This is a genomic window from Siminovitchia fortis, from assembly GCF_007681465.1.
Classification (GTDB): Bacteria; Bacillota; Bacilli; order Bacillales; family Bacillaceae_C; genus Siminovitchia; species Siminovitchia fortis.
Genome location: NZ_VEKZ01000020.1, coordinates 1 through 57,671 on the forward strand (window position 1 = coordinate 1; position 57,671 = coordinate 57,671).

58 protein-coding genes are annotated in these 57,671 nt (G+C 43.6%); 15 read left to right on the forward strand and 43 right to left on the reverse strand.

The annotated features are described in order from the left end of the window. Positions 1-97: 97 nt before the first annotated feature. Positions 98-532, reverse strand: coding sequence for a CBS domain-containing protein (locus tag FS666_RS08685; RefSeq protein WP_120073932.1), 435 nt, complete (start codon positions 530-532; stop codon positions 98-100). 198 nt (positions 533-730) lie between these two features. Between FS666_RS08685 and FS666_RS08690 the strand changes: the two genes are divergently transcribed. Both FS666_RS08690 and ytvI read left to right on the forward strand, forming a co-directional pair. Next, positions 731-1,090 carry a YugN family protein gene (locus FS666_RS08690; RefSeq protein ID WP_120073934.1) on the forward strand — a complete coding sequence of 120 codons (360 nt, stop codon included), beginning with the start codon at positions 731-733 and terminating at the stop codon, positions 1,088-1,090. Positions 1,091-1,197: 107 nt separating this feature from the next. Then, positions 1,198-2,253, forward strand: coding sequence for a sporulation integral membrane protein YtvI (gene ytvI / locus FS666_RS08695; RefSeq protein WP_120073937.1), 1,056 nt, complete (start codon positions 1,198-1,200; stop codon positions 2,251-2,253). Positions 2,254-2,290: 37 nt separating this feature from the next. Here the strand turns inward: ytvI and FS666_RS08700 are convergent, their stop codons facing one another. The 7 genes from FS666_RS08700 to cyoE all read right to left on the reverse strand — a co-directional run bounded on the left by FS666_RS08700 (position 2,291) and on the right by cyoE (position 8,819). Next, entirely contained in the window at positions 2,291-2,752 is a 462-nt protein-coding gene (locus tag FS666_RS08700) for a DUF420 domain-containing protein (protein ID WP_120073939.1), read from the reverse strand. A gap of 55 nt (positions 2,753-2,807) precedes the next feature. Beyond that, complete coding sequence (ctaG, locus tag FS666_RS08705; protein WP_120073941.1) at positions 2,808-3,716, reverse strand: cytochrome c oxidase assembly factor CtaG; 909 nt, start codon at positions 3,714-3,716, stop codon at positions 2,808-2,810. 172 nt (positions 3,717-3,888) lie between these two features. Beyond that, positions 3,889-4,221 carry a cytochrome c oxidase subunit IVB gene (gene ctaF, locus FS666_RS08710; protein WP_120073944.1) on the reverse strand — a complete coding sequence of 111 codons (333 nt, stop codon included), beginning with the start codon at positions 4,219-4,221 and terminating at the stop codon, positions 3,889-3,891. Positions 4,222-4,224: 3 nt separating this feature from the next. Continuing rightward, a complete protein-coding gene (locus FS666_RS08715) occupies positions 4,225-4,854 on the reverse strand; it encodes a cytochrome c oxidase subunit 3 (RefSeq protein WP_120073946.1) in 630 nt (209 codons plus the stop codon). Further along, a complete protein-coding gene (gene ctaD / locus FS666_RS08720) occupies positions 4,854-6,722 on the reverse strand; it encodes a cytochrome c oxidase subunit I (RefSeq protein WP_120073948.1) in 1,869 nt (622 codons plus the stop codon). The genes FS666_RS08715 and ctaD overlap by 1 nt, the downstream gene beginning before the upstream one ends. A gap of 28 nt (positions 6,723-6,750) precedes the next feature. Then, on the reverse strand, positions 6,751-7,818 hold the full coding sequence (gene coxB, locus FS666_RS08725; protein WP_120073951.1) for a cytochrome c oxidase subunit II: 1,068 nt from the start codon (positions 7,816-7,818) through the stop codon (positions 6,751-6,753). Positions 7,819-7,913: 95 nt separating this feature from the next. Continuing rightward, entirely contained in the window at positions 7,914-8,819 is a 906-nt protein-coding gene (gene cyoE, locus FS666_RS08730; RefSeq protein WP_186306450.1) for a heme o synthase, read from the reverse strand. 498 nt (positions 8,820-9,317) lie between these two features. On the opposite strand from cyoE, the gene FS666_RS08735 reads away from it, so the two are divergent. Next, positions 9,318-10,298 (forward strand): COX15/CtaA family protein, encoded by a 981-nt coding sequence (locus FS666_RS08735; RefSeq protein ID WP_120073955.1) that lies wholly within the window; start codon positions 9,318-9,320, stop codon positions 10,296-10,298. A gap of 45 nt (positions 10,299-10,343) precedes the next feature. On the opposite strand, the gene pyc is transcribed toward FS666_RS08735, so the two are convergent. From pyc to FS666_RS08750, 3 genes are all read right to left on the reverse strand, one after another. After that, the gene (gene pyc / locus FS666_RS08740) at positions 10,344-13,781 is read right to left on the reverse strand and encodes a pyruvate carboxylase (RefSeq protein ID WP_144460693.1); all 3,438 of its coding nucleotides are present in this window, start codon (positions 13,779-13,781) and stop codon (positions 10,344-10,346) included. Positions 13,782-13,809: 28 nt separating this feature from the next. Next, positions 13,810-15,039 (reverse strand): FtsW/RodA/SpoVE family cell cycle protein, encoded by a 1,230-nt coding sequence (locus FS666_RS08745; RefSeq protein ID WP_120073959.1) that lies wholly within the window; start codon positions 15,037-15,039, stop codon positions 13,810-13,812. A 190-nt stretch (positions 15,040-15,229) separates the two neighbouring features. Then, positions 15,230-15,505, reverse strand: a complete 276-nt coding sequence (locus FS666_RS08750; RefSeq protein WP_390614825.1) for an Fpa/YlaN family protein — start codon at positions 15,503-15,505, stop codon at positions 15,230-15,232. A gap of 252 nt (positions 15,506-15,757) precedes the next feature. Between FS666_RS08750 and FS666_RS08755 the strand changes: the two genes are divergently transcribed. After that, entirely contained in the window at positions 15,758-16,255 is a 498-nt protein-coding gene (locus tag FS666_RS08755) for a molybdopterin-binding protein (RefSeq protein WP_120073963.1), read from the forward strand. A gap of 210 nt (positions 16,256-16,465) precedes the next feature. Here the strand turns inward: FS666_RS08755 and FS666_RS08760 are convergent, their stop codons facing one another. Next, positions 16,466-17,797, reverse strand: a complete 1,332-nt coding sequence (locus tag FS666_RS08760) for a PhoH family protein (RefSeq protein WP_120071750.1) — start codon at positions 17,795-17,797, stop codon at positions 16,466-16,468. A 179-nt stretch (positions 17,798-17,976) separates the two neighbouring features. Here FS666_RS08760 and FS666_RS08765 point away from each other — a divergent pair, with 179 nt between their 5' ends. Both FS666_RS08765 and FS666_RS08770 read left to right on the forward strand, forming a co-directional pair. Continuing rightward, entirely contained in the window at positions 17,977-18,558 is a 582-nt protein-coding gene (locus FS666_RS08765; RefSeq protein ID WP_244943881.1) for a YhcN/YlaJ family sporulation lipoprotein, read from the forward strand. Positions 18,559-18,655: 97 nt separating this feature from the next. After that, positions 18,656-18,856 (forward strand): YlaI family protein, encoded by a 201-nt coding sequence (locus FS666_RS08770; RefSeq protein WP_120071752.1) that lies wholly within the window; start codon positions 18,656-18,658, stop codon positions 18,854-18,856. A 35-nt stretch (positions 18,857-18,891) separates the two neighbouring features. On the opposite strand, the gene FS666_RS08775 is transcribed toward FS666_RS08770, so the two are convergent. Further along, complete coding sequence (locus tag FS666_RS08775) at positions 18,892-19,260, reverse strand: YlaH-like family protein (RefSeq protein WP_235870317.1); 369 nt, start codon at positions 19,258-19,260, stop codon at positions 18,892-18,894. A gap of 90 nt (positions 19,261-19,350) precedes the next feature. After that, a complete protein-coding gene (gene typA / locus FS666_RS08780; RefSeq protein WP_390614827.1) occupies positions 19,351-21,219 on the reverse strand; it encodes a translational GTPase TypA in 1,869 nt (622 codons plus the stop codon). Between the two features lie 79 nt (positions 21,220-21,298). Here typA and FS666_RS08785 point away from each other — a divergent pair, with 79 nt between their 5' ends. Further along, positions 21,299-21,484, forward strand: a complete 186-nt coding sequence (locus tag FS666_RS08785) for a YlaF family protein (protein ID WP_120071756.1) — start codon at positions 21,299-21,301, stop codon at positions 21,482-21,484. A 78-nt stretch (positions 21,485-21,562) separates the two neighbouring features. On the opposite strand, the gene FS666_RS08790 is transcribed toward FS666_RS08785, so the two are convergent. The 14 genes from FS666_RS08790 to FS666_RS08855 all read right to left on the reverse strand — a co-directional run bounded on the left by FS666_RS08790 (position 21,563) and on the right by FS666_RS08855 (position 35,115). Continuing rightward, positions 21,563-22,363 (reverse strand): inositol monophosphatase family protein, encoded by an 801-nt coding sequence (locus FS666_RS08790; protein ID WP_144460694.1) that lies wholly within the window; start codon positions 22,361-22,363, stop codon positions 21,563-21,565. A gap of 188 nt (positions 22,364-22,551) precedes the next feature. Beyond that, complete coding sequence (locus FS666_RS08795) at positions 22,552-22,746, reverse strand: YkzI domain-containing protein (protein WP_120071760.1); 195 nt, start codon at positions 22,744-22,746, stop codon at positions 22,552-22,554. A 206-nt stretch (positions 22,747-22,952) separates the two neighbouring features. Beyond that, positions 22,953-23,222, reverse strand: coding sequence for a UPF0223 family protein (locus FS666_RS08800; protein WP_120071762.1), 270 nt, complete (start codon positions 23,220-23,222; stop codon positions 22,953-22,955). Continuing rightward, entirely contained in the window at positions 23,222-24,187 is a 966-nt protein-coding gene (locus FS666_RS08805; protein WP_144460695.1) for an NAD(P)H-dependent flavin oxidoreductase, read from the reverse strand. Before FS666_RS08805 ends, FS666_RS08800 begins: the two co-directional genes overlap by 1 nt. 84 nt (positions 24,188-24,271) lie before the next feature. After that, entirely contained in the window at positions 24,272-24,439 is a 168-nt protein-coding gene (locus FS666_RS08810; RefSeq protein WP_390614815.1) for a GapA-binding peptide SR1P, read from the reverse strand. Between the two features lie 63 nt (positions 24,440-24,502). After that, positions 24,503-25,336: a polysaccharide deacetylase family protein gene (locus tag FS666_RS08815; RefSeq protein ID WP_144460696.1), complete on the reverse strand. Its 834-nt coding sequence runs from the start codon at positions 25,334-25,336 to the stop codon at positions 24,503-24,505. 289 nt (positions 25,337-25,625) lie between these two features. After that, a complete protein-coding gene (locus FS666_RS08820; RefSeq protein WP_120071768.1) occupies positions 25,626-25,883 on the reverse strand; it encodes a hypothetical protein in 258 nt (85 codons plus the stop codon). 133 nt (positions 25,884-26,016) lie between these two features. Continuing rightward, the gene (gene lpdA, locus FS666_RS08825) at positions 26,017-27,426 is read right to left on the reverse strand and encodes a dihydrolipoyl dehydrogenase (RefSeq protein WP_120071770.1); all 1,410 of its coding nucleotides are present in this window, start codon (positions 27,424-27,426) and stop codon (positions 26,017-26,019) included. Between the two features lie 3 nt (positions 27,427-27,429). Continuing rightward, positions 27,430-28,779 carry a dihydrolipoamide acetyltransferase family protein gene (locus FS666_RS08830; RefSeq protein WP_120071772.1) on the reverse strand — a complete coding sequence of 450 codons (1,350 nt, stop codon included), beginning with the start codon at positions 28,777-28,779 and terminating at the stop codon, positions 27,430-27,432. A 68-nt stretch (positions 28,780-28,847) separates the two neighbouring features. Beyond that, positions 28,848-29,825: an alpha-ketoacid dehydrogenase subunit beta gene (locus FS666_RS08835; protein WP_144460697.1), complete on the reverse strand. Its 978-nt coding sequence runs from the start codon at positions 29,823-29,825 to the stop codon at positions 28,848-28,850. Positions 29,826-29,828: 3 nt separating this feature from the next. After that, positions 29,829-30,944 (reverse strand): pyruvate dehydrogenase (acetyl-transferring) E1 component subunit alpha, encoded by a 1,116-nt coding sequence (pdhA, locus tag FS666_RS08840; protein WP_144460708.1) that lies wholly within the window; start codon positions 30,942-30,944, stop codon positions 29,829-29,831. Between the two features lie 469 nt (positions 30,945-31,413). Continuing rightward, positions 31,414-32,055, reverse strand: a complete 642-nt coding sequence (locus tag FS666_RS08845; protein WP_120071776.1) for a YkyA family protein — start codon at positions 32,053-32,055, stop codon at positions 31,414-31,416. A gap of 267 nt (positions 32,056-32,322) precedes the next feature. Then, the gene (locus tag FS666_RS08850; protein ID WP_120071778.1) at positions 32,323-33,636 is read right to left on the reverse strand and encodes an MFS transporter; all 1,314 of its coding nucleotides are present in this window, start codon (positions 33,634-33,636) and stop codon (positions 32,323-32,325) included. 189 nt (positions 33,637-33,825) lie between these two features. Beyond that, positions 33,826-35,115: an ArgE/DapE family deacylase gene (locus FS666_RS08855; RefSeq protein ID WP_120071911.1), complete on the reverse strand. Its 1,290-nt coding sequence runs from the start codon at positions 35,113-35,115 to the stop codon at positions 33,826-33,828. Between the two features lie 383 nt (positions 35,116-35,498). On the opposite strand from FS666_RS08855, the gene FS666_RS08860 reads away from it, so the two are divergent. Together FS666_RS08860 and def are read left to right on the forward strand one after the other, a co-directional pair. Then, the gene (locus FS666_RS08860) at positions 35,499-36,956 is read left to right on the forward strand and encodes a sigma-54 interaction domain-containing protein (RefSeq protein ID WP_235870318.1); all 1,458 of its coding nucleotides are present in this window, start codon (positions 35,499-35,501) and stop codon (positions 36,954-36,956) included. Between the two features lie 135 nt (positions 36,957-37,091). Next, entirely contained in the window at positions 37,092-37,646 is a 555-nt protein-coding gene (def, locus tag FS666_RS08865; RefSeq protein WP_120071780.1) for a peptide deformylase, read from the forward strand. 23 nt (positions 37,647-37,669) lie between these two features. Here the strand turns inward: def and FS666_RS08870 are convergent, their stop codons facing one another. Further along, complete coding sequence (locus FS666_RS08870) at positions 37,670-38,461, reverse strand: Cof-type HAD-IIB family hydrolase (RefSeq protein WP_120071782.1); 792 nt, start codon at positions 38,459-38,461, stop codon at positions 37,670-37,672. Between the two features lie 406 nt (positions 38,462-38,867). Between FS666_RS08870 and FS666_RS08875 the strand changes: the two genes are divergently transcribed. Next, positions 38,868-39,077, forward strand: coding sequence for a DNA-dependent RNA polymerase subunit epsilon (locus FS666_RS08875; RefSeq protein WP_120071784.1), 210 nt, complete (start codon positions 38,868-38,870; stop codon positions 39,075-39,077). A gap of 3 nt (positions 39,078-39,080) precedes the next feature. Next, entirely contained in the window at positions 39,081-40,748 is a 1,668-nt protein-coding gene (gene rnjA / locus FS666_RS08880) for a ribonuclease J1 (RefSeq protein ID WP_120071786.1), read from the forward strand. 232 nt (positions 40,749-40,980) lie between these two features. Here rnjA and FS666_RS08885 read toward each other — a convergent pair whose 3' ends face one another. From FS666_RS08885 to FS666_RS08920, 8 genes are all read right to left on the reverse strand, one after another. After that, positions 40,981-41,643 (reverse strand): potassium channel family protein, encoded by a 663-nt coding sequence (locus tag FS666_RS08885; protein WP_120071788.1) that lies wholly within the window; start codon positions 41,641-41,643, stop codon positions 40,981-40,983. Positions 41,644-41,765: 122 nt separating this feature from the next. Then, complete coding sequence (locus tag FS666_RS08890) at positions 41,766-42,401, reverse strand: response regulator (protein ID WP_144460698.1); 636 nt, start codon at positions 42,399-42,401, stop codon at positions 41,766-41,768. 3 nt (positions 42,402-42,404) lie between these two features. Beyond that, a complete protein-coding gene (locus FS666_RS08895; RefSeq protein WP_144460699.1) occupies positions 42,405-43,445 on the reverse strand; it encodes a sensor histidine kinase in 1,041 nt (346 codons plus the stop codon). After that, on the reverse strand, positions 43,442-44,161 hold the full coding sequence (gene liaF, locus FS666_RS08900; protein WP_144460700.1) for a cell wall-active antibiotics response protein LiaF: 720 nt from the start codon (positions 44,159-44,161) through the stop codon (positions 43,442-43,444). Before liaF ends, FS666_RS08895 begins: the two co-directional genes overlap by 4 nt. 52 nt (positions 44,162-44,213) lie before the next feature. Then, a complete protein-coding gene (locus tag FS666_RS08905) occupies positions 44,214-44,867 on the reverse strand; it encodes a PspA/IM30 family protein (RefSeq protein ID WP_186306449.1) in 654 nt (217 codons plus the stop codon). Positions 44,868-44,886: 19 nt separating this feature from the next. Further along, positions 44,887-45,246, reverse strand: a complete 360-nt coding sequence (locus FS666_RS08910; RefSeq protein ID WP_144460709.1) for a lmo0954 family membrane protein — start codon at positions 45,244-45,246, stop codon at positions 44,887-44,889. 483 nt (positions 45,247-45,729) lie between these two features. Next, the gene (locus tag FS666_RS08915) at positions 45,730-46,599 is read right to left on the reverse strand and encodes a CvfB family protein (RefSeq protein ID WP_144460702.1); all 870 of its coding nucleotides are present in this window, start codon (positions 46,597-46,599) and stop codon (positions 45,730-45,732) included. A 134-nt stretch (positions 46,600-46,733) separates the two neighbouring features. Continuing rightward, entirely contained in the window at positions 46,734-47,186 is a 453-nt protein-coding gene (locus FS666_RS08920; protein WP_144460703.1) for a general stress protein, read from the reverse strand. A gap of 449 nt (positions 47,187-47,635) precedes the next feature. Between FS666_RS08920 and FS666_RS08925 the strand changes: the two genes are divergently transcribed. The 4 genes from FS666_RS08925 to fdhD all read left to right on the forward strand — a co-directional run bounded on the left by FS666_RS08925 (position 47,636) and on the right by fdhD (position 52,593). Further along, the gene (locus FS666_RS08925) at positions 47,636-48,883 is read left to right on the forward strand and encodes an L-lactate MFS transporter (RefSeq protein ID WP_144460704.1); all 1,248 of its coding nucleotides are present in this window, start codon (positions 47,636-47,638) and stop codon (positions 48,881-48,883) included. 70 nt (positions 48,884-48,953) lie between these two features. Beyond that, entirely contained in the window at positions 48,954-49,316 is a 363-nt protein-coding gene (locus FS666_RS08930; RefSeq protein WP_120071916.1) for a Na-translocating system protein MpsC family protein, read from the forward strand. 115 nt (positions 49,317-49,431) lie between these two features. Continuing rightward, positions 49,432-51,783: an FdhF/YdeP family oxidoreductase gene (locus FS666_RS08935; RefSeq protein ID WP_144460705.1), complete on the forward strand. Its 2,352-nt coding sequence runs from the start codon at positions 49,432-49,434 to the stop codon at positions 51,781-51,783. A 12-nt stretch (positions 51,784-51,795) separates the two neighbouring features. After that, positions 51,796-52,593 (forward strand): formate dehydrogenase accessory sulfurtransferase FdhD, encoded by a 798-nt coding sequence (gene fdhD / locus FS666_RS08940; protein WP_120071810.1) that lies wholly within the window; start codon positions 51,796-51,798, stop codon positions 52,591-52,593. Between the two features lie 79 nt (positions 52,594-52,672). On the opposite strand, the gene FS666_RS08945 is transcribed toward fdhD, so the two are convergent. The 6 genes from FS666_RS08945 to FS666_RS08970 all read right to left on the reverse strand — a co-directional run bounded on the left by FS666_RS08945 (position 52,673) and on the right by FS666_RS08970 (position 57,504). Further along, the gene (locus tag FS666_RS08945) at positions 52,673-53,128 is read right to left on the reverse strand and encodes a TlpA family protein disulfide reductase (RefSeq protein ID WP_120071812.1); all 456 of its coding nucleotides are present in this window, start codon (positions 53,126-53,128) and stop codon (positions 52,673-52,675) included. Positions 53,129-53,282: 154 nt separating this feature from the next. Further along, positions 53,283-53,831 (reverse strand): peroxiredoxin, encoded by a 549-nt coding sequence (locus FS666_RS08950; protein ID WP_120071814.1) that lies wholly within the window; start codon positions 53,829-53,831, stop codon positions 53,283-53,285. A gap of 287 nt (positions 53,832-54,118) precedes the next feature. Continuing rightward, complete coding sequence (locus tag FS666_RS08955) at positions 54,119-55,006, reverse strand: transcriptional regulator CcpC (RefSeq protein ID WP_120071816.1); 888 nt, start codon at positions 55,004-55,006, stop codon at positions 54,119-54,121. 70 nt (positions 55,007-55,076) lie between these two features. Next, positions 55,077-56,582 carry an MDR family MFS transporter gene (locus FS666_RS08960; RefSeq protein WP_144460706.1) on the reverse strand — a complete coding sequence of 502 codons (1,506 nt, stop codon included), beginning with the start codon at positions 56,580-56,582 and terminating at the stop codon, positions 55,077-55,079. Positions 56,583-56,657: 75 nt separating this feature from the next. Then, positions 56,658-57,086, reverse strand: coding sequence for a cyclic-di-AMP-binding protein CbpB (cbpB, locus tag FS666_RS08965; protein WP_120071821.1), 429 nt, complete (start codon positions 57,084-57,086; stop codon positions 56,658-56,660). A gap of 166 nt (positions 57,087-57,252) precedes the next feature. Further along, positions 57,253-57,504 carry a YkuJ family protein gene (locus tag FS666_RS08970; protein WP_120071823.1) on the reverse strand — a complete coding sequence of 84 codons (252 nt, stop codon included), beginning with the start codon at positions 57,502-57,504 and terminating at the stop codon, positions 57,253-57,255. Positions 57,505-57,671: the final 167 nt, after the last annotated feature.

Below are 57,671 nucleotides of genomic sequence, written 5' to 3' on the forward strand. Positions count from 1 at the left end.
AAGCAGGCACTCTCCGCACTTCCTTATCCTTTATCTCGTCAGAAGCGCTCCAGTCTGTACGTCGATAAACAGACGCTTCCGCCTTTGTTCATTGGACCTAGTGTATCGCCTGTTCTCCATCATCTTCCGAGATTTCTGACAGTGCATGCTTAGCCTGATTGTCAGTTAAATCCCTGACCGCCAAATCCCCAAGTGCGACGATGCCGACCAATTCTCCATTTTCGACAACCGGCAGGCGGCGAATCTGCTCTTTTGCCATTAACCGTGCTGCTTCCTGCGTTGTCGTATCAGGAGAAACTGTAAACAGGTTTTCGCTCATAATATCTTCCACCTTGGATGAAGGCGGTTGTTTTTCGGCGATACAGCGAAGAACGATATCCCTGTCCGTGATGATTCCCATCAGTCTTTTATTTTCCACAATCGGTATGACACCGACGTCCAGTTCTTTCATTTTCATAGCCACTTCGAAGATATTATCTTTCAGCGAACAAGTTTCGACATCCTTTGTCATAATGTCACCAATATGGGTCATTTCTTATTCCTCCTCAACAATTTTTTCAATTCATACGTTTCCTATCGTCACCAATATTGGCCGGATTATACGTGCATAACGCGGACCGGGAGACGGCAGGCAAATTATATTTGATTTCGTTGCAAGAAGGTGTTTTTTCGACTATTATAAAATATGGGGTAATACTAGCGGCCTGAATTATTAGGAGGGAACTTTAATATGAAGTTTGAAAACATCGGATTAGAATCATTTAAAATTGATTTAAACCGGCTTGACGAAGTAATGAGCAAAAACCGCATGGTGCGTGCAGGTCAATGGGACTATGAAAGAGTGACATACGACCATAAATTTGTTATTCAAGAAGGTACATATTACTTGCGTATTCCAGGTTATGCCATTGAAGGAGATGTAGGAAGCGGCAAAGCTTTGATTCAATTGATGACCCCGCTGCTTGGAAAGCATTATTATCCCCATGGTGTGGAATACGGAGAAGATGAGGTTTTCCCTGCTTCACTTGTAAAACAGTGCAGCCAAATGTTAGAGGCGATCAAGAAAGAAGTTGAAGTATTTGCAGAGTGATACCATCCTGAACACGGAAAATATCCGTGTTCTTTTTTTGTAACCATATAAAAAATTTGATCTCTATACTATAATTTGTATAAAGAATTTTATAAAGGAGGAGAGATTTGTTTGGGATAAAAAGAAAACATGTGACGATCGGTATATTTATTGTTCTTGTTGCACTGGCTTTCTATTTCATCATGCCGGTATCCGTACCTTTGATTGCTGCATTGGTAACCGCCCTTATTCTGGAGCCGCTTGTTAAACTCCTTCAATACAAAATTTCCTTAAAAAGGCATTTTGTAGTAATGATCGTTTTTACTGTATTCACTGTCATTATGGGAATCTGTATTTTCTTTGTTACTACAAAGGTAGTAGGGCAGGCGGTTAAATTAGTTGAGGATTTTCCTCAGTATGTAAATAATGTTTCTGAGATGTGGAGAAATTATGAGGAGCATTTCAAGAATACAGCCCAAGGTCTTCCTGAAGAAGTGGTTCATTCCATAACCGAGGAAGTGAACGGCTTTTTAAATACGATCATCATCAGTATCCGCCAAAATTTAAATATTGAGAATATCAGTGCAGCCTTATCTTATATACCGAATTTTCTTGTCAGCTTCCTGGTATACTTAATTGCTTTATTTTTGTTCATGCTTGATCTGCCAAAAATCCAGTCCGGCATTTACAGACACTTGACTGATGAAACGTCTGAAAAGGTCAAATTTATGACAGGCCGGATTTCACATGTTGTAGTTGGTTTTTTCAAGGCTCAGTTCCTTGTGAGCCTGATTATTTTTGCAGTGTGCCTGATCGGCCTATTATTGATATCACCAAAGGTCGCCATTATTATGTCCCTGGTTATATGGGTCATTGACCTTATTCCCATTATCGGCTCAATCATAGTACTCGGCCCCTGGTCTCTGTATCACCTGCTGTCGGGAAATTTGGTTTTGGGAACAAAACTTGCGATACTGGCCATTGTCCTGCTAGTTATCAGGCGCACCGTGGAGCCGAAGGTGATGGGCACCCATATGGGCCTTTCACCGCTTGCCACATTAATTGCAATGTATTTGGGGCTAAAACTTCTTGGCATACTGGGAATTATTATTGGTCCGCTGCTCCTTATTATATTTAAGACAGCAAGGGAAGCAGGAATCATAAAATTAAATTTTAAAATTTAAAAGCATGCATAGCCGTATTCAGGCCATGCATGCTTTTTCAACCGCCCAGGATCGCTTTGATCAAGGATGTCGTTTCTCCTCCTTCATACAATACATAAAGGAATAGATACACAAAGACACCCGTAATGCCTGTACCAAACCAAACAATGCTCGTAACAGGTCCCAGTTTCTTATGAATATTCAATTTGTCTTTTAAGCCCGACCATAGCGAAATGATTCCGAGAACGGCACCGACGGTTGCCAATGTAATATGGAAAATTAAAAAAATGGTGTAAAAGAGCTTTAGATTCTCCGGTCCCCCAAAAGATGTATTCCCTATGAAAACCGTTCTGCTTGAATAGATGATAAAAAATATTACGGCAAAAACAGCTGCGGCAATCATTGTTTTCTTATGGCTTTCAATTTGGCCATTCCTGATTTTTCCCCAGCCAATGGCCACAAGCAAAGCACTGATAACAATACATGCCGTACTGATAGTCGGTAAGATTGGAACTGACATCTACTTCAATTTCCTTCCTTGTCTGATTTTTAAAAAGGAGGATTTTCTCCCCCTTTTAATCCACAGGATGGGGGTCGCCTTGAATGAGACTCTCATCAATTGGATCAACTTCAGCCGATTCTTTTTTATACCACTCGAAAAAGACTTTTGCCAAAATGGTAGCCAGCACAATCTCCTGGATGATTTTCATTAAGACTCCGCCAAGCTGCTGGTCTTCCCTGGCCGGCATATTCGTAAATAACTCGGGACCGCTTATGCTTAAGCCGGCAAGTGTCGCACCCGGCACACATAGCTCCATTGCCTTCATCCACATCTCGCCATCGGTGTATGTCGCATACATTGCTTCCGGCGCAAAAATGATCAGCCCGCATGCCGGGGTTAAAAGTACACCGTCTCCGAGAATATAGCCGATTTTCTTCAAGCCGTGCAGCTGGTATTGTCCCGGCAATTTGTTGACAAGCGGCCACCAAAGGAAAATGGCAAATATAAACAATACGACTGTATAAAAAGCGTGCAGAAAAATGTTCATTTTAACATAGTCCATCACCATCGGAATATGGTAAATGGAAAACAATCCATTAAACATAACAAGTGCAATCAGCGGTTTTGTAAAAAAACGAAACATCCCATTGAAGAAAGGCATCTCAATGATGTGCTTCCATACCCAGTTTGGTACGCCTGAAATAAGCAACGGGGGTATGACCAAATAAAGAAAAGCCATTTGGACCATGTGAAAAGTAAACATAATATGTGCCATCAGGTCGACAGGCGATCCTTTAATGATATAAAGCAGCAGCATGCTGATCAGGAATAATGCAGCCTGGCTTTTTTTTAAAGGCTCATTGTCTTTAAAAAGATGGCGTTTCTTAACCATCAAATAAAAGTAGCCGGCAACCAGGAGCAAAATGAAGATCATGAAATAAGGACTCCAAAGTGCACGAAAACCAAATATACTTAAAGGCATCCGCCTTCACCTCTTTTGTGGTTTACAATTTCTTCTACCTTCCATTATACTTAGCAGGTTCTCCTACTTCAACGATTCGGGATGACAAGTTGATGACAATCCCGCGTGTCTTTCAATGTCAGCCAAATAAGAAGAAAAGCCAGCCGAAAAATTCGACTGGCTAAAAGTTTACTTACCACCAAACGATGGTCAAGAAGGCCAAAAGGGTAACGAAACCGATAATGACCCCTCCATATATAAACAGCTGGACCGCTTCATGCCCCTTCTCGCTCATATGCATAAAGTAATATAATTGGAAGATTACCTGCACTAATGCGAGCAAAAGGATAAACGGAATAACAAACCATTTATCAAATCCGGCAGCTACTGCGCCGAATGCCACCAGCGTCAAAAAGATTGAGATGACAAATGAGATCACTTGATGGCGCATGTGTTCCTTGTTTCTTCTGCGACGGTATTCATAATCAACACGCGGATTTCCTGAATTTAAGTATTGATCTTCCATACGTTATCCCACCATTCCCATTAAGTAAACGACAGTGAAGATAAATACCCAGACTACGTCGATAAAGTGCCAATAAATACTTGCCAAATAGAACTTTGGCGCATTATAAAGACTTAGTCCTCGTTTTGCGTTACGTACAAGCAATGCCGTGATCCAGCCAAGACCGAAAACAACGTGGCCTCCGTGGAATCCTACCAGGGTATAGAAGGCTGAACTGAAGGCACTGCTTTTAAAACCAAATCCTAATTCTGTCGTGTAGTGATGAAACTCATAAATTTCCAGTACGAAAAACCCAAGACCCAATAATAGTGTAATGATGAACCATAGTTGCATTTTTTTATAATTGAAGTTCCTCAAGTGATAGATCGCATATACACTTGTTACTGAACTTGTCAATAGCAGCATCGTCATGGCGAATGCAAGCGGCAGGCCGAAAACATCGGTTGAGGTCAGGCTGTCGCTGTTTGGAACTTTATCTTTAAGGGCCAGATATGTGGCAAAGAAGGAGGCGAAGAGAACGGTCTCGCCTCCAAGGAAAAACCAGAGACCCAAGAATTTATTTTTTCCTTCCAGAGTGGCCCGCTCTGGTGCCTCCGGCCATGTTTCCGGAGTAAATTGCTGTTCAACTGCCATTATGCTTTAACTCCTTTCTCACTATCATCCATCAATTCTGATTTAGGAATATGATAGCCGTGGTCGTCTTTCAAGGAGCGTACAAGCATTGAACCAAATGCAATGGCTAATCCGATAATCAATACTGGAATTCCCCAAGCATGCTCTTGGTGATAGATAGCTCCGAAAGATGCAACAAAGAAACCGAATGAGATCATGAAAGGAATAAATGATCCGTTTGGCATGTGAATCTCACCGATAGGCTCTGCCGGCGTCATTTCAGTTCTGCCTTCCATTTTTTCCAACCAGAAAGCATCAAGTCCGCGAACTAATGGAAGTTGCTTAAAGTTGTAAAATGGCGGCGGTGAAGGAATAGCCCACTCGATGGAACGTCCATCGCCCCAAGGGTCGTTGGAAACTGCTTCTCCTTTGGCAGCTGTCACTACTATGTTAATGAGCAATACAATTACTGCCACAGCCATCGTCAAAGCACCGATGGAACTGATCAAGTTTCCAGTAGTCAAACCCTGTCCATCAAGGAATGTGAAAACCCTTCTCGGCATTCCCATTAGGCCAAGGAAATGCTGGATAAAGAAAGTTAAATGGAATCCAATAACAAACAATGCCCAAGTGATTTTACCCAATGTTTCATTCAACATTCTTCCGAAAATTTTTGGCCAGTAGTAATGAACAGCTGCAAAGATACCAAACACTACTCCACCTACGATTACATAGTGGAAGTGGGCAACGATAAAGTAAGTGTCATGATACTGATAGTCGGCAGGAGCAGCAGCCTGCATGATACCAGTTACACCGCCCATAACGAATGAAGGGATAAAAGCAGCTGCCCAAAGCATTGGAGTAGTAAATTTGATGCTTCCTCCCCACATCGTTAAGAGCCAGTTAAAGATCTTAATACCAGTCGGTACAGCAATAGCCATTGTTGCAACCGCAAAAATCGCGTTGGCAATGTTGCCGAGCCCTACAGTAAACATGTGGTGAGCCCACACCATGAAGCCAAGGAATCCGATCAATACAGTAGCGAAAACCATTGATGAATATCCAAACAATCTCTTTCTTGAGAAAGTCGAGATGACTTCAGAGAAAATACCAAAGGCAGGCAAAATCAAAATATATACTTCCGGATGTCCGAAAATCCAGAAGAAGTGTTCCCAGATGATAGTGTTTCCTCCATTTGCAACGTTGAAGAAGTTCGCCCCGAACATTCTGTCGAAAGTCAAAAGGAACAATGCAACAGTAAGCGGAGGAAATGCGAACAAAATGAGTGCCGATGTGATGAATGTCGTCCAAGAGAACATAGGCATTCTCATGTAAGTCATTCCTGGTGCACGCATATTAATAATTGTTACAAGGAAATTGATTCCCCCCATGAGTGTACCAAACCCGGAGATTTGAATTCCGGTTACATAGAAATCAACACCATGGCTGGTTGAATTCATTGCAAGCGATGCGTAGGAAGTCCAACCTGCGTCAGGAGCTCCTCCAAGAAACCAAGATACGTTCACCAGCAAGCCCCCGAAGACGAACAGCCAAAGGCCAAGAGCGTTTAAAAATGGAAAGGCAACGTCCCTCGCTCCAATTTGGAGAGGCATAATCGCATTCATAAAACCAATAAGGATCGGCATGGCAGCAAAGAAAATCATTGTTGTTCCATGCATCGTCATCATTTCATTAAACGTACCGGCACTCACAAAGTCATTGTTAGGCACTGCGAGCTGGATACGGATAATCATAGCTTCGATTCCGCCTAGGAGAAAGAAGAAGAACCCTGCGGCGAAGTACAAGATGCCGACTTTTTTATGGTCCACAGTTGTCAAGTAGTCCCATACAGCGGCTCCGAAACTTCTTTTTTGAGCAATAGTACTCACAATTAAACCTCCCTTTGTTATACGTTAATTATTGTTGAACCTTTAATTCCATCAAATACGCAGCCAATGCATCCAATTCCTGATCGGACATTTCCGGATACGTACCTGTCATTTTGTTGCCCGGTTTAATTTTTTCAGGATCTTTGATCCATTTTTTCAATTCTTCTTCATTGTGATCGAGAACCCCTGCAACTCTTTCACGATCGGCAAACCCTGCTAAATTTGGAGCAAGTTCCCCGCTTGGTTTTGCCTCAGGTGTAACAGCGTGACAAGTAATACAGCTTTGGTTGAAGATTTCTTCACCTTGTTTTGCAAGGTCAGAAGTCGGTTTAACAGGCTCTTTTGCATTTTGCATATCGGCAACCCAGTTTTCAAAATCCTTCTGCGGCAATGCTTTTACTTTGAAGTCCATCAACGCATGAGAAGGACCGCACAGCTCAGCACATTTTCCGTAGAAAAGATTGCCTGCTTCCTCAGCTTTGTCACTATCGGCAATCAACCAGAATTTATTGACGTTTTCCGGGTTTGTGTCCAGCTTCCCGCCTAATGGTGGAATCCAGAATGAGTGTTTTACGTCTTTACTTGTTACCTGGAAGTAAACTTTTTCATCTGTTGGAATAACAAGGTCCTGGCTTGTTACAATCCCAAGATCCGGATATTCGAATTCCCACCAGTATAAGTGTGCATTGACGTTCACAACAAGAGCGTCCCGGTTTCCATCGGCGTCTTTTTTATCAATTGCAGAAACATCGCCTTGGCTGAAAGTAACAGCAACTGTCGGTACTGCAAGGATTAGAAGCAAGATGATCGGAATAACAGTCCATACAATCTCAAGCGTATGGCTGCCCTCCACCTGTTTTGGAATTCTGTCATCTTTACGCCGGAATTTAATGATAGCAAAAGTAAAGATAATTACTACAACAATGATTACCAGTGTCATGATCCCTAAACTGAGAAGAATGAGATCATACTGCTGTTTCCCAACTTCTCCTGCGGGAACCAGCCCCGATAGAAAAGGCTCGCCGCAGCCTGAAAGCACGAGCGCCAATATCGCCAAAACTGATAATAGACGCCACTTTTGCAGCCATAGTTTCATAATTCAATCAAACCCCTCTTTCGTAAAATATCTTAGTGGTTGCAAGGACCGGGTCTTTCTATTTGGATTTCTTTAAAAAAGAAAGAATTCCCTAGTTAAATAACTGCGAAAATTACCATTGCAGTAAAAATAATGGTCAAATAGTTCAATGAATAAACAAACATGAGCGTTGCCCATTTTATATCATTTTTCATTTTATAACCAGCAATTCCCATCACTAACCATCCAACATTTAATAGCGTGGCTAATACGACAAATGGTATTCCAAGCATCGTCATAAAAAAAGGAATCGGCAGCAATAAAGCCACCCACATAACGATGCTGCGCTTCGTGGCAGCAAAACCTTTCACGACCGGAAGCATAGGTATGCCGGCTGCTCTGTATTCCTCAGCTCTCCTCATGGCCAGTGCATAAAAATGAGGCGGCTGCCATATGAACATGAGCAGAAATAGCATCCATGCCATCGTTGGCAGGCTCGGATCAATTGCCGCCCAACCGATCAGTGGAGGAACCGCACCTGATAAGCTTCCAATAACAGTGTTGCTTACAAGCTTCCGCTTAGCCCACATGCTGTAAAGCACCACATAGCTGAGTACCCCAACGATACCGATAAAACCGGCTGTTGCATTGGTAAGAAAAATGAGAATCAAGCCCAATATCACGAAGGTGGACCCTACTGTAAGGACTTTTCCGCCGCTGATCCGCCCTGTTACCGTCGGCCTTGATTTTGTCCTCTCCATTATAGGATCAATGTCCCGATCAATATAATTATTGAAAGCACATGATCCGGCCATTATAAAGGCAGACCCGAGCAGCGTAAAAATAACAGTGTCCAAGGATTGGAGAAAATGCTGTCCATTATATATGAGTGCAAGCCATAGCCCCGCAAAAACAGGTATCAGGTTGGAGTTAACAATTCCAATTTTGATCAAGGCCATAAAATCCGACCAGGCTGTCGAAGGAGAGGCTTCCACTTCAGATATGCTCCGGCTGTTTTCCATATCTTTTTCCACTCGTCTCCTTTCCAAAACGTATTTACATATCATTGTTACTATAGGCCATCTTGGAACAGTTTTCCTGCATTATGTAAGATGTTTCAGTATTTGTTCATTTATTTACCTGTTTTTTCAACTTTTCCTGAAAGCATTGGCCCACGCCCGCACATCATATTGTAGCATACAGATGTTGAAAAGCCGAGTGCAGTTGAACAGGATTATGAACATAGGCCTTCAACAATATATTTAATCATATAATCCAACGATTTTTACATTGCATTCAGCCATTATTTTGTCCAAAATGTGTCACCCAAAAAGAATATTATGACGAAAATTCACCAACCTCTATATCATTACTATCAAAATTTATCGTTTTTTTCAAGTTTACACCTTTTTTGGCCGTGTTAACAAATTTGTCGGTTGTATTTTTAAATGTGTTTATGTAGTATCAAAGTTGAAATTAATCATTCCAATAAAATTTAATAAAGATAAGTGGGTGAAATTTTGCACCGGAAGTTAAAATGGTTTGCTGTACTTACAACGGTTGTAATGGTTTTTGTCCTTCTGGGCGGTGCTTTGGTTACAAAGACCGACTCCGGTATGGGCTGTGGAAGGTCATGGCCGCTGTGCAACGGCCAACTGATACCAACCGATATCACTGTTGAACTTGTGATTGAGTTTGCCCACCGGGTTGTTTCCGGAGCCGCCGGTTTGCTCGTTCTGATTCTTTCAATTTGGGCCTGGAAAACGATTGGGGACCAGAGAGAAACTAAAGCTCTTGCCATCCTTTCTGTCTCCTTCATCATTCTCCAAGGGCTGATTGGGGCGGCTGCGGTCGTATGGGGCCAGTCCGATTTTGTTTTGGCACTTCATTTCGGAATCTCGCTTATATCCTTTGCCGCAGTATTTCTTTTGACACTGCTGATTTTCGAAGTTGATAAGAAGCTGGATACATCAAAAATCAAGCTGGATAAAAAAATGAAATACCATACAATCGGAGTTACAGTATATTCCTATATAGTTGTTTACACAGGAGCCCTTGTACGGCATACAGAGGCAAGCCTTGTCTGTAAAGATTGGCCTTTTTGTTTAAACAGCACGCCTTTCTCCTTGCCAACCAATATGTATGAGTGGATCCAAATGGGACATCGTTTTATGGCAGGGCTCATCTTTTTGTGGATAGGCTATATTACATGGATGGCCATCAAAAGGTATAAAGACCAAAAAGTTGTTGTCAACGGCTGGATCACCGCTTTCATTCTTGTTGCAATGCAGGTTGTAGCCGGAGCTGCAGTAGTATTTACAGACTTGAATATTTATGTTGCTTTGGCACATGCACTTTTTATTACATGCCTCTTTGGCCTTCTAAGCTATTTTATCATGCTGATCACCAGAGGCAGCATGGAGTACTCGCCCGTTTCAGAAACGGATGATAATGTAAGTGCCGAGGCTAAAATCAAATCGCCAAATATGATTCCTCAATAAAAAATCTTGCGCTAACTTTGCGCAAGATTTTTTATTGGGTATGATTTATTTTTCCACTTCTATCAACAAATCACCCGGCTGGATGGCGTCTCCCGCCTGCACAAATATATCTTTGACGATTCCGGAAAACGGTGCCTGGACCGTTGTTTCCATTTTCATCGCTTCGGTGAGCACAAGGTGATCACCTTTTTGGACTTTCTCCCCTTTTTCGACGAGGACCTTCAGGACGGTTCCCGGCATCGTGGCTCCGATATGGGCCTGGTTCTTCGGGTCCGCCTTCTGTTTGAGCACAACGGTCGATTTGATGTTTTCATCCTTAATGACGACTTCCCTTGGCTGCCCGTTCAGTTCAAAGTACACAACCCGCGTACCATCCGGCTGCGGCTGGCCGATGGAGACAAGCTTGACGATCAGTGTCTTTCCTGTCTCAATCTCCACTTCGATTTCTTCTCCAAGCCTCATGCCATGGATAAACGTCGGAGTATCAAGCACCGAAATGTCTCCAAATTGATTCAGTGTGGCGATATACTCAAGGAATACTTTCGGATAAAGGGCGTAGGAGATCAAATCTTTCGCTGTTACGTCAGGCCCTATCTCTTCAGCCAGTTCTTTTTTGAGCTGGCCGAAATCCACATCTTCGAGCAGTTCGCCCGGCCGGACAGTGATCGGTTCGCGATTCTTCAGAATCACCCGTTGCAATTCTTCCGGGAATCCTCCGTGCGGCTGGCCGAGATAGCCTTCGAATAGTTCGACTACGGAATCCGGGAAGTCGATGGACCGTCCTCTTTCCAGTACCGTTTCTTCGTTCAGGTCATTTTGCACCATGAACAGTGCCATATCTCCGACCACTTTTGAAGAAGGTGTCACCTTGACGATGTCGCCGAACATGCGGTTGACCCGGCTATACATGTCTTTGACCTCATCCCAGCGGCTTCCCAGCCCCACTGCTTTTGCCTGCTGCTGCAGATTGCTGTACTGCCCGCCGGGCATCTCATGGCTGTACACTTCAGTATGAGGCGCGAGCATCCCGCTTTCAAAGTCGCGATAATACTTGCGGACGTCCTCCCAGTAATAGGAAAGTTTCTCCAGGGAATCGATGTCGACATCAAGCGCCTTGTCCGTCCCTTCGAGTGCATAATATAGTGTGTTCAAGCTTGGCTGGGACGTAAGGCCGGCCATTGAACCGAGTGCCGTATCGATAATATCCACTCCTGCTTCGATCGCCTTCGTATATGTGAGAATGCCGTTGCCGCTCGTATCGTGCATATGCAGATGGATCGGAAGATCGACCGTTTCCTTCAGTTCGGAGATCAGCCGATAGGCAGCTGCCGGCTTCAAGAGTCCTGCCATATCCTTGATCGCCAACATGTGTGCTCCCTGTGCCTGAAGTTCCCTGGCCATGTCTTTGTAATAGTCGATATGGTATTTCGGCCTTTCGGGATCGTTGATATCCCCTGTGTAGCAGATGGCCGCTTCGGCAATCTTGCCCGACTGGCGGACGGAATCAATGGCCACTTCCATGCCTTTAACCCAATTTAAACTGTCAAAGACCCGGAAGACATCAATGCCTGCGTCTGCCGATTCCTGAATAAAAGCCTTGATGACATTATCCGGGTAGTTCTTATAGCCGACGGCGTTTGAACCACGAAACAGCATCTGAAACAGGATGTTCGGCATCTTTTCCCGCAATTTTGCAAGCCTGTCCCATGGATCTTCCTTCAAAAACCGGTAAGCAACGTCAAAGGTCGCGCCTCCCCACATCTCCACGGAAAAGAGTCCTGGCAAGAGATGGGCAGTAGGTTCGGCCGCCTGGACGAGATCGCGGCTCCGGATCCGGGTGGCTAACAGTGATTGATGAGCATCGCGGAAGGTAGTATCCGTGATCAGAACCTTGTCCTGTTGCCTGATCCAGTCTACCAGTCCTTCGGCTCCGTGTTCATCCAAAATCTGTTTAGTGCCCCGCTGCACTTTTTCGCCCGCCGGCACGGAAGGAATCCTCGGATCGGGTTCGACAGGTTTTTTTGTCTTCTCTATGCCGGGAAAGCCATTGACCGTTACTGTCCCTATATAAGTGAGCATTTTGGTGCCGCGGTCCTTGCTCTCAGGAAAAGAGAACAGCTCAGGGGCACTGTCCAAAAAGGATGTGTCGTACTCGCCCGTTATAAACCGCTCGTGCTGCATAACGTTAATCAAAAAGGGAATATTTGTTTTAATTCCACGAATCCTGAATTCCTTCAAGTTTCTGACCATTTTGGCTGCAGCCTGCTCAAAGGTCAATGCCTGAGTGGACAGCTTCACGAGCAGGGAATCGTAATACGGCGTAATGACAGCCCCTTGGAATCCGTTCCCGGCATCCAACCGGACGCCGAATCCCCCGCCTGTCCGGAAAGCCATGATTTTTCCGGTATCCGGCATGAAATCATTCAGCGGATCCTCCGTCGTCACCCTCGACTGGATGGCATATCCGTTTATCTTGATGTTTTCCTGTTTCGGGATTTGGACGATTTCTCCATGGAGCGAATGTCCCTCAGCAATCAAAATTTGTGACTGGACAATATCAATTCCCGTGATCATTTCTGTAATGGTGTGCTCTACCTGAATTCTCGGGTTCACCTCAATGAAATAAAACTGGTCCCCTTCTACAAGGAATTCAACCGTTCCTGCATTGAGATAGCCGACATTTTTCATCAGCTGGACAGCAGCTCCGCAGATCCTCTCCCTCATTTCCTCACTGAGCGACACACATGGGGCTGTCTCCACCACCTTCTGATGGCGCCTCTGGACAGAACAGTCACGCTCAAACAGATGGACGATGTTCCCGTGGGCATCCCCCAGGATCTGCACTTCAATATGCTTCGGATTTTCAATGAACTTTTCAACATAAACCTCGTCATCGCCGAAGGCGGCCTTCGCTTCCGACTTTGCGCGTTCAAATGCTTCCTTCAATTCCCCTTTGCTCCGGACGATGCGCATGCCGCGCCCTCCGCCGCCAAGGGACGCCTTGACCATGATTGGGTAACCGTATTCATTTCCAAAGGCAGCAGCTTCTTCAAGGCTATCCACCGGCCCATCGCTTCCCGGGACGGCCGGAATGCCTGCAAGCACTGCCTGGTGTTTCGCTTTGACCTTGTCCCCAAACATATCCAAATGCCTTATGGCAGGACCGATAAAGGTGATCCCCTCCTCGGCACAGCGTTTCGCCAGCTCAATGTTTTCGGACAAAAACCCGTAGCCCGGATGGATGGCATCTGCCTCCGAACGTTTGGCGATTTCGATGATGCCCTCGATGTCGAGATAAGCATCGATCGGCTTTTTCCCTTCCCCGACCAAATAGGCCTCGTCCGCTTTATAGCGGTGATAGGACCCCGAGTCTTCGCGGGAATAGACGGCTACCGTGCGGATTCCGAGTTCTGTGCAGGCACGGAACACACGGATGGCAATCTCCCCGCGGTTGGCAACTAGTACTTTGTTAATCTTTGTCATAAGCTATCTCCCCTTAATAAACATTTATCTATTTAAGGTTCACCCATGGACGCTTTTCTTGGCTGCCTTCCTGTAATCTGTCAGTCCGGGGAACAGGAACAGTATTTTTTGTTTTGAATTTCTCCTCATATTGATTAAACATCGAAACGTTGGCAAGTATTCCCATCGCTATCGAAAGGACGAGGATGGAGGACCCCCCATAGCTGATAAATGGCAACGGCACACCGGTAATCGGGATAATTCCCGACATGCCCCCTAAATTTATGAATGACTGTATTCCGATCATTCCGGATATGCCGATGGCCAGCATGCTGCCAAATGGGTCGCGGCTTCTTGTACTGATATAAATTCCCCGCAAGACAATGTAGCTTAGGCCCGCCAGTACAAATACGACCCCAAAAACCCCCAGCTCCTCTGCAATAATCGCCATGATAAAGTCGGTATGTGCTTCGGGCAGATACCCAAGTTTTTGGACGCTCTGGCCCAGCCCCAGGCCTTTCAATCCCCCCGAGCCAATGGCCAAAAACGAATTTACCAATTGAAAGCCTTCGTTTTGGCCTGTTCCAAACGGATCCAAAAATCCATAGATTCTTCCAAGCCGGGTGTCAGTAAAGATCTTATCGGATTTTAAAATGACAAACGGAGCCAGAACAGCCGCTAAAAGCAGACCCATCAAGCCAAGTTTGAATATTGTTTTCAAACGCATCCCGGAACACAAAATGATCATCGCGCCGATTAGAAAGGTGATGAGAGCTGTCCCATTATCCGGTTCCATGGCAATGAGAAAGCAAACAAAAATGAGGAACATCAATGGCGGCATGACACCTTTGTCCAGCTGGTTTATGTATGCCTGTTTCTTGGAGTACACAGCTGATAAATAAACGATGACGCTCAGCTTGGCAAATTCCGAAGGCTGGATTTTCCTTGTACCTACGTTAATCCAGCTTTGGGCGTTGTTTGTTGCATGTCCGAAAACATCTACAGCGATCAGCCCAATGATCGCGGCTATTGTAATGAAAACTAGAAATTTTTTACTTTTAAATGCTTTATATGGAAATAGGGCAAAAAACAAAAAAAACAGAAAACCTGCTGCCAAATTGATTTTTTGCTTTTGATAAAAGAAATCTGCCGGATACTCATAATATTGAACGGCCATCACCATACTTGCGCTGTAAATCATGATTAATCCAAAGAAGCAAAGCAGCAAATATACTGTAATGATTGAGTAGTCATATGATTTCAAGATTTTTTTTAACATACTTTCCATCCAATCTATCATTCAGATTTCGCAGGAGCAGGGAATAACAGATTACAAGTTTTCTGTAAAAATCAAGCTTCCTGTCTTTAGAGTTGGATTCGGCCATTCAATTAGACGAAAAAACTCAAACAATTACAAACGAACTGTTTGAGCTTAACTGTTCAGTGAGACGTATGCAGCTTGCACCTTTTTATTTTTCACTTTCAGTAAATGCTTCGTGAAGCGCAGACAGTTTCCTTTCCAATGAAAAAATCAACTCTTTTCCGTCCTTTTCGTCAACCAGGCCAAGGCGGACGGCAAAATCTATCTCACGAGAAAAGCCAAACATTTGAGTATCAAGAACTTCCTCGTATAAAGGACATTGAGGCATTGTTAAGTTGTCCATTTGCACCTGAATCAAACGCAAGATTTTTTCTGCGTCTGCCTTCAAAAGGGCATAGGCTTTTTCCCGATGATTCAGCTTCATATCAGACACCACATTTAATCCCCCTATCTTGCGGCCAAATAGACAATACTATCTGTAAATTTTAACCCTAATACTACGAAATTGCAAGGGATTGTCCGTTAATTTTGTCTTTCTTAAGCTGCAGGCAGTCATCGCTTTCAGTTATCTTTCCGGAATTAGCATTATAAAAGATATATTCAGCTTTTTCGCCCAAACTTTTCATTTCATTTTTTTAGAGTTATACTAACTGGAGTGGAAAAGGAGGTAATATGAATGAATACAATCATGCCCATTAAGGGGAGAGTGAAATTTCCGATTACATTGGACGCCGGAGTATGGATCTTTGATGACCGGCGCATAGATTTGAATACATATTTTACAGAAGAAAAAAATGAAAAAGATCCCGATGAGGTAGAATTTACGGTGGCTTCAAAACACTGGGACCGCGTGATCAAAGAAGGTGCTGTATCACCACCTACACTGAAGTCGGAAAGACAATTTGAGAAGGTGAAAGTATTGACCGGTTCATTCGGCATTGCGCTGAAACCGTTCCTGGAAAATGCCGAGCCGGAGCCTGGGGCTTCGGAGCTTGTCATTGAAACTTCATCCGGCGAATATTCAGTGCCGCTTGAGGAAGCCAAAGATTTGATTCTTGCCTTTTCCAAGAATGGCAAACCCCTCCGCGAAGACGGGCCCGTTCATGTCTTATACCCGGATGGCTCCAATAAAGAAAACCCCATAAAGAATGTAAAGGGGTTTCGAGTGCAATAAAGCGATAGCAGGCGTTTCGGGCGCCTGTTTTTTACTGTTAAAGTAAAAGATTTGACCGTACCTTCTATATAGAATGGCGATGTGGCATGTCCAGCCAGGCGCGATCGGCGCAAGGATTAAGCCAATCGTTTTTGAAGGCAAACTGCGCCTTCGCAAGCGTAGTTCAGCTTTTCGCCCAAGGCTGCGCGCCTTGCGCTTTTCTTTATGTGTTTATAAAATATCTGCTGCAAGCTGCGCCAAATCAGATCTCTCCCCTTTGACCAGCTTAATATGGCCTGCTGCACTTTGCCCTTTAAACTTTTCCAAAACATACGTCAAACCGTTATTAAATTCATCAAGGTATGGATGATCGATTTGCTGCGGATCTCCCATCAGCACAATTTTGCTTCCTTCCCCTACTCTCGTCAATATTGTTTTCACCTCGTGCTTTGTAAGGTTTTGGGCTTCGTCAATGATAATGAACTGCTTGGGGATGCTCCGCCCCCTTATATATGTCAGTGCTTCAACCTCAATGGAACCCATCCCCACCAAAATCGAATCCAGCTCGCCGGGCTTTTTCGTATTGAACAGATATTCAAGATTATCGTAAATCGGCTGCATCCATGGCCTTAATTTTTCCTGCTTCTCTCCCGGCAAATATCCGATATCCTTTCCCACCGGAACGATTGGCCGAGCGACAAGAAGTTTTTTATATTTTTTCATATCTTCGGTTTGCATCAATCCGGCTGCCAGGGCCAAAAGAGTCTTCCCGGTACCAGCCTTTCCGATCATTGTAACCAGCTGGATATCCTGGCGGAAAAGCAGCTCAGCCGCCATTGTCTGCTGGACATTCCTCGGCTTGATTCCCCAAATAGAATCAAAGTGGGTAATCAATTTTTTAATCATCGTTCCTGTTTCATCAACGATTCCAAGCCCTGATGATGAACTTCCAAGCTCATCCTTCATGACGATAAACTGATTCGGATGCATTGGTTTGCCGTTTGCGATATCCAAACATGAAATTTCGCCTGTTTCATAAAAAATTCTTAATAAGTCGATATTAATAAAAATCTCCTGTGTTCCGGTATATAAATGATCCACTTCCACTACACGGTCGCTCAAAAAATCTTCCGCCTGCAGTCCAAGGGCATCTGCCTTCACTCTTAACAGAGCATCTTTGCTGACGATGATGACGGGCTTCCCGTTTTCTTTCTTCTCTTCCTCCATTGCGATGTTTTTTGCCACCGCCAAAATACGGTTATCATTCGTCTTTTCTAAAAAGATCTCCTGCAGCTGGTGGAATGACCTGTGGTTGAGCTCAATTCGCAATGTCCCTCCATTTTCCAAAGCTATCCTTTCGTGGAGTTTTCCGGTCAGTCTGAAGCCGTCTATCAATTTGGAAACATGCCTTGCATTCCTGCCGATCTCGTTCATATACCTCTTCTTTGAGTCCAATTCTTCCAGCACAACCGCCGGGATGACAATCTCATTGTCCTGGAACGAAAAGACGGCATTGGGATCCTGCAACAAGACATTCGTATCTAACACGTATATTTTCGTCAAATTGATGCCTCCTGCTCCTTTTTAATATCATATGATGCTGTAGATCGGCCGGTTCCATTAGAAAGTGTCATAAGGGACAGCTCTTTGTCTGAAATATATGTAATTGTGCATAAACTTAGAAGCCATATTGCACAATATATAAATAATGATAGTTGGCAAAAAGACAGGAGGAAAGCATATTGAAAAAAGCAGCATACATTTTCATCATTCTCATACTCGCAGCGTGCGGCCAGATGAACGGGGAGCAAAGGGATGGAGGGAATCCCTCCCTTCAAAACACAAAAACTGAAATAAGCCGTCAGGATAACGCCCGAAACAGCGATGAAGACAGAGCAAATTATTTAGCCGGGCTCGCCTCCGACATCCCTCAGGTAAAAAATGCAACAGCTGTAGTTGCCGGGGATTACGCTATTATCGGCATAGACGTGGATAAAGATTTGGACCGATCCAAAGTGGGGTCCATCAAATATTCAGTCGCTGAAAGCATCAAGCACGATCCGAGAGGTGCCGGGGCTATCGTGGTCGCCGATCCCGATATCAATGCAAGACTGAAAGAAATTAAAGATGACATATCCAAGGGCATGCCCATGCAGGGGATCATCAATGAATTGGCCGATATTACAGGAAGGGTAATGCCTGAATTGCCTCCTCAGGAAAATAATAAAAACCCTCAGGAAGCGCCTCAAAAACAGGATCAGGAAATGGACAGGCAGGACACCCGCCAAATCCAAAAGGAGCAGGAAAAGCAATCAACGGAATAGCAACAGGCCATAAGAGAAATTTATCATGTAAGAATCAGGCTGCAACATGGTATAATGGTTTGTAAAAGAACATTATTCTTTTACAGAGGTGGCCGTAATGAAAGTGCAATGCGTCATTTGCGATAATCAGCACGAACTGGGAAATGACACACCCCTTGCCAAAAAGTTAAGGAACAGGCCGATTCATACTTATATGTGCGATGAATGCCATAAAAGAATTGAAGAGAAAACAAAAGCGCGCCATGCAAGCGGGCAGTTTCAGCTATACAGTTTTAAAGGGAAGGAAAAGGATTTTTAATAAGAAAAACCGGGCTGCTTTTTGCCCGGTTTTTCTTAATTATTGAATGTCCCCGCTTTTTTCTCCCTGTTCAGCCTGATCTTATAAATGATCAATATGAGTGCCGCTACGACAAGCCCTTCTGCAATCGGAAGAAAAATCCCGAGAAAAGTAAGTATTGTACACCCAATAAACAGAAAGAAATAAATAATTGCGGATTTTAACAATGGCAGTTTCTTAGCAAACCCAAGTTTATATACGAGAATGCAAAGTGCTGCAATAGTCAAAAACAAGAGCCAATTTGCAGTTTTCGCATTTGGCGCCTGCAGATAATAAAATTTATAAAATGTAGAAAATCTATCAATCGCAGCTTGGTCCGCTTTCGTCATGGCCAGAACGAAGAACAGACTACCAATGAAATTCATTCAGGCTACCTCCTACGTCTTTAGAAAGGGACTCCTTTTTAAAAGGAATCCCCCATAAGCATACCATATTTAAGCGGCATTATAACAAAATTAGGCAAACTTTTTCTTTTTGGCCGCTTTTTCCCGTTCATTTTTGTTCAAAATTGTTTTGCGCAAACGGATTGACTCAGGGGTGACTTCACATAATTCATCATCATTCAAGTATTCGAGAGATTCCTCCAAAGACATGATCCTCGGCCTTTTGATGACTGAAGTCTGGTCCTTTGTGGCCGACCTGACATTCGTGGCATGCTTCGTCTTCGTAATATTGACCGCCAGATCGTTATCACGCGAATGCTCGCCGACAATCATCCCCTCATATATCTCGGTGCCGGGTTCAACAAATATCGTTCCACGGTCTTCCACATGCATGATGCCGTACGTCGTCGCCTTTCCGCCTTCCATCGAAACAAGGACACCTTGATGCCTTCCTCCGATCTGACCGGAAGCCATCGGCTGGTAGCTGTCAAAAGTGTGGTTCAAAATTCCATAGCCCCTTGTGAGCGACATGAACTCTGTTGTATATCCGATCAATCCCCTTGCAGGAACATGGAAAATCAGACGGACCTGGCCCTTCCCGTTATTGATCATATCCAGCATCGTCCCTTTACGGGATCCGAGCGATTCAATAATGCTTCCGGTGTATTCCTCCGGAGTGTCAATTTGAACATGCTCAATCGGTTCACACAGTACGCCGTTCACCTCTTTGACAATCACCTTCGGTTTTGACACTTGGAGTTCAAAGCCTTCACGGCGCATATTTTCGATTAAAATGGACAGATGGAGCTCGCCTCTCCCTGAAACAACCCATGCATCCGGAGATTCAGTATCTTCAACCCGAAGGCTTACATCCGTTTCAAGCTGCGTTTTAAGCCTTTCTTCAATTTTTCTTGCCGTAACAAATTTTCCCTCTCTGCCCGCAAATGGGCTGTTGTTGACCAGAAAAGTCATTTGGAGGGTAGGTTCATCTATTTTAAGCAGCGGCAAGGGCTCCTGATGGTCGATTGGACATAAAGTTTCACCGACGTTTATATCTTCCATGCCGGATACGGCTACGATGTCCCCTGTATATGCCTCATTAATTTCGACCCTTTTCAGCCCGAAGAAACCAAACAATTTGGTTACACGAAACTGTTTCACGTTCCCATCCTGCTTCATCAAGTCAACCTGCTGTCCTACCTTGATGGTACCGCGAAATATACGGCCTATGCCTACCCGTCCAACATATTTATCGTAATCCAAAAGGGATACCTGCAGCTGGAGAGGTTCTTCCCGATTTTCCACAGGCGCAGGGATATGCTCCAAAATCGTTTCATACAACACTTCCATGTTATCTTCCTGATGATCCGGTTCTTTACTGGCCGTTCCATTTATTCCTGAAGCGTAAATGACCGGAAATTCCAGTTGATCATCATTGGCGTCAAGCTCGATGAACAATTCCAGAACCTCATCCACCACTTCCTCAGGCCGCGCAAAATCTCTATCAATCTTATTTACGACTACGATGGGGGTCAGGTTCTGTTCCAAGGCTTTTTTCAATACGAAGCGGGTCTGGGGCATACAGCCTTCATATGCATCCACCACAAGAAGTACCCCGTCCACCATTTTTAAAATCCGTTCCACTTCTCCGCCAAAATCGGCATGGCCGGGTGTATCCATAATATTGATTTTTGTATCTTTATATTGAATGGCGGTATTTTTCGCCAAAATGGTTATTCCCCGTTCACGTTCCAAATCATTGGAATCCATTACCCGGTCTTCGACATGCTCATTTGTCCGGAACGTTCCGGATTGTCTGAGCAGCTGATCAACCAAAGTCGTCTTTCCATGGTCCACGTGGGCGATAATCGCAATATTCCTTATATCGTTTCTTATATTCAAAGTAGTTCCTCCTGCCTGTATAACAGCAAATGCTGGCATATAACTTAACAATTATACCACAATAGTAGCCAAGCCGATCATTTTTTTGTAAAATTGATGAGTGAGGAGGGCGAACAGCGTGAATGGCATTAAGTGGAATTTTCTTTTCTTGGCCATATTAGCGGCGTTTTCCATCGTAGGGATGGGTTTTTCCCTCGGTGCAAGAAGTCCCATTGGAATAATCATCTGTTTTATCATTTTGATTTCTGTTATGGGCTATGGCTTTGCGACAAAAAAAAGATACAGGGAATCCGGCAAATTATAGAACCCCATGGTTATATGATTACACGCCATTTTGGATTCATACAGAAACGGTCCAGCTGCCATAACTGGACCGTTTCTTCTATAAACCTTTTGATAAATATTTTTGAATGATTTTTTCATGGAGCCCCGGTTTTGCTACAACGATCGGATTTCTTTCCAAAATGTTCAGCGGCTCCCCTTTTAAATTTGTCACCTTCCCGCCAACTTCCTCAACAATGATTTTCCCCCCGGCGAAGTCCCACGGTGAAAGCCGCATCGTTATGTAGGCATCAAGCCTTCCGGTAGCAACAAATACAAACTCAAGTGCAGCGGAGCCGTACGATCGTGTTCCCCTTGCATCGTTTACAAGCGGTATCAGAGTCTCTCTGGGATCAATCAGCCTGTTGGAAACAAGCCACGTTGAATTGATCCCGATCAATGCTTTTTCTACAGGCACCTTTTCTAATGGCGGAAGCTTCTTATCATTCCAAAAGGCGCCTTCACCTGCTTTGGCATAATATAGCTCCTGATACACAACATCATATACATATCCTAATTTAGGGTTTCCATTTTCGTAAATTCCGATGGAGATCATGAAATTTCTCTGCTGGTGAACAAAATTGGTAGTGCCGTCGATTGGATCTATAATCCAAATGATCCCGGATAACCCGGCCGGGTCATCTCCAAAGCCTTCTTCGCCCAAAATATAGTGATCAGGAAATGCTTCCCTTATTTTTTTTGTGAAAAACTGTTCCGTTTCTTGATCTATATTTGTTACGAGATCATCCGGGTTCGATTTTGTCATGACTTCAGGTGCTGTTGCGAATGAAGAGACAATTCTTGTGCCCGCCTCCTGAAGCCATGCTTTGGCATATTTATCTATCAATGTCCAGTTTGCCATTGTCATCCTCCGATCAGTCTTTCCTTCTTCAATACCCAGCTTATTGAATATCCATTATCATTTCAAGTTTATAAGAAACAGGATCATTTTATACTATCCTGTCCGGCAACAAAAGACGAACCCCTTCATTTTAAAACATGAAGGGAGTTCGCCATTAGAATCAGTTATTATTTTCATCTGGATCAATATCACAATGCTTCCATCTTTATTAATTCAGAACGGATTCTTTCCAATTTGCGCTTTGCTTTTGTCTTCATATCTTCGTTATTTTCCTGCATTGCATCAAACAAAACAGCGAGTTCATAGTTTAATTCCAGGTGAAGGACAGCAAGTTTCTGTTTATCCACTGACTTCTTTCGATAAGCGTTGACGACTTGCTTCATTGACAAAACACTCCTTCCGGGATTAGTTTGCAAGTGCTTACCTTATCTCTATTCGCTTACTTTATCGTATGTTGCCGACTGATTGCCGGTAACAAAATTGTGCACTTACCCAGGATGTTGAATGAATGAGTTCCGCTTAATAATTTAGTACCCGTTTGTCGATAATATTAAACACATGATGCTTTCTGTCTAATGTTGGCTCCTTGCTATAAACGAATTGTTTCACCGGGGGCTGCCTGTTTCATTTTTTGGACAACATTATATGCCGAATAGCCGCTCACCTCTTCGAATTCATTACAAATGTTCTTTTCATCTGCTTTCCCCGGCACAATCTCTTTAAAACGCCGATACGCTTCTATCAGTGAGCTTTTTTCAATTCCTTTCTCATACGCCTTTTCTATTGATTGAAAAAAATGGATGACATCCACTATCTCTTCAGTCGACCAGAGATGGGATATCGGATATTGATAATCCATTAATGAACACTCCATTTCAAACGAATTTTTTCCGCTTCACTCATCATTGTTTGTATAAGCTCATCGACACTTAAAACTTCATGTATCAACCCTGCTGCCTGTCCTGCCCAGCCGAATCCCTGCTCCGGATTGCCTTCGTAAATATATTTTTTGTTGGCTGTTCCACTAATATACGGCTTCAGCTCTTCGTAGCCGGCACCCGCTTCTTCGAGTTCGATGATCTTTTTGGACCATGGGGTCGAGATTACACGCCCAGGAGCTTTAAGCGTTCTTTTGATAATTTCAGTATCTGTTTCGGATCCGTCAATTATTGCCTGCTTATATCGGTTTGAAGCATGAACGCATTCCTTTGTGGCTATGAACCTCGTTCCCATTTCTATTCCTTCCGCCCCGAGGCTCAATGCCGCCATAAGACCCCTGCCGTCCGCTATCCCGCCGGAAGCTATAACAGGAATTGTCACAGCGTCGACAACAGATGGAATGAGGACAAATGTGCCGGTATCATCCCTGCCGATATGCCCTCCACCCTCTTGGCCGACCACCATGACAGCATCTGCCCCCAGTTCTTCCGCCTTCACGGCCTGGCGCTTCGCTGCAACAAGGACAAGTTTTTTTACATTTACCCCTTCAAGTTCTTTAAAAAATCCGGATGGGTTTCCGCCTGTAACAGAAACCACTTCAACCTCTTCCTCAATCGCGGCTTCAAGCATATGTTCAAAGCGGCGCCCGTGCTGTCCGATCGCAAAATTAACCCCAAATGGTTTGTCGGTCATTGTTCTTGTTTTCCTTATTTCTTCTTTCAGTTCATCAACAGTTGAGAGCGACATGGCTGTTATTTGTCCCAAGCCGCCGGCATTGGAAACCGCAGACGCCAATTCAGAATAGGCCAGGTAAGCCAATCCGCCTTGTACAATCGGATACTTGATATTAAGTAAATCTGTCACTCTTGTTTTCCACTTTTCCATCCCTTAACCTCTCCCTTGTCGTTTTAATTGAAGCAGATTTTTAAAATAAAAGGAGCGCCCCGTCCGGGATGCTCCTCATTCCAGTTATTGTTCATCTGTTTTTTCATTGCATTCACAGCAGCAGGAATACAATTTTGTCACTTTGTCATCCTCAAAATAATCGATGGTTGCATTGCAATCCTGACAGATGATAATTCCCATCTTCTCCATCCCTTCCTGTGAAAAGGCTTGAAAATGATTCATTAAATTCATAATAATATAACACATCTTGATTATCAAGCCTAAATTGTATGACACATTTCACAGAATAAGAGGTTATTCAGTTTTTGTATCAATTAGAGCAGGGTCAAGGAGTTCATACCCTTTATCACGCAGACCGTCAACAATCCTTTCAAGGCCGTCATTCGTCCATTCACGGTCATGCATGAGCAAATTGGCCCCGTCCTGCAGCAGCGGTGTATCGACCATAATATGTGCGATGGCGTCACCTGTCATATACTCTTTCTCCCAGTCATAGCCATATGTCCAATTCATCAGCAGCATGTTCTCATCTTCGGCAATCTTCCTGCTGTAATCTGTATTCTTGCCGAAAGGAGCGCGAAAAAATTTCGGCTTTTCCCCTATTATTTTTTCAACTTTATCATTTACAGACAAAATCTCTTCCCCTTGTTTTTCCTCAGGAAGGGTTGTCAGGTCGCTATGCGAATATGTATGGTTTCCGATCATAAATCCAAGATCATGTATCTCTTTGATCACCGTTTCTTTTTCAGGAGAATCGATCAAATGGCCATTGACGAAAAAAATAGCCGGCGCGTTCAGCTTCTTCAAGGTTTTGGCCATTTCCAATGCATGTTCATCAGGCGCATCATCAATGGTTAATAGCACTACTTTAGGGTTTGCCTCTCCGATCGGCTCCAAAGCAAATGTGTTTTGATTCAATTTATATTCCGGTGAAGCGACGGCTTCCTCCTGTTTCGTGCTTTCTTCTTTTGGCTTGTCCTCTTCCTTATTCTCCGCCCCCTGCTTATGCTCGCGGGTTTCCTGTTTAGCTGCTTCATCTCCAGACTGCTTGTCCTCATGCGCCGCTTTCTCCGCACCGCAAGCAGCCAGAAGCAGAATTGCCGCTGTCATGGTGAAAAACTTCCTCATTATCTTCTCCTCTCAAATCAATCAAAATATGAATTTACTCTATTATAACTTTTCTGTCCTTTGATAGATATTGTAAAACCTTCACCGATTAAGAAAAGCGCAAGCGCCTTGCCCATCGACGTACAGACTGGAGTGCCTCCGACGAGATAAAGGAAACACGGCGAGGAACGAGCCGATGTTGACTTATCGTAGGAGGAGGTGCGAAGTCTGCTAGTCGGTAGGCGCTGGAGCTAGACAACAAAAGGCTTTGTTCAAAATTTTATAGCTAAAAAATCTTATGATTTCTTACTCAGTAAAAAAGCGCCGATCTGTATAACGTATTCAATAACAGATGAATCCCGGCATAAGCGCTCAAGCTTGCCACCGTAATAAAAATAGTAGTCCTATTTGATTTGACTATCATTCTTGCAAGCAAAAACGCAAGATAAAAGAACACGGAAAATAATATGGCCTTTGCAAGAATATGGTCACGCCCCGACAACCATTCCACAAGAGTGAAGCCGCTCCAGATCATCAATTGCAATATGAGTGCCACATATTTTTTCATTGACAGGTCACCAACTTTTAAGGATATAACAAGCACCCTGTTATTGATAATATGCACTCTCTGGGGCAAATTAAACCTTTTTATATGAAAAAACCCTTTGGAATTTGGAGTTCCAAAGGGTTTTTGAAAAACATTATTTCATGATATGAACAGGAGTTCCGAGAGCAACCTCTGCGGCTTCCATTGTCATTTCTCCGAGTGTCGGGTGAGCATGAATGGTCATAGCCACATCTTCTGCTGTCATGCCCGCTTCGATGGCAAGCCCGATTTCGGCAATCATATCGGAAGCATTGGCTCCTGCAATTTGCCCGCCAATGATCAATCCATCTTCTTTACGAGTGATCAGTTTTACGAAACCGTCTGTTTCATTGAGCGCCAGCGCACGGCCGTTTGCTGCAAATGGGAATCTGGCTGCTTCAATTTCAATTCCTTCATCTTTTGCCTGCTGTTCGGAATATCCGACTGAAGCCAATTCAGGCTCTGAAAAGACGACTGCCGGTATGCCGATATAATCGACTTCAGAGGATTGCCCTGCAATAACTTCCGCAGCAATTTTTCCTTCGTAGGAAGCTTTGTGTGCAAGCTTAGGCCCATCAACAATGTCACCGATCGCAAAAATGCTTGGAACATTGGATCTGCGCTGCTTGTCGACTTCAATAAGTCCTTTGTCATCGATTTTTACTCCGACCTGCTCCAGTCCAAGTTCGTCCGTGTTAGGCTTTCTTCCAACCGTCACCAGGACATAATCTGCCTCGACCGTCTGTTCCTCACCCTTAGCAGCATATGTCACTTTTACTCCCTCGTCTGTTTCTTCAACGCCTTTTGCTTCGGCGTTAGTAACAATATTTACATTTTTCTTTTTCAAGTTGCGTTTGACAAGCGCAGTCATTTGCTTTTCGAATCCGCCAAGAATATCCTTTGTGCCTTCAATGATCGTCACTTCCGTGCCAAAGTTTGCATAGGCAGATCCAAGTTCGACACCGATATATCCCCCGCCGATGACAACAAGACTTTTTGGAAGCTCATCAAGATTGATGGCTCCTGTTGAATCGAGCACGCGCTTTGAATATTTAAAGCCTGGAATCTCAACAGGACGAGATCCGGTCGCTATGATGGCATTTTTGAATGTGTATGTTTGTGCAGAGTTTTCATCCATCACACGAATGCTGTGTTCATCAACGAAATAAGCTTCTCCCTTGACAATGTCGACTTTATTTCCTTTTAAAAGCCCTTGGACACCGCCGGTCAGTTTGTTAACCACTCCGGATTTCCATTCTTGGACTTTTCCAAAGTCAAGTGTGACATTTTCCGCTTTGATTCCGATGTCTTCTGAGTTTTTGGCTTCGTGGAAACGGTGGGAAGCTGATATCAAAGCCTTTGAAGGAATGCATCCTACATTCAGGCAAACTCCTCCCAGTTCCCCTTTTTCAACAATCGTTACTTTTTGGCCTAACTGTGCTGCCCGAATGGCTGCCACATATCCGCCAGGCCCGGCACCAATTACAATCGTGTCTGTCTCAATTGGAAAATCACCTACTACCATACTTTACGCCTCCATTAGTAAAAGTTCGGGATCACTTAACAGCCTCTTGATGTGGTTTAATGCCTGTTGCGCAGTAGCGCCGTCAATAATCCGATGATCAAAGCTCAATGATAATGCTAACACAGGTGCGGCAACAATTTCACCATTTTTCACTATCGGTTTTTCCGCAATGCGGCCGATTCCGAGAATGGCTGTTTCCGGTTGATTGATGACAGGTGTAAACCATTGTCCTCCTGCAGATCCGATATTCGTGATTGTGCAGGAACCGCCGCTCATTTCATTCGGGCTCAATTTTCCTGTTCTTGCTTTATCTGCCAATTCATTGATTTCTTTGGAAATAGCAAAAACCGACTTGGAATCTGCCCGTTTTACGACCGGAACAAGCAAACCTCTTTCCGTATCAGCAGCAATTCCAATATTGTAGTAATGCTTTTGTATGATTTCCTCTTTTTCATCATCAACGGATGTATTCAATGCAGGGTATTCACGCAATGCACTTACCAAAGCCTTTACAACGTATGGAAGGTAAGTCAGTTTAATATCTTTTTCAGCTGCAATCCCCTTGAATTTCTTGCGGTGTGCAACAAGTGCAGTTACATCGACTTCATCCAGAAGGGTAACGTGCGGTGCGGTATGTTTGGAATTGACCATCGCCTTGGCGATCACCCTTCTGATACCGCTCATTTTCTCCCTTGTTTCCGGATAGTCGCCTTCCGGGACAACAGGAGCTTTTTTCTGTTGCTTCTCCTCTTGTTTCGGTGTTTCTTCTGCTTCGGGCGCTGATTCTTTTTCCGCCGGTGCATTTAAGTATTCATCAATGTCAGACTTTAAGATCCGTCCATTTTTTCCGGAACCGCTGACAGCCTGTATGTTCACGTTTTTCTCACGCGCATATTTTCTGACGGAAGGCATGGCAATGACCCTTTTGTCTGAAGCCTCTTCCTCTTTGGCTTCCGGCTGGTCTCCGGCTCCGGTTTTCTCCGCCTTTTCCTTTTGCTCGGCCTCTTCCTTTACTTCCTCTTTGTCGATATCTTGTCCTGATTCGGCTGTTGATTGCACGTCCGCTTCGGTTTCATCTTCGCCGTGGGCACCTTTAAATTGAAGGTCTTCATAGCCTGGTGCATCAAACTTGATCAGCACGTCGCCGACAACAGCCGTCTCGCCTTCTTGAACAAGAATTTCTTCAACCGTCCCGGCAACAGGTGATGGTATTTCAACCACTGCCTTATCATTTTGCACTTCACATAACACATCATCTTCTTCTACTTTTTTGCCCGGTTCCACGAACCATTTGACAATCTCGCCCTCATGGATTCCTTCACCGATGTCAGGGAGCCTAAATTGGAATGACAATGTATTTCACCCTCCTGTTATTCATATTTCGGATAGACCGTCGTAAACAGGCGCTTGCGCCTTTGTTTTTAAAATTCAAGCACTTTCTTTGCAGTTTCAATTATATCCTTGTGGTTCGGAAGCCAAACCGGTTCTGCCTGGGAGAAAGGATACACGGTATCCGGAGCTGTCACCCTGAGAACAGGCGCGTCCAAACTCAAAATGGCACGATCATTGATTTCCGCCACAACATTCGCTGCAATTCCTGCTTGTTTCTGCGCCTCCTGCACAACAATCGCCCGATTTGTTTTTTCAACTGATTTGATGATCGTTTCAATGTCAAGCGGGCTGATTGTGCGAAGATCAATGACCTCCACTGAATGTCCCTCTTTTTCAAGTGCCTCCGCCGCTTTGATGGAGTCATGCACCATCGCACCGTATGTGATGATCGACAAGTCTTTTCCTTCCTTTTTCACTTCTGCTTTTCCAAGCGGAATGGTGTATTCTTCTTCAGGGACCTCCTGCCTGAAGGAACGATACAACTTCATGTGCTCAAGGAAAATGACAGGGTCATTGTCACGGATGGCAGAGATCAACAAGCCTTTGGCGTCATAAGGAGTTGATGGAATGACCACTTTTAAACCGGGCTGCTGAGCCATTAACCCTTCCAGGCTGTCTGCATGCAGCTCAGGGGTATGAACACCGCCGCCAAAAGGTGAACGAATTGTAATCGGCGCATGATAAGAGCCGCCTGTACGGTAACGCCAGCGTGCCATTTGTCCGCTGATGGAGTCCATCGCTTCATAGACGAACCCGAAAAACTGGATTTCCGGAACCGGGCGGTAACCTTGAGTGGAAAGTCCGATGGCAAGGCCGCCAATACCGGATTCGGCTAAAGGAGTGTCAAATACACGTTCTTCCCCAAACTCTTTTTGCAACCCTTCCGTCGCACGGAAAACGCCGCCGTTTACCCCTACGTCTTCCCCAAACACAAGGACGTTTTCATCATTGCGCAGCTCGGTGCGAAGCGCATCCGTTATTGCTTGAATCATTGTCATTTGCGCCATGGCTTACTTCGACTCCTTCTCTTTATATATTTCATACTGCTCTTGCAGATTATATGGAAGCTCTTCAAACATGTTTGAAATCAAGTCTGTCACTTTCTGCTTCGGAGTATCATCAGCTTTCTTGATCGCCTCTTTGATTTCTTCTTTCGCCTTCTCTATCACTTCATTCTCTTTCTCTTCACTCCAAAGGCCTTTGCCTTCCAAATATATTCTGAAACGGACAATCGGGTCTTTCTTCTCCCATTCATTGTCTGTATCAGACGTACGGTAACGGGTCGGATCGTCCCCTGCCATCGTATGTGGGCCGTATCTGTAGCAGAGTGTTTCAATCAAGGACGGTCCTTCACCATTGATAGCGCGCTCCCTTGCTTCACGAACGACAGCATATACCGCCAGCGGGTCCATCCCGTCAACAAGAACTCCTGGAATGCCGGCAGCGACTGCCTTTTGGGCAATTGTTGCTGCAGCTGTCTGTTTTTCACGCGGAGTGGAGATGGCGAACTGGTTATTTTGAACAATGAAAACCGCAGGAGCACCAAATGCGCCGGCAAAGTTAATGCCTTCATAGAAATCACCCTGTGAAGAACCGCCATCACCTGTGTATGTAGCGGCCACCGCTTTCTTCCCTCGCTTCTTCAGCCCAAGAGCCACACCTGCTGTCTGGACGTATTGGGCGCCAATAATAATTTGAGGCGGAATCACATTGACATCCTCGGGAATCTGGTTTCCGGCAAAATGGCCTCTCGAAAACAAAAATGCTTTATATAAAGGAAGCCCGTGCCAAATAATTTGAGGCACATCTCTGTATCCGGGCAATATAAAGTCCTCTTTTTCAAGCGCAAAATGAGAAGCGATAGCTGACGCTTCCTGTCCCGCAGTAGGAGCGTAGAACCCCAGGCGTCCCTGACGGTTCAAGGAAATAGAGCGCTGGTCCAAAATACGCGTGTAAACCATCCGGCTCATAAGCTCCACCAGCTGCTCATCGGAAAGATCCGGCATCATTTTATCATTGATCACTTCACCTTTTTCATTTAAAACTTGTACCATTTCAAACTTTTCTTCAATGCTTTCCAGCGTTTTAACCGCATCAACTTGAGCTGCCTTCGCCTTTGAAGCCATCAAAACCACCAATCCTTCCTTTATTTTTTTGATTTTGGCTTTTATTCTTTTAGAGTACCCTAAACGGCATGTTCAACTAATGAAAAGGCCTATTCCTATATGTTTTCCACAAATGCTGTCCTAAAAACCAGCCGTATTTCTCAAATCCCAAACTGTATCAGTTATTTTTTTGCCGTTTTATAATACAATCATTTGTATATCTCGTTTTTTAGATTACATGACAACGCCCTTTAAGTCAAGGATTATAATATTAAAAGGCATACCACTTTTAACTTGGAAAGAGCCTTAACTATATCTGTATTATAAAAAGCGACATCACTGTTTCATATACAAAAGAAAAAGTTTAGGCGTGTTATACAACATATTCATTCTGGAAACCGCAGGCGCCTCCTTCAGCTGAGGGTATATAGTTCTTTTCTTTAAATGCAAAAAGGGAACGACACACTCGTTCCCCGTATTCAAAGCAGCGCTAATCATTGGTGATGCCTGCCTCTTTATAAAGTTTTTCTTTCTCTTCATTGAATTGATCTGTAAATTTATTGAACTGCTCACTTGCCTTCAGAACTTCTTCCTGTACGTTGTTGGCGGTCTCAATCTGAGCTTCCAGGTCTTCCAGCTTCAATTCTTTGTCTTTCATCATTTCATAAATCTTACGGTCTTCCTTGATTGCTTCCCTATAAGCTTTTACAAGCTGCTCATGGCTGTCGTAGCGCCGATTCATCAGCTTTTTCAGTTCTTTCGCTTTTCCCTTTAACTGATCATCCTTCAGTTTATCAATTAAATGATCGATGTTGTCGAATTCTTTTTTTGAAGCTGCCATCGCTTTTTCCTCTTTGGCTAAAAGTTCTTCGCGTTTATCTAAATTGGCAAGAGCCTTGTCGGATAGAGCAACGATTTCATCGAACTTTTTCATCCCCAGGTTCATGATTTCATCAAACAGTGATTTTTCTTCTTTTTCCAGTTTCATCAAAGGCTTTTGCTGTTTTTCAAAGTCTTTTTCCAAAACGACTGTCTCTTCAAGGCTCTTATGTATTTGCTCCTCCGGGGTCCCACATGCCGATAAGAGAGTTGCGGATGCAAGCAGTATTACAGCTAAATGACGTTTTTTCACCGGTATTCCTCCCATCGTTACGATAGTTTCTACTATAAAGGGAGAAACAGGAATTGACAACAGGCATTATCGAAAGGAGCTGATAAACGTGGCTTTAAGGAATGGAAGGTTTATATTTATCGTTCTTCAATTGGAATTTCAGGCACCCCGTTCCAGGAAAGCGAAAGGCTGCTACACATCATTGAAGGTAGCAGCCTTTTTTCCATTAAATATGACATTTTAGGATTTATATACTTAAGAAACAAACACAAGGACATACATCATTAATTAGCTAGCCATATCCGCATCCATATATTTAGCCTTTTTTAAGTTGGCAACGGCCACAATAGCAAGCAGAGAAGCAACAATAAGATAGATGCTGATAGGTGCTGTGCTATTAAAGGTATTTAATAAATACACACATAGCATAGGTGATATTCCTTGAACGGCAGCTGAAAGCTGATAACCCAGTGACGTTCCGCTATACCGAAGCTCGGCAGGGAAACACTCGGCAATTAATGCGGCTAAAGGACCATAGACTGTTCCAGCACCAATAATGGCAAGGCTCATCGCAAGAACAACTAAAAACGCGACCTTTGTATCAAAAAGCCAGAAGAATGGGAAGGCCATCAATACAGTTACAATAGCTCCTGCGTAAAATATAGATTTTCTATTGAACTTATCTGATAAATGAGCTGCGTAAAGGATGACAAGGATCTCAACTACTGATACCACCATAAGTGTATTCGTCAGAAACTGTTCTTCTATTTGCAATTGTTCTGACCCATAACTGATGGCAAAAGTAGTAAAGACGTAAAAAGGAACTCCTTGGGCTAAACTGGCCAGGATGACCAACAATATTGTTTTGGGGTATCTTTTAAATACATCCCGAACAGGTTGTTTTGATAGACGATTTTCTTTCTTCATTTTTGTAAATTGTGGAGAATCCGCTACACCACGACGAATGATAAAGCCGATGATAACAAGTATGATACTGACAAGAAAAGGAATCCTCCATCCCCAAACATGGAAACTATCCCCTGTTAAAAAAATCGTGAGGGAAACAACGCCTGACGATAAGAGCAGGGCAATAGGCGATGCAACTTGCGTCATACTTCCCATTAAACCTCTTTTTCCCTTAGGACTCCATTCAACAGAGAGGACGACCGACCCTCCCCATTCACCCCCGGCACCGAAGCCTTGGCAAAAGCGGAAAAACACCAACAAAATCGTTACAATAATACCCCCGGTTTGGTATGAAGGCAATAATCCGATTAGCATACTGGCTATTCCCATTAACAGAAGTGTTGTAACTAAAGTAGCTTTCCGTCCAATGCGGTCACCAAAGTAACCGAAAAAGGCAGCCCCAAGCGGACGGGCAGCAAATCCTACAAATAGTGCGGCGAATGATTGCAACAGCCCAACGTACGGATCATTACCCGGAAAAAACAATTTCGGAAAGACCAAAGCGGCCATTGTTCCAAAAAGAAAGAAATCATACCATTCAATTGTTGTTCCAACTAAGCTGGCAAGAGCGGCTCTTTTAGCCTGGCTGTTTCGCTGTTTTTCAGTTAAATTTTCGTGATTTATTTCAGTTGACATTTTTTCTTTTCACCATCTCTTTAGTTAAAATTCTTTAGCTGAATTATTACTTATCATTCCATAAATACCGATTACTAAAGGTCCCAATCTTATCCCTTGGATAAAATTCTTTCCATCCCTTTCTGCATCTTCGAAATGGACAAATCGGGAGATCACCCAGCCTTTTTCGCTCGGTTGCTCCCCGACCATCTAGTTACTATATCCACACCACTTAAGCAGAAATGCAGCGTACGTTTTTGTAACCGTTTTGACACTGTCAAGGTCAACCCACTCATTTGGCGCATGAAGCCCATCGCCTGTCGGTCCATAGCAAGTGGAAGGAATATCATAGTACAGGTTATAAAATCTCGCATCAGTCGTGGCTGTGAATGATCCAGTTTCCATTGGTTCTTCTACAACGGCCATATGAGCCTCGTTTAAAACATCGAAAAGCTCTTGATTCGGATCAATTGAAAACCCTTCCGCATGGAAGCCGTAAAATGAAATTTCCGGCGGATTTTCTCTTAACCACTCATCCTTTTTTGCAGCCGCCAACAAATAAGCCTTTAATTCGTCCTTTACATCCTGCGGTTTTACCCCCGGAGGAAATCCGACTCTTGCTTCAACAGTACATTCGGAAGGAACCGATGAAGGCCAATCTCCTGAATGGATTTTTCCAATATTGATGTTATACGGATGAGGGTGATCAGCAAAGTCCTTATGCCTTTCTCTGCTGTTCAGCTCTTTTTCATAATCCAAAAGGGCATTGATCATTTTATACCCTTCCATAATAGAGTTTACAGCTTTGTCAGCCCTTTCAGTATGTGCACCTAAACCTTTGACTTTCACCCTGACCCATATCACCCCAACTTGAGCGGTTAGTCCCTTTTGTCCAAGTACGGGCTCGGGAATAAGAGCTGCATCTGCTTTAAATCCTGCTTCTATCGCTGCAAGGGCACCATTTCCCGTACACTCTTCTTCTGTTACCGTTTTGATAATGACGTCTGATGAAAGCTTGATGCCTGCGTCGCGAACAGCTTTTAACGCAAAGATCATAGCAGCCACACCTGATTTCATGTCAGCAGTTCCACGGCCGTACATTTTATTGCCGACGATTTCAGCACCCCATGGATCATGTTCCCAAAACGAAACAGGTTCCGGACTGACAACGTCTATATGCCCCTGAAAGATCACGCTTTTTCCTTTCTTTTCACCTTCAGTGCGATACTCTCCGATGACAACCGGCCTATCCTCATATGACCAGTCGGAATCTGAATAACCGGGGTGCGAGGACAGCTTTTCGGGATCAGGGATCACTTTAGTTACATCCAAGCTCATTTCTTTTTCCAAAAAATCAGCAATAAAGTGCTGGACCGGTGCCTCATTGCCAAGAGTTGACGGGAATCGGCAAATCTTTTGCAAAAATGAGACTTCTTCATCCCACGATGTGTCTATCTGATTAAATATTTTTTGTAAAGTTAAGTCGGTTTCCGCTTTCATCACGTATGTCTTCTCCTTACCTTTGTAATCTTTCTTTCGGTTTGCAAATCGTAAAAATAATTCGAGCAATGCTGCTCCGCTATGGGCCATTGTGCTATGCTTTCTTTTTTAAAACCACATCTTGACTGTCTCTTCCCGGTGAGGAACTTTTTCGTTATTGATTAAACGTCACCTCCCGACTTTTTAGTATTGCAAGAAGCGTGCCAAATAAAACTTATTTATTGGACCTAATATTGGTCTGTTTCTCAAAAATCAATTGAAAATCTTGCACTAAAAAAGTACAATTTTAAAATAATCAACTCACCTGATTCGATATCAATTCGATTTTTTGTCGATATTTTTATATTAGATCATACTGAATCGAAATAGACTCTATTGGAGGAATGGAGGAAAAAGATTTGGAGAAGCTGTTTGAACTAAGCCATCAAAACCCGGCATTATTCGTTGACATCTTAGAATCCATTAAAGATGCAATCTTAATTACGGATCATGAAGGAACAACGCTTTGGTTGAATTCCGCAAGTGAAGAGATGCACGGCATTCCTAGAAATAAAATTACCGGTAGAAACGTAAGAGATCTGGAAAAGGAAGGTTTATTCGAACCTTCCGTATTGCGAATGACCCTTGAGGAAGGTAAAAATGTCAGTACTGTTCAAACCGTGGGCAATGGAAAAAAATATATTGCAACAGGGCATTTAGTAAAAAATAAAGATGGAAAGGTAATTGCTGCCGTCGCACATTTGCGCGATATTACGGACGCAGTAAAAAACACATCAAAACTCCAGGAAATTGAAGAGTTATTGGAAAAGTACAGTGCCCAAATTAGAAAGTTGACAAACATGCAAAAGAATAGCAATAGAGCTGAATATGTTAACTTTGGCGGGAAAAGCAAGAGCCGTGTGAGTGCCAGAAAAATTATCGAAAAAATTGCCGCTGTTGATACAACAGCTTTAATCGTAGGTGAGACGGGGACGGGCAAAAGCTTGACCGCAGAAAAGATTCATATGTTAAGCAAAAGAAAAAACGGACCTTTCATACAGATTAATTGTGCATCCTTACCAGACTCCCTCTTGGAATCCGAATTATTCGGTTATGAGAAAGGATCTTTTACAGGAGCAACTTCAAAAGGAAAACAGGGGTTGATTCAGGCAGCCGAAACTGGAACGTTATTTTTAGATGAGATCGGCGAGATGCCAATACACTTGCAGACAAAAATATTACATTTTCTTCAATCGAAAACATATATGCCGATCGGTGCAAGAGAGCCAAGATATGCAGATGTACGGATTATTGCAGCAACCAACAGGGATTTAGAAGGTATGCTTGCTGAAGGGACGTTTCGTTCGGATTTATTTTACCGATTGAATATACTGACAGTGAAGATGCCGGCTTTACGGGAAAGCCGCGATGATATCAAAGATTTGGCCATTTACTTTTTGGATCTGTACAATGGGAAATACAATAAAAGCAAACACTTCTCAGAGGGAGTGTTAAAAAACTTTTTGCAATATTCCTGGCCGGGAAATGTACGGGAGCTGGAAAATTTAATCGAACGCCTTGTGATATTATCAGAGGATAAAGTCATTGAGGAAAAGGACCTGCCTCAGAAAATGATCCGGCGGAATATGCTTTCAAGTTCACCATCTCATTCAAATCATGCAACAATGCCAGAAATACTGGAAGAAATGGAAAAAAAGATGATCATCGATGCTCTTGAAAAAGAAAACTCGACAAGAAAAGCGGCCAAATATTTAGGCGTTACACAATCGTTGCTCATGAGGAGAATTAGAAAATATAATATTCAGCTCGTAGTTGAGGCGAGCAAATCGTTTGTGAAATAACTTATCGCCTAAGGCAAAAAAGATTATTGTCAGCATACAATATAAGTGGCGCCATAGGCCGGAACATCTTGTTTGCAGGCACTATTTTTTTTGGTAAACTGATGTTTACAAGAGAACATTTCAGGAGGAAATACGATGCTGCTAATGAAGGATATTATCCGGGACGGGCATCCCACTTTAAGAAAAGTCGCTAAAGAAGTGCCGCTTCCGCCTGCTCCCGCTGACATAGAAACATTAAAAAGCTTGGAAGAATTTCTAAAAAACAGCCAGGATCCGGTCATCAGTGAAAAATACGGCCTTAGAGGCGGAGTCGGCCTTGCCGCACCGCAAATCAATGTTTCCAAGCGAATGTTTGCCATGCGTGTAAGCGATGATAAAGGAAAGGAGTACAATTATGGGTTCATCAACCCGAAAATTGTAAGCCATTCGGTTGAAAAAGCTTATTTGACATCAGGCGAAGGATGCCTGTCAGTTGACAGGAGTATTCCGGGATATGTATTCCGGCACGCAAGAATTACGGTAAAAGGCTATAATGCGGAGGGCGAAGAAATAAAACTCCGTTTACGGGGCCTCCCGGCCATCGTCTTCCAGCACGAACTCGATCACCTGAACGGCATCATGTTTTATGACCATATCGACAAAAAGAATCCGTTCCAACTGAAAGAAGAGGCGATTCCAATCGAAAATTAAATCCGGATTAGTCCGGGTTTTTTTCATTTCATTGTTTCAAAAGATCCAGCCAACAGGCCCACTTCCTTCAACCCGTTTACAATCCCGTCATTTTCCACATCTGTTGTTACAATATCCGCATGTTCTTTTACCACATCATGTGCATTGCCCATAGCTACGCCGGTTCCCACTTCTCGCAGCATTTCTATATCATTCATGCCATCCCCGAATGCATACACATCTTCCATTTTGAAACCGAGCCGTTTAATCAGTTGCCGGATCCCCCTTGCTTTTGACCCGCCTTTTGGAACGATGTCCAGCGCCAGTTCATGCCACCTGATGAATGACACTTCATGAAAGGAAGATAAATATTCCGCTTCATTCTCCTTGGTGAATAACAGAGCCTGGTATATATCTTTTTTCGTGTAAAATTCAGGATCGTAATCGGGGTAAGCCAATTTCAGTGTTCCCAGGCTCTTTCTGACACGGTCATTGTTTTTCGTGTTTGTTTTTAATGTCGCCTCATTCATATAAACCAGGGCATGTTCATGCCTGTTGGCCGTTTTCTCAATATTTTTCAATATCTCCTTGTTTATGGCATTTGCAGCAATCACTTTGTTCTCAAAAACTACATATTGTCCATTGAAGCAGACGTAGGAATCAATATTTAGCTCCTTCAGCAAAGAAGAAATCATAAAGGGGGCCCTTCCGGTTGCAATAGCCGTATAAATCCCATTTTTCTGCAATGTGTGAACCGCTTCCTTGGCTGATGCCGGCAGGTTTTTATCCCCGTCCAATAACGTACCGTCAATATCAAAAAATACAATTTTATTCATGTTCAACCACATCCACTTTGTTATTTCCAATGATATCCATGATGGAGAATCCTATTTTCAGCATATAATAAAACCAATAAACTTGCACAAAAAGAGGCTGCGGATTCCAAGAGGCTTTTACTTTGGACAAAAATCGGTTAAAATGAATGTAAGGAGTGATTCACCATGTTTAAGAAGCTAAGACGGAAGCTTTTAAAACAATGGAAAGATTTGCTCAAGAAAAAGACAATTGCCTGATGATTCAAATATCACCGTTTACAAACCCTCTTTTTTCAGAGGGCTTATTCTTTTATTATATATCATTCCTCCCTGGAAAATCCCCGCGCGTTAAAACATGCATTCATTGCAGCTTTTTAATATAATAGAGAATATTGGAATTTGAACACGGAGCTAAGGAGAGAAAGTGATGATTTATAAAGTGTACTATCAGGACAGCATGACGGAGATGCCTGTCCGGGAAAATACGAAAGTTTTGTTTGTTGAAGCCGGAAGTGAGCTCGAGGTACGCCGACATTTGAAAGACCGCCAAATCAATATCGAATTCATTCAACTGTTGGAAGGACCTTATCTTGAATATGAAAAGAACAGTCCGAACTTTAAATTGGAGACTGTATAGGATATGAAGTTTGTAAAAAATGATCAGACAGCTGTTTTCGCCCTGGGCGGTTTGGGTGAAATCGGCAAAAACACATACGGTGTACAGTTCCAAGATGAGATTATTCTGATCGATGCCGGAATTAAATTCCCTGAAGACGAGCTTCTCGGAATCGATTATGTCATCCCCGATTACACTTATATCGTCAAAAATGAAGATAAAGTGAAGGGACTTTTCATTACGCACGGCCACGAGGACCATATTGGCGGGATTCCTTACCTGCTGAGGCAAGTCAACATTCCTATCTATGCAGGAAAACTTGCCATGGGCCTGATTAAAAACAAGCTTGAAGAGCACGGACTTCTCAGGAAGACGACGCTTTATGAAATCAAAGAAGAGGATGTCATCAAATTCAGAAAGACATCGGTTTCTTTTTTCAGGACAACCCACAGCATCCCGGATTCATACGGGATTGTTGTAAAGACCCCGCCCGGAAATATCGTTCATACAGGCGATTTCAAGTTTGACTTTACTCCTGTTGGAGAACCGGCTAACTTGACGAAAATGGCGGAAATCGGAAAAGAAGGCGTCCTTTGCCTGCTGTCGGACAGCACAAATGCGGAAGTTCCCCATTTCACCATGTCCGAACGCAAGGTCGGGGCAAGCATTCAAGATATTTTCCGCAAGGTGGACGGCCGGATCATATTTGCAACATTTGCATCAAATATCCACAGATTACAACAGGTTGCTGATGCAGCGGTAGCCAATGACAGAAAAGTTGCTGTTTTCGGGAGAAGTATGGAAGCAGCAATCGAAATCGGCCAAGAACTGGGATACATCCGCGCTCCAAAGGATACATTCATCAATACGCAGCAGCTTAACAGGCTGCCGGCAAATAAAGTGACGATCCTTTGTACCGGAAGCCAAGGTGAACCAATGGCCGCATTATCGCGCATCGCCAATGGGACGCATCGCCAAATACAAATTCAGCCAGGGGATACGGTTGTGTTTTCATCATCTCCCATCCCCGGAAACAAAAACAGTGTCAATCGAACGATCAATCTTTTATACCGTGCGGGAGCCGACGTCATTGCAGGCTCGCTGAACAATATCCATACTTCAGGGCACGGCGGACAGGAAGAACAGAAGCTGATGCTGCGGCTCATGAAACCGAAATTCTTCCTTCCGATCCACGGGGAATTCAGAATGCAGAAAATGCATGCACAATTGGCCGTTGACTGCGGAATTCCTGAAGAAAATTGCTTTATCATGGATAATGGAGATGTCCTTGCACTCAGCTCCGATTATGCGGAAGTTGCGGGTAAAATAACGTCCGGATCTGTATATATCGATGGTAGCGGAATCGGGGACATCGGCAATATCGTCCTGCGCGACCGCCGGATCTTATCAGAAGAAGGCCTTGTCATCGTTGTAGTATCCATTGACATGGACAAGTATAAAATTGCGGCAGGACCCGATATCATTTCCCGCGGCTTCGTCTATATGAGGGAATCCGGAGATTTGATCAATGAAGCCCAAAGAATGCTCTCAAAGCATTTAAATAAAGTCATGGATCGCAAGACAACCCAATGGTCTGAAATTAAAAATGAAATTACGGACACATTATTGCCGTTCTTGTACGAAAGAACGAAAAGACGCCCGATGATTTTGCCAATTATCATGGAAGTCTAAATCCGTGATGTGAATAAAAAGTACCGCCTGCATGGAATGCTGGCGGTACTTTTTTACTGTTTAGAAAGTTTAAAATTTGGCCAAGTTTTCTATATGAAATGATGATATGATATGTCCAGCTTCAGGCGCCATCGGCTCGAGGTCATAAGCCAATCGCTGATGAAGGCAAACTACGCCTTCTTCAGCGATTGGCTTATGCTTGTCGCCGATAAGCGAGCGCCTTGCGCTTTTCTTATTCAACTAATACTTTTTTCTCAAAGCGGTTAATGTCGGTATCCGCGCCAATAATGATTAAAATATCGTTCATCTGCAACGGATCATTGGCCTGCGGCGAGACGATAATTTCTTTTCCCCTTTTAATGGCGACGATATTCAGTCCGTATTTTGCCCGTATATCCAATTCAACAAGCGTATACCCTGCCAACAAATCATTGACCATCACTTCGACGATACTGTATTCCTCCGACAGTTCAAGATAATCGAGGACATTGGTGGAAACGATATAATGCGCAATCCGTCTTCCCATATCGCGCTCAGGGTGAACGACGTGGTCTGCCCCGATTTTCCGAAGCACCTTTTCATGGTAATCGTTTTGCGCTTTAACAGTTATGTGTTCAACACCCAGTTCTTTCAAAATAATCGTTGTCAGGATGCTGGATTGGATATTATCCCCTATGGCGACGATGACATGGTCAAAATTGCGTATTCCTAAACTTTTCAAAACGTTTTCGTCCGTAGTGTCGGCAATGACTGCCTGTGTCGCTATGGAAGCAAATTCATTGACACGGTCTTCACTGATATCGATGGCCATTACTTCCATCCCCTGCTCTGTCAGGGAACGGACAATGCTCCCGCCGAAACGCCCGAGGCCGATAACCGCAAATTCTTTTTTCAACTTTCATTCCTCCACTCTTGCTATGCTGCCATTTTAGCATACTTGGAAGTCATTAACATACAAAACATCGCTTAAGTACTGCTAAACCGTAAAAAAAAGCAAACTCATCTGTTAAGACGAATTTACTTTCTGATGACCCCATTTTTAAAAGCATAAATGACAGCCTGCGTCCGGTCCTGCACTTCCAGTTTGCTCAATATATTGCTGACGTGTGTTTTAACTGTTTTTAAAGTGATAAAAAGCTCATCCGCAATTTCTTTGTTTGCTTTCCCTTCGGTCATTAATGTGAGTATTTCCATTTCGCGGTTCGTTAAATCGTCATGGAGGGGGCGCATTGTACCATGATGCAGCTTTTTCATCATTTTATCCGTAACCTCTGGTTCCAGGACTTTCTGTCCTTTGTAAGCGGATCTGACAGCATCTGCTATATCGCTTGCTTTGGAGGTTTTTAACATATACCCGGCGGCTCCCGCCTCCAGTGCCGGATATACTTTTTCATCATCCAAAAAGCTTGTTACGATCAGTACCTTCGCTTCAGGCCATTCCTCCAGAATTGCTCTCGTGGCATCGATTCCGTTCATGCCTTCCATGACCAGATCCATTAATATGATATCCGGGCGCAGCGACAAGGCAAGGTCAACGCCTTGTTTTCCGTCCACCGCTTCGCCGATCACTTCTATATCCTCTTGAACTGATAAATAGGCCGAAACACCAATTCGGACCATTTCATGATCATCAACTAACAAAACTTTGATCATTTTTCATCCTCCCTCCTGGTTTGGCAGAGGAATTTTCACTTCGATACTTGTTCCCCTTCCCGGCAAACTGACGATCTTGACATTTCCTCCAATTTCCGACGCCCTTTCCCTCATGTTTGTTAATCCATAGGAACCGGCTTTTTGATCGTCCATGCTGAAGCCTTTACCGTCATCAATCACCTTTAAAAATACGAATTGATCCACTTCCATCATATGGACTTCAAGCGTTTTTGCTTTAGCGTGTCTTAAAGTGTTTGAAACCGCCTCCTGCAATATGCGGAATAAGTGGTCTTCAATTCCTTTTTCCAATTGAACGTCCTGTAAATTCCATGTAACCTTCAAAGGCAGTTTGGCCGTCAATTCGGATAGGAGTTCCTGCATCCCGGCTTTAAGGCTTTTGCCTTCCAACTGAATCGGCCTTAGATGAAGAAGCAGTGCCCTCATTTCAGATTGGGCTTCATTTATGATTTCTTCGACCAAAGCTCTTTGTTTTGCAGTAGTTTCGCTTGTTGGATCAGGGCTTTGATTGATTGCTGATAAAAGCATCGTTGCAGCAAAAAGCTGTTGGCTGACAGAATCATGAAGCTCTCTTGCCAGCCGATTTCTCTCCTGAGTGAGAACCTCTTCTTTTAATTCGCGGTTCCATTTCACCCGTTCGTTGGTGAATTTTTGATATAACAGCGTTTGCTCTTTTAGCCTGGCTCGTATGTTATCGATCCCTTGCCAGATTGACGGAAAATTATCGTTTTTTGCGGGCGGAATAGTTACGCGGTCATAATTTCCCCCTTCCAGCTCCAAAAGGCTCCATTCAATCTTTTCTACCTTTTTATCGATAGAGATTCCGACTATGTAACCGGCGATCGAACCCACCAATAAACAGATGGCGAGGATAAAAAACACATTCGGAACAAGCAAATAATTTTTTTGCATCAATGATTGATACCAATCCGTATCAACAGTGAATAGAAAAATCAAAAGAACAAACAGAAAAACGAAGAGGGCTAGAGACGCAAAGTAAAATGACAAAGTTCTGGCCATTTTCATGTGCGTCTCACCTCAACATCCCCGAAAATGACACTTGTAACAATTTTAATTTTCCGGGATGTTTTATCATCTCCGTCTGAATAGTAAATGACGTTGGAATTCAACAGCTCTTCTTCCTGATTGAATATATTCAATTTGCCGCTGATTGCTGAGTGATTAATGGTTACGGAAGCATCAATAGGCACGATAAGCTGAATATTGCCAACTAAACCACGAATTAGAACGACACTTTCTCCCGGCGGAAGCATGGTCATTCCCAGATCGATGATCGTATTTCCAAACCCGCACTGTATATTAATATCATCCCACTCAAATATTTCATTGACAACCCTTCGGTTTCCGGAAAGCATGTTCTTGATAAAGGGTGTTTTCCTGTGGACTTTTGTCTTTTGGCCGGGCGGGACTGTGTTTACATTTATTCTCTTTGGCTGATTTTTCGTTTTTGAATACTGGATGAGTGCATAAACGGCTGCTGCGATAATGAAAATTTTAAAAACAGCCGTGGATATGATTGGGATAAAAACAAGTGAAACACCGATGATCAGATAAATCTTCTTTGAATCTTTGTGCTTGTGGCTTTTCCAATAAAATATGATGAAACAACCGATGAGAAGAGGGACAAATAGCTTCCAATTGAGCAGAAGCTCCAGCGCCACTCCAATTCCTGCGAACAGCATGGCCCAGCCAATTTTGCTGTTTCTGCTGAAGTTTTTCATTGGTGTCCCTCCTCATCGATAAATTGCTCAGTTCTGATCCTCTTCTATTCTATCACGAATGATCGCTTAATTCGCCGGAATCTTGTTTGTTTAATTCTTTTGCCAGCTGCTGAATACGTGCATCAAATATGCTGATCTCATATTCATCATTCGCTTTCTTTTCTTCCCGTTCAAATAACTTTCCGATGTTTTCCATATTTTCAGCGGGAATTCCAAATTCGGTTTCTTTCAATACCCTGTTCATTTTGTTTTTCATTAAGACGACGTTTTCCTGGCCCATAAGCTCCAATCGTTTCATATGCATATCTTTCAGCTTCAACTTCATTTCCCGGTACTTTTGTTCCAGCTCTTCCAATTGGTTCACTGAATTGTCATAGGCATGTTTCAATCGCTCGGCACGTTCCTCATATTGAGCCTGTTCGCGCAATGCAATTTCCGATAAATCCTCTGCCCCTGCTTTTAAGGCAATCTCCCCTTGCTCTTTTCTTTTTTCAGCCATTTTCTCTATCTGCTGCCACTCTTTGTAAAACTCGTCCCTCAAAAGCTTCTGTCTTTCTATCAGCTTTGAGGCTTTTTTTACTTCCGCTTCGCTTTCGCGCAAATATTGATTTAATAAAGAGATTGGATTTGGCTTTTTCTGCTTATCAGCAATTTCATAAAAATCATCTTTTACGGCTTGCTTAATTTTTTCAAATAAAGTGTTCATCTTTTCAGTCTCCCTTGTTTTAAATTTTTGTCCGGCCTTTTTCAAGATCATTCCATTGGCGTTCAAAGCTCGTGAATGGATCGTGCTCTGTATCACAATCCTCCGCTTTTTCCTTTTTCCAGTTTTTATATCCCACATACAGGACATAAGCGGCTGCTATTCCTGCCAATGCCGGCAAATTGCCCAGTAAACCGGACAACCCGATCACTCCAAGAATCCCCCAGGCAATTTTTTGCCATGTGGAGCGGGTTTTTAAAAACTGTTTCAGCGAATAATAGACGATGATCAGGCTAATCGCCAACCCGACAATATTTCCCAGGCTTGCAACAGCGATGATCGCCAAAATGACAGCCAAAGTAAAAGTAAGCAGGTTTTTCATTTTGATCTCCCCTTTCGTACTTGTTGACTCTATCTTAAAGAATAAACGGCCTTCGCCAAACGACCTTAAGCCGTGTTTTTCACTCGGACCAGAGACTGAGATACGAAAAGCAACAGGCTGCAACGCCACAGGACAATACGGTTTTAAATATAAAAATCCGACGTTGAACACGTCGGATTAGTACTTCTGGTTCTTTTGCCGAGCCTTTTGTTTTCTTCCTTTCATGACATCTCCTGTCCATCCTTTTTGCCCTAGGGGATGAAAAGCTGATACGGCGCAAGTTTGAAATCTGGCTGAATTGAAAGATAAAGTGAAACTTCAATCATTGGGGGTTTTCTTCATCCCCCACTGATTGTTAGTTGAACGAATCGGGCTTTTACGCGCAGTTGATCTCCCGCCTAAACTACCCGATTCATCTAAAGTTTTGAGGTGGGAGTCTCACTGCCCGTTAATGCGGGATAAAAATAATGATATGTCAAAAATTCATTGGTCGGCCTTTTCAGTTAAGTGAGTCCAGCCATCCTTTTGGACAACTTTTCCCTCTTTCATCAGCTTGCCCAATGCCCGTTTGAAGGACCCTTTACTCATTTGGAAACGGTCCTTTATATCTTGTGGAAGGCTCTTATCCCAGTAAGGCATATTCCCGCCGCGTCCCACGAGATAGCTGTATATGCGTTCAGCGTCCTCATCAATGGCTTCGTGTGCCCTTGGAAGAAGGGATATATTGATCGATCCATCTTCCTTGACACCAATCACCCTACCCTCCACCATTTCTCCCAGACGCGGCTCCTTTGTTCTCTCCGAATGGTGGATGAAACCAAGATACCCTTCTTCAGTGATAATGTTTGAGCCCTCCATCAAAAGACGGTAAACTGTCCCTTTTACATTTTTATTAAACAAGTTTTTAACGGCAGGTGTTGCCAATCTGCGAATATCCTCTTCGGTTGCCAGCATCCCAAATAGCCTGTTTTTCTTATCTGTTTTCAATGTGCAATATAGCCTGTCGCCCTTTGCGGGCCATAGCCGGAGCAATTCGGGCAAATCATCTTTAGAAACAAGGATGTCTTTCGTTAATCCGATATGTATGAAAACACCCAAATTTTCTTTGACTTCCACCACTTCAGCCCATCCGAAATGCCCTTTTCTAATTTCCGGAATTTTTAATGTCGCTGCCAGCCTTCCTTCGTGATCCTGATATAAAAAGACGGTCTGTTCCTGTTGTGGATCGAAGCCATCCGGAACTTCCGTGTGATGAAGCAGGACATCCTCTTCCCCATCAGTCAAAAAGTATCCAAACGGCACTTCGCGTGCCCCATATAATTGAACAACCGTTCCAGCTTCCAATCTTGACATGTGATCTACCTTCCTTCGAATGATAACCATTTACAATAATCCCCATTATACCATTACACTATTCGAAAAGCGTGGGCGCCCGTTTCTTAAAAAAATCTTCCGCCATTCAGACGGAAGATTTTTTTATTCAGATATTAAGGTAATGTTTCCCTTTTGGCTTTGTCAACAAGGACAAGTATTTTTCCATTATTCACTTCGTCGTGATAGCGGTGTGCTTCGTCTTCGGGAATTCCCATTCCGATCAAAGCACCGGCAAGCCCTCCTACTCCCGCTCCTGCAGCAGCCCCTGATAGACCGGCTACAATCGGTCCGGCTGCGATAACCGGTCCAATTCCCGGGATCGCCAACGTACCAAGCCCGGCTAGCACCCCTCCCAATCCTCCAAGCACACCGCCGGTCGCAGCGCCGGTTGCCGCACCTTCAGGAGCTTTTGTATCTGTTTCATGAGTAATGTGGTCCACTTCCTGCCTGTTTTTACTAATGACGGATATATCGTCCTGGCTGTAGCCATCCCGTTTCAGCTGTTCGACTGCACTTACCGCTTCCTGTTCCGTATCATAGGAACCTATCACATATTTTTCTTCCATGGAAAAAACCTCCTTCTGCTTTTTATACTATTGGATTACCCCTGGGGAATGTTTGTAAACACCGCCCGGGAAGCTTGCGTTATGGAGTCTGATTCATGGCCCGAATAAAATGTGAATTTTTTAACCTTTTTCTCTATTAAAATTGTGACAGATATGTTAACATGTAAATCGAAATATCAATATTCATGTAGAAGCTTGGGAAATGAACATAATACCTGAACGGTTGGCACTTGACAGCGTACCTGTTAAAGACTAACCACCGCAAATCGCCTTATCCAATGACAGGCTATATTTGACGGTGGTTTTTTGGTCTTGCTTTTTATAATTTCTATTTGAATATTAAGTCGTATTATGTAAAATGACTCATTCCTTCTATATGTTTTTGATGTTTTATAAGTTGTTAACGGTTTCACCAATACAGGAACTATTTCATTAAGGAGGGTATAATAATGGAGAAACTGAAAAACAGATGGCTGATTGTTGTATCTGCAGTCGGCATACATATTTCAATCGGTTCAGTCTATGCCTGGAGCAACTTTACAAACCCGCTGATGAAGGAATTTAATTGGACCGCAAGCCAGGTGCAGCTGACATTCAGCCTTGCTATATTGTTCCTGGGACTTTCAGCAGCCTTTTTAGGCCATTTTGTTGAAAAGCACGGTCCGCGCAAAGCAGGTCTTCTCTCTTCCATATTTTTTGGGGTTGGTATTTTTTGCTCAGGCTTCGCAGTAAAACTGGGGTCTTTGCCTTTACTTTACATATGCTATGGGGTCATTGGCGGAATCGGTTTGGGTGTCGGCTATATAGCCCCGGTATCAACCCTTGTCAAATGGTTTCCTGACAGAAGGGGCATGGCTACAGGAATGGCCATCATGGGATTCGGATTTGCGGCAGCCATCAGTAGTCCAATCATGGATTTCCTCATAAAAAACGCTGGCATCGCCAATACCTTCTTTATTTTGGGAGCAGTCTATTTTATTATTATGACTTCATCCTCCCTTTACCTTGCAAAACCGCCTGAGGGATGGATGCCGAAAGGTTTCAAGGAAAAAGTGGAATCAGGAAAAGTATCAACGGATCTTTCCCAGCTGACTGCCAATGAAGCAGTAAAAACACCGCGCTTTTACTATCTATGGATCATGCTGTTTATCAACGTCACCTGCGGTATTGCCATTTTATCTGCAGCCAGCCCGCTTGCTCAGGAAAGTATCGGCCTTTCATCCATCGAGGCTGCTGCATTGGTCGGAGTGCTGGGCATCTTTAACGGTCTCGGGCGAATAGGCTGGGCAACCGCCTCCGACTATATCGGCCGGCCTAATACTTATACGGTTTTCTTTACGATCCAAATCGTTTTATTCGCCCTTCTGCCATTTACAAGTGTATCCATTTTGTTCCAAATCATGCTTGCTATCATCCTGACTTGCTATGGAGGAGGCTTCTCCTGCATTCCGGCCTATATCGGAGATATATTCGGAACGAAGCAGCTGGGAGCCATCCACGGCTATATATTGACGGCATGGTCAGCCGCTGGGATCGCCGGCCCAATGTTTGCGGCTAAAATTAAAGATATGACAGGGAGCTACGGAAACAGCCTGTTGTTCTTTGCAGCATTATTTGTCGTCGCATTTGCCGTTTCACTTATTATCCGGGTTGACATTAAAAAGGTAAAAAAGAAAAAAGACTTAGTAACCAATTAAACAGGTAGTTGAGATATCCTGCAAACATGGTAGAATGGTAGTATGCACCAAGACAAGAGGTTATTGGATGATGAGAAATTATGAGGCGGAGTTCAGTAATTTAGTAAGATCTTTTCGAAAACGCCATATGGGCAAAGGTCCCAGTAAAATAAAGACGACTTTTTGCAAAAACTGGGCGATTTGCGAAATGGAAGGCAATTTATCGCCGGTCGAGAAATTTATCGCAAGCGCAGAAGATGGAAAACAGATGGTCAGGGCCGCCAGAACGGAGATGGTAAAAGAGATGTACCGAAAAAACCATCCTGTCGAAATGGAAGAACTGCTCGGCGCAAAGTTCCTCGACCTGTTTGTTGATATAGACATCGAAAAAGACCTGGGAATGTCAATTTTCATCTTCGATCAGAACCTGGAAGAAAAATTCAATACAAAATAAGTGAGTTGGCACTTGGCAGCGCACCTGTTAAAGACTAACCACCGCAAAGAATGCTTATTCAGGCGTTTTTGCGGTGGTTTTTTCATTATAAAATAGATAGAAAGGAAGAATGAGAATGGGAAAAACAAAACATGACGGCCCTATCAAATTGCCGAAAAAACCTGACCCGAAACATTGGGTAAGCCCGGTTCCATTCGGGCTTGGCAAAGTCAAACCGAAGCATATCCGGGACACGATGAAGGTGGTGCTTGAAAACAGCGATAACCTGCCGTACGCTTTCCGTATCCTGACACAGGGAGTATGCGACGGCTGTGCGCTTGGAGTATCAGGACTGTATGACCAAACCCTTGCCGGCCCGCATCTTTGCACGACACGGTTAAATGTGCTGCGCCTGAACACGATGCCCGCCATAAAAGAGGAAATTCTTCATTCGGATATCGATGAACTGAGAAAACTGGACAGCACTGAATTAAGAAAACTTGGCCGGATCCCCTATCCGCTTTCGCGTAAACCGGGCGAGAAAAAATTCCGGAGAATATCATGGGACGAAGCGCTGGATTCAATTGCAAAAAAGGTGAAGGCGATCGATCCTAAACAAATGGCACTCTTTTTAACAGCCCGGGGAATCACAAACGAAGTATATTATACGGCCGGAAAGTTTGCCAGGTTCATAGGCACGAATAATATCGACAATGCATCAAGAATCTGCCACTCACCGAGCAAGACCGCTCTAAAAAGATCACTTGGCATCGGAGCATCCAGCTGCAATTATAAAGACTGGATCGGCACGGATGTCCTTATTTTCTGGGGGTCTGTTGCTGCCAATAACCAGCCTGTTTCAACCAAATACATGTATGCCGCAAAAAGAAAAGGCACAAAAATCATTTGCATCAATCCATACAAAGAACCGGCCATGGAGGGGTATTGGGTACCTTCGATAGCAGAATCCGCCCTCTTCGGAACTAAAATAGCCGATGATGTTTATCAGGTGAATATCGGAGGAGATATCGCCTTCATGAATGGAATCATGAAGCATTGGTTTGAAATGGAAGAAAATATGCCCGGCTCGGCGATAGATCATGATTTTGTAAGCAAGCATGCAAATGGGTATGAAGATTTGAAGGCACACGTGCAGAAGCAAAGCTGGGATCAGCTTGAAAAATCATCCGGAATCACAAAGGAAAGAATGCTGGAATTCGCGGAAGTGCTTGCCAATTCCAAAAGTGGCGTTTTTGTCTGGTCCATGGGATTGACTCAGCACCGGTTTGGAACCGATAATATTTCCCAGGTGGCCAACTTGGCAATCTTAAGAGGGTTCATCGGAAGGGAACATTGTGGAGTGATGCCGATTAGAGGGCACTCAGGTGTCCAAGGTTCAGGAGAAATGGGAGCCGATCCATTTGTTCTTCCCGGAGGAGATTTCGAGCCGGAAAACATTGAGCGGATGGAAAAGGTCTGGGGTTTTGACATCCCCAAATGGCAGGGCGATATTGTCGGCGTTTCTCTGGAAAATGCCGTACTTCCCGAAGATCACGAGAAAAAATTGAAAGTCTTTTATACATCTGGCGGCAACTTCCTTGAAACGATGCCTGATCCGGCATTTATGGAGGAATGCTTGAGCAGTGTCGACTTAAGGGTCCATCAGGACATCATTCTAAATACTTCCACGCTTGTAGACGCCAAGGAAGAAGTCATTGTCCTGCCTGCTCAAACGAGATATGAACAGCGCGGCGGCGGAACATCCACTTCAACTGAACGGATGGTCTATTTTTCCCCTGAAATCGAAGGGCCCAGAATCGAAGAAGCCCGCTCCGAATGGGAAATATACGTGGATTTGGCCGCACGGATCAAACCTGAGGAAAAACATTTGCTGAATTTTACAGAAGCGGAACAAATAAGGGCGGAAATAGCCATCGCCAACCCAAATTATGACGGAATCCAACATTTGAAAAATCGGGGAGATGTTTTTCAATGGGGTGGAGCATGGCTGTGCGAGGACGGAATCTGTCCGACCGAAGACGGAAAAGCCAACCTTCTGCCAATCGAGCTTCCGGAATTGCGCAAGCCTGATGGACATTTCTATGTTACGACAAGACGGGGCAAACAATTCAACTCAATGATCTACAGCGAGAAAGATCCTTTTAATGCAGCAGACCGATACGATGTCTTGATACATCCCGAAGATGCAAAAGAACTTGGAATATTGGAAGGCGAAGCCATTGTTGTTTATAATCAATACGGGACGTTCCAAGGGAAAGCAAGGTTTGCCGACACACGAAGAGGCAATATTTCCGTATATTGGCCCGAAGGTAATGTATTGCTGCAAAAAGGCATCTATGAACAATTCGCCGGAATTCCGGAATATAATATCAGTGTCGTTGTTGAAAAAGCAGACACGTACAATGCGCAGAAAGACATCAACTATTTGGAAAAGCGAATGGATGATCTCGAACAAGTAATTAGCTAAGAAGGTGGTTGTATGGAGCCTATCGTCAGGGATCGCCTGCAAGTATTGCGATACACCGGAAAATCACTTATTGAAATAGAGGATCAGGCTGCTGTAGAATATCCGCTTACAATCCATATCGACAATGAAGAGTTCGCAACAGTCGTTTGCACCCCTGCGAATTTGAAAGAGCTCGTAGTCGGCTTTTTGGCATCCGAAGGAATGATCAGAAACATCGGAGACATTTCTTCACTTGAGATAGATGAACATCAGGGATTTGCCTATGTGGAGTTGAAAGTGAAACAAGTGATCAGCAAAGAATATTACTCGAAACGAATGATCGGGTCATGCTGCGGCAAAAGCCGGCAGTTTTACTTCTACAATGATGCCAAAACAGCAAAAACGATCATGTCCAGGCAAAAAATCTCAGCCGGACAGTGCCTGGAACTGATGGAAGAAATGCAGAAAAGCTCCGAAGAATTCCAGCTGACAGGCGGTGTGCACAATGCGGCTTTATGCACCGAGGATGAACTGCTTTTCAGCTACTCTGATATTGGCCGCCACAATGCATTGGATAAAATATTCGGCCATTGTCTTATCAATAATATATCCTTAAAAGATAAAGTGATCGTTTTCAGCGGAAGGATTTCATCGGAAGTCGTATTGAAGGTTGCCAAAATCGGAGCAGGCATACTGATCTCAAAATCGGCCCCAACGACACTAGGGATAGATTTGGCACATGATCTCGGCATTACTGCGATCGGATTTGCAAGGAATGGCCAGTTGAATATTTACACACACCCTGAACGGATTGTCGCTGTTTCAAGCTAGAGCCGGAGGAAGTGCCTTCCGGCTCTAGCTTTTTTTCATAAGAAAAGACGCTTTTCGTAGAAAGCGCCTTTCCCTCTTTTTATTCTTTTTTCTCCAATTCACCCAACACACGGTTCACCCGTTTTTCAAGCATTTTCATTCCGCCGCCTCCGGCTTGGAAATGGCGTAATTGGCCGTCTTTATCAAATACGTAATAAGCCGGTACATATTCATTTTGGAAAGCATCTGCCAGCTTCAATTGGCTGTCAACAAAAATAGGCTGTGTGATATCATGCTCATCTGCAACTTTTTTAATCTCGTCTATGTCCAGGTCATTTTCAGATCTCGGCATATGAACGGCTACAACATTCAATTTATCCTTATATGCATCACGGAATTCGTTAACCTGAGGCATAGCTTCCTTGCAAAGGTGGCAGCTTATTGACCAATAGTGGATTAATGTAGGCTTCTCCCCTATCAAATCTTCTTTTGTCACCTGTCCGTTAAGCCATTCGGCTGCACCTTCCAGTTCAGGCATTGGTTCACGCAATTTCATAAAGCGATCCCTCTCTTCTTTGGAAAATTTTAAGCTCTGATATATGAAAGACAGACACAATTAGTGCCTGTCCTGTTAATGTCCGGCCGCCATCGGCTCGAGGTCGCTTTAGCGCTTATCTCCCCTAGACAGCGGCCTTCGCTTTTCTATTTTATTAAACGTTCAATGTTTCTTGGCCAGGTCTCCAGTTTGCAGGGCAAAGTCCGCCAGTTTGCAACGCTTGAAGTACCCGAAGGGTTTCGTCAACGTCACGGCCGATGTTGTTATGGTTGACAACAGAGTACATCAATTCACCTTCCGGGTTGATGATGTACAATCCGCGAAGTGCGATACCTTCTTCTTCGATCAGTACTCCATATTCACGGGAAACAACATGGTTAGTATCCGCAGCAAGCGGGTATTTCAGATCGCCAAGACCGTTGTCTTTGCGATCAGTGTTGATCCAAGCCAAGTGAGTGTGGATAGTATCAGTGGATACACCGATTACTTCTGCATCCAAATCTTCGAACTCGTCATAGCGGTCGGAAAGGGCCGTAATTTCAGTTGGGCAAACAAATGTGAAGTCCATAGGATAGAAGAAAAGAACTGTCCATTTGTCGTTTTTCATGTTTTCTTCAAGGCTTACTTTACCAAATTCCTTGTTTGGCAATACTGCTTCCATTTCAAAGCGCGGTGCTTGTTTTCCTACCATACGTTCTGCCATTTAAAATCCCTCCGTTAAAAATTTACTATTTAACTGAGAAATGTCTATGTATTTTCTCAGTGCACTACCTCATCACAATAGTTATTATAGGATAATCCTAAGGACAAGTCAACATTAATTATAATAAATTTAAATAAAAAATCATTACTAATTAATGCGCTTGCCTTTTTACACCTTCTTATGTATCCCACAAAAACGGATAAATATTCCACCTATTTCAGTCTACCATGACTTTTATCGACAACAAAATAAAATGCTCCGTACCGTCATATCAAAGACTTGAGCATTCAGCCAATATCCCCATGATCCTCATTGAATTCACGGACAACATCCAAAAATGCCTGAACCTGCCTCAATTCAAAAGCGGAATCGTAGCCGAGCAGCCATGTATCACGTTTGATCGGCATCCCCTTTTCATCAAGGAGAGGGATTTGAAACATGTTTTTATCCGGGCCGTTCAGTGTAATGGCAGGCAGGATGGCATATCCAATTCCGTTGTATGCCATTTGCTTGCATGTCTCGATCTGGTCTACAACGATTGTTCTTTTTGGCGCCGTTTGAAATTGGCGATGCCACCAATCCTGGATCTCCTGATAATAATTCGAATCACTTTTAAACTGGATAAAAGGACGATCGGTTTGAAACACTTGTTCTATTTTTTTGATTTCCTTGTCAACAAGATAGAGACTGTCCTCAAATAAATGATATTTTGAACTTTTCCAATCCGTCGCTCCCCTGATGATGCCAATATGCACTTCCCCTCCGTAAAGCGCCTTTAGGATTTCACTGCTCCATCCGGTAATAAGTGAAATTTTCGCATTGGGGTACAAACTCACAAATTTCTTCAGTACTTTTGGGAGCCAATTTTGGCCAACGATCGAAGCACAGGCTATTTTTAATGTCCCGTGTACATGCGTTTCAAGAGCCTGGATTTCTTCTACCACCTGTTCTTCTTTCTCCAGCATCTCTTTTGCAAATTTAATGACAATCTCCCCTGACGGGGTAAGAATCAAACCTTTCTGTGAACGGATAAATAATTTCGTTCCCCATTGCTTTTCTATATTCTGCAGCCGCTGCGACAAGGCAGGCTGGGAAACAAAAAGCTTTTCCGCAGCCTTCCGCATATTCATTTCTTCAGCAAGCACGGTTAGAAAACGTAAATCTGTGTTGGACATAAAAAAACCTCTTAATTTAGTATTTCAGCGTTTCACTTGGCGTCATTCAATCGGATTGCTTGTACAATGCTTAAGCAACAGCTTTACTTTTTTTCGGCAGTAGAAGTACCAAAAAGAAACTGATGATACCAAACACAAGCACCGCTATATATACGGAATGCAATGAATGGGACAGTCCCTCCTGCAACAAGTGCTTGAGCGATTCGCCCAATTCAGCCCGATGTTCCTCGGTAAGCAGCATATTGGTGGAGTCCAGCGTAAGGTTTTGGCCTGTTTTGCCTCCATGTTCCGCAAAATAACGGAGGATCTGGCCATTGAGAATTCCGCCGAGCAAAGCCGCACCTACAGTATTCCCCAAGTTTCTCATAAACATATTGGCTGCGGTCGTAATACCGCGCTGTTTCCAACCAACTGCCCCTTGTATAAGCACAATAAACGAGGTGCTTGTAAGCCCCATTCCGACTCCTACACAAAATGAGGAAAAAGCAGCCCCCATTGGCCCGGCCGACGGTACAATCGTAACGAACAAGCCACCACCGACGACAAGAAAAATGCCGCCGATAAAGGAGGTGGAACGATAGCCAATTTTTATGATCAATTTACCGGCGGCTGTTGATGCCAAAGGCCAGCCGATGGACATCGCGGTCAAAGTGAACCCGGCAATTGTTGCACTTTTTTCCATCACTCCTTGTACATATGCGGGTAAAAAGCTTGATATCCCTATCAGCATCAACCCTGTTGTAAAAGAGACAAGATTGGCGACCAAAATGGGCCGAATTTTCCAGATTTCAAGCGGCACCATAGGTTCGGCAGCCCTTTTCTCTTGTAAAATAAACATCAGGAAAGCGGCGGCTGCAATAACTGCAAGTGCTATTACCTGAGGAGAGGACCAGGAGAATCGGACGCCCCCCTCCACTAAAATGATCATGAAAAATGAAATGGCTACAGTCAGGAGTCCGGCACCGGCATAATCGATATCCGGTTTCTTTTTCTCAATCGTTTCATGCAAAAAAAGCCAAATACCGATAATGGACAGGGCTCCTAACGGAATGCTTACCCAAAAAACCCATCTCCAGCTTAAATACTCTACAAGGAGACCGCCCACTGCCGGCCCCATGATTGCAGAGATTCCCCAGACACTTGATAAATATCCCTGCACTTGGGCACGTTCCTCTGCTGTATAAATATCCCCGACTATCGTTGTTGCGATTGGCATGACAGCCCCGGCACCCAGCCCCTGAATGAGCCTAAAGATAATAAGCTGCTTCATGGACCCCGAAACGCCGCATAAAAATGATCCGATCAAAAATATACTGACCCCTATCGTTAAAATCGGCTTTCTTCCATATAAATCCGACAGTTTCCCATAAATAAGGACCGTAACTGTATTCATTAATAAAAATGCGGAGAAAACCCAGCTGTAGTGGGCAAATCCTCCTAAATCCCCTATGATGGCCGGCATAGCGGTGGCAACAATCGTCGCTTCAATGGCCCCGATGAACATTGCCAGCATAACAGATGCAAGTACATACGGGCGTCTCGTACGGTTTGGAATGTTTTTGGCCATCTCCCCCATTATCCCACTCCTCGTATTAAAATAAAAAAATTGGGCTCCCGATGAAAGGGAGCCTCCTTTTTAAACATTTTTACATTAAAGTTGCAATTTTAGCTCTTTCAATAGGGCTCTTCTTGTAACAATGCCTTCAAAGTATCCCTCTTCGTCAAGAACACATAAAAAAGGGTGGTCGATCAGCAGGCCCACTGCTTTTTTAAAATGATCATGGAGCATAACAATCGGAATATTTACAGCCATGACATCCTCGACTTTTTTATCACTGAGCTTTTCGAATTCGATCCTTTCCAACCCAAGGATTGATTCTGTAATGATAGCAGAACTGATTAAACCGTGTAATTTAAAGCGGGCATCAAGCACCGGGATTGCAGAATAGCCGCTCTTTGTCAAAACAAGCAAAGCATGCTCTAAATTATTTCCTACTTGCACATGGGCCACTTTTTCAGACGGAATCATGTAGTCACTGATTTTCGGTTCTGTATACGCCTGACTTTTCAAGGAAATCATTTTTAAACTCCCTCATCTCTTTACAAAATCATTCTAATATCATTTTACCATAAATTTAGAAAAGGGAAACAAATCTGTGATATGAAAAATCTTTTTATAACAAAAGGCGAGGCGGCTTAAAGGTGAAAAGGCTTCCGCTTCAAGGATCAAGCGGAAGGGAAAAAGTTTAACTTAATGCTTTTTCTTCTTGGACAATATCGAATATCTCTATAGCTGCAGCATCAATGTCATCAAATTGATATGTCTGCTTATTATCCTTATCGTATTCTTCCACTTCAAATGTTCCTGTGCCTGAAAAGTATTTCACTTGGCAGATGACTTTCCCGTTCACTTCAAACTGTCTTTGCGGAACGTCTTCTTGGCCCTCCATACTTTGCATTGTTTGCAGTCTTTGAATAATACCTAATAGTTGTGACATGTTTTAACCCCTTTCTTTGGGAAGACACACTTATTATAAAAGATGCCCCTTAGACAATGCAAATCGTTTTTTATTTGCGGAGGGTGCTGGTTTTCGAAAAAAATTAGACAGGATGGGCCTGCCTCTGAGTAATTTCCCGGGGAGGCCGCTTTTCAAACCACCCCGGA

Coding starts and splice junctions, on each gene's coding strand:
- FS666_RS08685 (WP_120073932.1), bottom strand. CDS start 532: ATGACCCATATTGGTGACATTATGACAAAGGATGTCGAAACTTGTTCG.
- FS666_RS08690 (WP_120073934.1), top strand. CDS start 731: ATGAAGTTTGAAAACATCGGATTAGAATCATTTAAAATTGATTTAAAC.
- FS666_RS08700 (WP_120073939.1), bottom strand. CDS start 2,752: ATGTCAGTTCCAATCTTACCGACTATCAGTACGGCATGTATTGTTATC.
- ctaG (WP_120073941.1), bottom strand. CDS start 3,716: ATGCCTTTAAGTATATTTGGTTTTCGTGCACTTTGGAGTCCTTATTTC.
- ctaF (WP_120073944.1), bottom strand. CDS start 4,221: ATGGAAGATCAATACTTAAATTCAGGAAATCCGCGTGTTGATTATGAA.
- FS666_RS08715 (WP_120073946.1), bottom strand. CDS start 4,854: ATGGCAGTTGAACAGCAATTTACTCCGGAAACATGGCCGGAGGCACCA.
- coxB (WP_120073951.1), bottom strand. CDS start 7,818: ATGAAACTATGGCTGCAAAAGTGGCGTCTATTATCAGTTTTGGCGATA.
- cyoE (WP_186306450.1), bottom strand. CDS start 8,819: ATGGAAAACAGCCGGAGCATATCTGAAGTGGAAGCCTCTCCTTCGACA.
- pyc (WP_144460693.1), bottom strand. CDS start 13,781: ATGACAAAGATTAACAAAGTACTAGTTGCCAACCGCGGGGAGATTGCC.
- FS666_RS08745 (WP_120073959.1), bottom strand. CDS start 15,039: ATGTTAAAAAAAATCTTGAAATCATATGACTACTCAATCATTACAGTA.
- FS666_RS08750 (WP_390614825.1), bottom strand. CDS start 15,505: ATGAAGCTGAATCATCGGGAAAAAGCCTATGCCCTTTTGAAGGCAGAC.
- FS666_RS08755 (WP_120073963.1), top strand. CDS start 15,758: ATGAATACAATCATGCCCATTAAGGGGAGAGTGAAATTTCCGATTACA.
- FS666_RS08770 (WP_120071752.1), top strand. CDS start 18,656: ATGAAAGTGCAATGCGTCATTTGCGATAATCAGCACGAACTGGGAAAT.
- FS666_RS08775 (WP_235870317.1), bottom strand. CDS start 19,260: ATGAATTTCATTGGTAGTCTGTTCTTCGTTCTGGCCATGACGAAAGCG.
- typA (WP_390614827.1), bottom strand. CDS start 21,219: ATGCCAGCATTTGCTGTTATACAGGCAGGAGGAACTACTTTGAATATA.
- FS666_RS08790 (WP_144460694.1), bottom strand. CDS start 22,363: ATGGCAAACTGGACATTGATAGATAAATATGCCAAAGCATGGCTTCAG.
- FS666_RS08795 (WP_120071760.1), bottom strand. CDS start 22,746: ATGAAGCAAGTCGTCAACGCTTATCGAAAGAAGTCAGTGGATAAACAG.
- FS666_RS08800 (WP_120071762.1), bottom strand. CDS start 23,222: ATGGATTATCAATATCCGATATCCCATCTCTGGTCGACTGAAGAGATA.
- FS666_RS08805 (WP_144460695.1), bottom strand. CDS start 24,187: ATGGAAAAGTGGAAAACAAGAGTGACAGATTTACTTAATATCAAGTAT.
- FS666_RS08810 (WP_390614815.1), bottom strand. CDS start 24,439: ATGAATTTAATGAATCATTTTCAAGCCTTTTCACAGGAAGGGATGGAG.
- FS666_RS08815 (WP_144460696.1), bottom strand. CDS start 25,336: ATGAGGAAGTTTTTCACCATGACAGCGGCAATTCTGCTTCTGGCTGCT.
- FS666_RS08820 (WP_120071768.1), bottom strand. CDS start 25,883: ATGAAAAAATATGTGGCACTCATATTGCAATTGATGATCTGGAGCGGC.
- lpdA (WP_120071770.1), bottom strand. CDS start 27,426: ATGGTAGTAGGTGATTTTCCAATTGAGACAGACACGATTGTAATTGGT.
- FS666_RS08835 (WP_144460697.1), bottom strand. CDS start 29,825: ATGGCGCAAATGACAATGATTCAAGCAATAACGGATGCGCTTCGCACC.
- pdhA (WP_144460708.1), bottom strand. CDS start 30,944: ATGGCTTCAAAGGCGAAGGCAGCTCAAGTTGATGCGGTTAAAACGCTG.
- FS666_RS08850 (WP_120071778.1), bottom strand. CDS start 33,636: ATGTCAACTGAAATAAATCACGAAAATTTAACTGAAAAACAGCGAAAC.
- FS666_RS08855 (WP_120071911.1), bottom strand. CDS start 35,115: ATGAAAGCGGAAACCGACTTAACTTTACAAAAAATATTTAATCAGATA.
- FS666_RS08860 (WP_235870318.1), top strand. CDS start 35,499: ATGGAGGAAAAAGATTTGGAGAAGCTGTTTGAACTAAGCCATCAAAAC.
- def (WP_120071780.1), top strand. CDS start 37,092: ATGCTGCTAATGAAGGATATTATCCGGGACGGGCATCCCACTTTAAGA.
- FS666_RS08870 (WP_120071782.1), bottom strand. CDS start 38,461: ATGAATAAAATTGTATTTTTTGATATTGACGGTACGTTATTGGACGGG.
- FS666_RS08875 (WP_120071784.1), top strand. CDS start 38,868: ATGATTTATAAAGTGTACTATCAGGACAGCATGACGGAGATGCCTGTC.
- rnjA (WP_120071786.1), top strand. CDS start 39,081: ATGAAGTTTGTAAAAAATGATCAGACAGCTGTTTTCGCCCTGGGCGGT.
- FS666_RS08890 (WP_144460698.1), bottom strand. CDS start 42,401: ATGATCAAAGTTTTGTTAGTTGATGATCATGAAATGGTCCGAATTGGT.
- FS666_RS08895 (WP_144460699.1), bottom strand. CDS start 43,445: ATGAAAATGGCCAGAACTTTGTCATTTTACTTTGCGTCTCTAGCCCTC.
- liaF (WP_144460700.1), bottom strand. CDS start 44,161: ATGAAAAACTTCAGCAGAAACAGCAAAATTGGCTGGGCCATGCTGTTC.
- FS666_RS08905 (WP_186306449.1), bottom strand. CDS start 44,867: ATGAACACTTTATTTGAAAAAATTAAGCAAGCCGTAAAAGATGATTTT.
- FS666_RS08910 (WP_144460709.1), bottom strand. CDS start 45,246: ATGAAAAACCTGCTTACTTTTACTTTGGCTGTCATTTTGGCGATCATC.
- FS666_RS08915 (WP_144460702.1), bottom strand. CDS start 46,599: ATGTCAAGATTGGAAGCTGGAACGGTTGTTCAATTATATGGGGCACGC.
- FS666_RS08920 (WP_144460703.1), bottom strand. CDS start 47,186: ATGGAAGAAAAATATGTGATAGGTTCCTATGATACGGAACAGGAAGCG.
- FS666_RS08925 (WP_144460704.1), top strand. CDS start 47,636: ATGGAGAAACTGAAAAACAGATGGCTGATTGTTGTATCTGCAGTCGGC.
- FS666_RS08930 (WP_120071916.1), top strand. CDS start 48,954: ATGAGAAATTATGAGGCGGAGTTCAGTAATTTAGTAAGATCTTTTCGA.
- FS666_RS08935 (WP_144460705.1), top strand. CDS start 49,432: ATGGGAAAAACAAAACATGACGGCCCTATCAAATTGCCGAAAAAACCT.
- fdhD (WP_120071810.1), top strand. CDS start 51,796: ATGGAGCCTATCGTCAGGGATCGCCTGCAAGTATTGCGATACACCGGA.
- FS666_RS08945 (WP_120071812.1), bottom strand. CDS start 53,128: ATGAAATTGCGTGAACCAATGCCTGAACTGGAAGGTGCAGCCGAATGG.
- FS666_RS08950 (WP_120071814.1), bottom strand. CDS start 53,831: ATGGCAGAACGTATGGTAGGAAAACAAGCACCGCGCTTTGAAATGGAA.
- FS666_RS08955 (WP_120071816.1), bottom strand. CDS start 55,006: ATGTCCAACACAGATTTACGTTTTCTAACCGTGCTTGCTGAAGAAATG.
- FS666_RS08960 (WP_144460706.1), bottom strand. CDS start 56,582: ATGGGGGAGATGGCCAAAAACATTCCAAACCGTACGAGACGCCCGTAT.
- cbpB (WP_120071821.1), bottom strand. CDS start 57,086: ATGATTTCCTTGAAAAGTCAGGCGTATACAGAACCGAAAATCAGTGAC.
- FS666_RS08970 (WP_120071823.1), bottom strand. CDS start 57,504: ATGTCACAACTATTAGGTATTATTCAAAGACTGCAAACAATGCAAAGT.